This is a genomic window from Acinetobacter sp. YH01009, from assembly GCF_013420765.1.
GTDB classification, from domain to species: Bacteria; Pseudomonadota; Gammaproteobacteria; order Pseudomonadales; family Moraxellaceae; genus Acinetobacter; species Acinetobacter amyesii.
This window is the reverse complement of record NZ_VOYE01000020.1, coordinates 1-55,771: the sequence shown is the minus strand read 5'-3', so window position 1 is coordinate 55,771 and position 55,771 is coordinate 1. Positions and strand designations below refer to the sequence as shown.

49 protein-coding genes, 2 rRNA genes and 2 pseudogenes are annotated in these 55,771 nt (G+C 40.4%); 27 read left to right on the top strand and 26 right to left on the bottom strand.

Annotated features, from left to right (window positions below; genetic code table 11):
- Nucleotides 1-113: ribosomal RNA gene (locus FTT76_RS15750) — 16S ribosomal RNA — on the bottom strand; the annotation flags it as partial.
- A gap of 457 nt (nucleotides 114-570) precedes the next feature.
- Between FTT76_RS15750 and FTT76_RS15745 the strand changes: the two are divergent.
- A pseudogene (locus tag FTT76_RS15745) lies at nucleotides 571-808 on the top strand (IS4 family transposase); the annotation flags it as partial.
- A gap of 111 nt (nucleotides 809-919) precedes the next feature.
- Here the strand turns inward: FTT76_RS15745 and FTT76_RS15740 are convergent.
- Nucleotides 920-2,539 (bottom strand): oleate hydratase, encoded by a 1,620-nt coding sequence (locus FTT76_RS15740; protein WP_004883953.1) that lies wholly within the window; start codon nucleotides 2,537-2,539, stop codon nucleotides 920-922.
- A 383-nt stretch (nucleotides 2,540-2,922) separates the two neighbouring features.
- Between FTT76_RS15740 and FTT76_RS15735 the strand changes: the two are divergent.
- Nucleotides 2,923-4,018 (top strand): annotated as a pseudogene (locus FTT76_RS15735) (IS4-like element ISAba33 family transposase).
- 244 nt (nucleotides 4,019-4,262) lie between these two features.
- Here the strand turns inward: FTT76_RS15735 and FTT76_RS15730 are convergent.
- Nucleotides 4,263-4,535 (bottom strand): hypothetical protein, encoded by a 273-nt coding sequence (locus FTT76_RS15730; RefSeq protein ID WP_180190628.1) that lies wholly within the window; start codon nucleotides 4,533-4,535, stop codon nucleotides 4,263-4,265.
- Nucleotides 4,536-4,760: 225 nt separating this feature from the next.
- Here FTT76_RS15730 and FTT76_RS15725 point away from each other — a divergent pair, with 225 nt between their 5' ends.
- Nucleotides 4,761-5,402 (top strand): YitT family protein, encoded by a 642-nt coding sequence (locus tag FTT76_RS15725; RefSeq protein ID WP_180190627.1) that lies wholly within the window; start codon nucleotides 4,761-4,763, stop codon nucleotides 5,400-5,402.
- 497 nt (nucleotides 5,403-5,899) lie between these two features.
- On the opposite strand, the gene tyrS is transcribed toward FTT76_RS15725, so the two are convergent.
- On the bottom strand, nucleotides 5,900-7,132 hold the full coding sequence (gene tyrS / locus FTT76_RS15720; RefSeq protein ID WP_171262600.1) for a tyrosine--tRNA ligase: 1,233 nt from the start codon (nucleotides 7,130-7,132) through the stop codon (nucleotides 5,900-5,902).
- Nucleotides 7,133-7,195: 63 nt separating this feature from the next.
- Here tyrS and FTT76_RS15715 point away from each other — a divergent pair, with 63 nt between their 5' ends.
- On the top strand, nucleotides 7,196-8,323 hold the full coding sequence (locus FTT76_RS15715) for an anhydro-N-acetylmuramic acid kinase (protein ID WP_168379846.1): 1,128 nt from the start codon (nucleotides 7,196-7,198) through the stop codon (nucleotides 8,321-8,323).
- A 98-nt stretch (nucleotides 8,324-8,421) separates the two neighbouring features.
- Here the strand turns inward: FTT76_RS15715 and FTT76_RS15710 are convergent, their stop codons facing one another.
- From FTT76_RS15710 to purE, 3 genes are all read right to left on the bottom strand, one after another.
- Nucleotides 8,422-9,708, bottom strand: a complete 1,287-nt coding sequence (locus FTT76_RS15710; RefSeq protein ID WP_180190626.1) for a lytic murein transglycosylase — start codon at nucleotides 9,706-9,708, stop codon at nucleotides 8,422-8,424.
- A 732-nt stretch (nucleotides 9,709-10,440) separates the two neighbouring features.
- The gene (locus tag FTT76_RS15705) at nucleotides 10,441-11,562 is read right to left on the bottom strand and encodes a 5-(carboxyamino)imidazole ribonucleotide synthase (protein ID WP_180190625.1); all 1,122 of its coding nucleotides are present in this window, start codon (nucleotides 11,560-11,562) and stop codon (nucleotides 10,441-10,443) included.
- Between the two features lie 16 nt (nucleotides 11,563-11,578).
- Nucleotides 11,579-12,091: a 5-(carboxyamino)imidazole ribonucleotide mutase gene (gene purE, locus FTT76_RS15700; RefSeq protein ID WP_078189531.1), complete on the bottom strand. Its 513-nt coding sequence runs from the start codon at nucleotides 12,089-12,091 to the stop codon at nucleotides 11,579-11,581.
- Between the two features lie 216 nt (nucleotides 12,092-12,307).
- Here purE and FTT76_RS15695 point away from each other — a divergent pair, with 216 nt between their 5' ends.
- The gene (locus FTT76_RS15695) at nucleotides 12,308-12,757 is read left to right on the top strand and encodes a hypothetical protein (protein WP_180190624.1); all 450 of its coding nucleotides are present in this window, start codon (nucleotides 12,308-12,310) and stop codon (nucleotides 12,755-12,757) included.
- A 25-nt stretch (nucleotides 12,758-12,782) separates the two neighbouring features.
- Here the strand turns inward: FTT76_RS15695 and FTT76_RS15690 are convergent, their stop codons facing one another.
- Entirely contained in the window at nucleotides 12,783-13,121 is a 339-nt protein-coding gene (locus tag FTT76_RS15690) for a DMT family protein (protein ID WP_180050955.1), read from the bottom strand.
- A gap of 274 nt (nucleotides 13,122-13,395) precedes the next feature.
- Here FTT76_RS15690 and mpl point away from each other — a divergent pair, with 274 nt between their 5' ends.
- Nucleotides 13,396-14,760, top strand: a complete 1,365-nt coding sequence (mpl, locus tag FTT76_RS15685) for a UDP-N-acetylmuramate:L-alanyl-gamma-D-glutamyl-meso-diaminopimelate ligase (RefSeq protein ID WP_180022934.1) — start codon at nucleotides 13,396-13,398, stop codon at nucleotides 14,758-14,760.
- 61 nt (nucleotides 14,761-14,821) lie between these two features.
- On the opposite strand, the gene FTT76_RS15680 is transcribed toward mpl, so the two are convergent.
- From FTT76_RS15680 to FTT76_RS15670, 3 genes are all read right to left on the bottom strand, one after another.
- Nucleotides 14,822-15,292, bottom strand: a complete 471-nt coding sequence (locus tag FTT76_RS15680) for a BLUF domain-containing protein (RefSeq protein WP_180050952.1) — start codon at nucleotides 15,290-15,292, stop codon at nucleotides 14,822-14,824.
- 601 nt (nucleotides 15,293-15,893) lie between these two features.
- On the bottom strand, nucleotides 15,894-16,220 hold the full coding sequence (locus FTT76_RS15675; RefSeq protein WP_257224328.1) for a GNAT family N-acetyltransferase: 327 nt from the start codon (nucleotides 16,218-16,220) through the stop codon (nucleotides 15,894-15,896).
- 316 nt (nucleotides 16,221-16,536) lie between these two features.
- Complete coding sequence (locus tag FTT76_RS15670; protein ID WP_347269446.1) at nucleotides 16,537-16,842, bottom strand: GNAT family N-acetyltransferase; 306 nt, start codon at nucleotides 16,840-16,842, stop codon at nucleotides 16,537-16,539.
- A gap of 132 nt (nucleotides 16,843-16,974) precedes the next feature.
- On the opposite strand from FTT76_RS15670, the gene FTT76_RS15665 reads away from it, so the two are divergent.
- Together FTT76_RS15665 and FTT76_RS15660 are read left to right on the top strand one after the other, a co-directional pair.
- Nucleotides 16,975-18,168: a sugar transporter gene (locus FTT76_RS15665; RefSeq protein WP_180050946.1), complete on the top strand. Its 1,194-nt coding sequence runs from the start codon at nucleotides 16,975-16,977 to the stop codon at nucleotides 18,166-18,168.
- A gap of 302 nt (nucleotides 18,169-18,470) precedes the next feature.
- Nucleotides 18,471-19,436, top strand: a complete 966-nt coding sequence (locus tag FTT76_RS15660; RefSeq protein WP_180050943.1) for a TerC family protein — start codon at nucleotides 18,471-18,473, stop codon at nucleotides 19,434-19,436.
- A gap of 64 nt (nucleotides 19,437-19,500) precedes the next feature.
- Here FTT76_RS15660 and FTT76_RS15655 read toward each other — a convergent pair whose 3' ends face one another.
- The gene (locus tag FTT76_RS15655) at nucleotides 19,501-20,073 is read right to left on the bottom strand and encodes a nucleotidyltransferase family protein (RefSeq protein ID WP_257224327.1); all 573 of its coding nucleotides are present in this window, start codon (nucleotides 20,071-20,073) and stop codon (nucleotides 19,501-19,503) included.
- A 272-nt stretch (nucleotides 20,074-20,345) separates the two neighbouring features.
- On the opposite strand from FTT76_RS15655, the gene guaD reads away from it, so the two are divergent.
- The 3 genes from guaD to FTT76_RS15640 all read left to right on the top strand — a co-directional run bounded on the left by guaD (nucleotide 20,346) and on the right by FTT76_RS15640 (nucleotide 22,852).
- Nucleotides 20,346-21,662 carry a guanine deaminase gene (guaD, locus tag FTT76_RS15650; protein ID WP_180050937.1) on the top strand — a complete coding sequence of 439 codons (1,317 nt, stop codon included), beginning with the start codon at nucleotides 20,346-20,348 and terminating at the stop codon, nucleotides 21,660-21,662.
- 224 nt (nucleotides 21,663-21,886) lie between these two features.
- Complete coding sequence (hpt, locus tag FTT76_RS15645; RefSeq protein ID WP_078194457.1) at nucleotides 21,887-22,414, top strand: hypoxanthine phosphoribosyltransferase; 528 nt, start codon at nucleotides 21,887-21,889, stop codon at nucleotides 22,412-22,414.
- A 180-nt stretch (nucleotides 22,415-22,594) separates the two neighbouring features.
- Nucleotides 22,595-22,852, top strand: a complete 258-nt coding sequence (locus tag FTT76_RS15640) for a GlsB/YeaQ/YmgE family stress response membrane protein (RefSeq protein WP_078189516.1) — start codon at nucleotides 22,595-22,597, stop codon at nucleotides 22,850-22,852.
- A gap of 79 nt (nucleotides 22,853-22,931) precedes the next feature.
- Here the strand turns inward: FTT76_RS15640 and FTT76_RS15635 are convergent, their stop codons facing one another.
- Together FTT76_RS15635 and dmeF are read right to left on the bottom strand one after the other, a co-directional pair.
- Nucleotides 22,932-23,630, bottom strand: coding sequence for a DsbC family protein (locus FTT76_RS15635; RefSeq protein WP_180050972.1), 699 nt, complete (start codon nucleotides 23,628-23,630; stop codon nucleotides 22,932-22,934).
- A gap of 116 nt (nucleotides 23,631-23,746) precedes the next feature.
- Entirely contained in the window at nucleotides 23,747-24,691 is a 945-nt protein-coding gene (dmeF, locus tag FTT76_RS15630; protein ID WP_180190623.1) for a CDF family Co(II)/Ni(II) efflux transporter DmeF, read from the bottom strand.
- 56 nt (nucleotides 24,692-24,747) lie between these two features.
- Here dmeF and FTT76_RS15625 point away from each other — a divergent pair, with 56 nt between their 5' ends.
- The 3 genes from FTT76_RS15625 to FTT76_RS15615 all read left to right on the top strand — a co-directional run bounded on the left by FTT76_RS15625 (nucleotide 24,748) and on the right by FTT76_RS15615 (nucleotide 27,612).
- Nucleotides 24,748-25,014 (top strand): metal/formaldehyde-sensitive transcriptional repressor, encoded by a 267-nt coding sequence (locus tag FTT76_RS15625; RefSeq protein ID WP_078194474.1) that lies wholly within the window; start codon nucleotides 24,748-24,750, stop codon nucleotides 25,012-25,014.
- A gap of 115 nt (nucleotides 25,015-25,129) precedes the next feature.
- On the top strand, nucleotides 25,130-26,305 hold the full coding sequence (locus tag FTT76_RS15620) for an MFS transporter (RefSeq protein ID WP_257224326.1): 1,176 nt from the start codon (nucleotides 25,130-25,132) through the stop codon (nucleotides 26,303-26,305).
- 128 nt (nucleotides 26,306-26,433) lie between these two features.
- Nucleotides 26,434-27,612, top strand: a complete 1,179-nt coding sequence (locus FTT76_RS15615) for a hypothetical protein (protein ID WP_180050929.1) — start codon at nucleotides 26,434-26,436, stop codon at nucleotides 27,610-27,612.
- 85 nt (nucleotides 27,613-27,697) lie between these two features.
- On the opposite strand, the gene mnmE is transcribed toward FTT76_RS15615, so the two are convergent.
- From mnmE to rpmH, 5 genes are all read right to left on the bottom strand, one after another.
- Nucleotides 27,698-29,053 (bottom strand): tRNA uridine-5-carboxymethylaminomethyl(34) synthesis GTPase MnmE, encoded by a 1,356-nt coding sequence (gene mnmE / locus FTT76_RS15610; protein WP_180190622.1) that lies wholly within the window; start codon nucleotides 29,051-29,053, stop codon nucleotides 27,698-27,700.
- A gap of 92 nt (nucleotides 29,054-29,145) precedes the next feature.
- Nucleotides 29,146-30,912, bottom strand: a complete 1,767-nt coding sequence (gene yidC, locus FTT76_RS15605; protein ID WP_180022819.1) for a membrane protein insertase YidC — start codon at nucleotides 30,910-30,912, stop codon at nucleotides 29,146-29,148.
- A 5-nt stretch (nucleotides 30,913-30,917) separates the two neighbouring features.
- Nucleotides 30,918-31,238, bottom strand: coding sequence for a membrane protein insertion efficiency factor YidD (gene yidD / locus FTT76_RS15600; RefSeq protein ID WP_078189510.1), 321 nt, complete (start codon nucleotides 31,236-31,238; stop codon nucleotides 30,918-30,920).
- 9 nt (nucleotides 31,239-31,247) lie between these two features.
- Nucleotides 31,248-31,640, bottom strand: coding sequence for a ribonuclease P protein component (rnpA, locus tag FTT76_RS15595; protein WP_078189509.1), 393 nt, complete (start codon nucleotides 31,638-31,640; stop codon nucleotides 31,248-31,250).
- 31 nt (nucleotides 31,641-31,671) lie between these two features.
- The gene (rpmH, locus tag FTT76_RS15590; protein WP_000831329.1) at nucleotides 31,672-31,806 is read right to left on the bottom strand and encodes a 50S ribosomal protein L34; all 135 of its coding nucleotides are present in this window, start codon (nucleotides 31,804-31,806) and stop codon (nucleotides 31,672-31,674) included.
- 660 nt (nucleotides 31,807-32,466) lie between these two features.
- Here rpmH and dnaA point away from each other — a divergent pair.
- From dnaA to FTT76_RS15565, 5 genes are all read left to right on the top strand, one after another.
- Nucleotides 32,467-33,852: a chromosomal replication initiator protein DnaA gene (gene dnaA / locus FTT76_RS15585; RefSeq protein ID WP_168379515.1), complete on the top strand. Its 1,386-nt coding sequence runs from the start codon at nucleotides 32,467-32,469 to the stop codon at nucleotides 33,850-33,852.
- 108 nt (nucleotides 33,853-33,960) lie between these two features.
- Nucleotides 33,961-35,109, top strand: coding sequence for a DNA polymerase III subunit beta (gene dnaN / locus FTT76_RS15580; protein ID WP_180190621.1), 1,149 nt, complete (start codon nucleotides 33,961-33,963; stop codon nucleotides 35,107-35,109).
- Between the two features lie 23 nt (nucleotides 35,110-35,132).
- Nucleotides 35,133-36,215, top strand: a complete 1,083-nt coding sequence (recF, locus tag FTT76_RS15575; protein WP_180009130.1) for a DNA replication/repair protein RecF — start codon at nucleotides 35,133-35,135, stop codon at nucleotides 36,213-36,215.
- Between the two features lie 43 nt (nucleotides 36,216-36,258).
- Nucleotides 36,259-38,727, top strand: coding sequence for a DNA topoisomerase (ATP-hydrolyzing) subunit B (gyrB, locus tag FTT76_RS15570; RefSeq protein WP_180027161.1), 2,469 nt, complete (start codon nucleotides 36,259-36,261; stop codon nucleotides 38,725-38,727).
- Nucleotides 38,728-38,897: 170 nt separating this feature from the next.
- Nucleotides 38,898-39,272, top strand: coding sequence for a hypothetical protein (locus tag FTT76_RS15565; protein WP_180036050.1), 375 nt, complete (start codon nucleotides 38,898-38,900; stop codon nucleotides 39,270-39,272).
- Nucleotides 39,273-39,801: 529 nt separating this feature from the next.
- Here FTT76_RS15565 and FTT76_RS15560 read toward each other — a convergent pair.
- Entirely contained in the window at nucleotides 39,802-41,739 is a 1,938-nt protein-coding gene (locus FTT76_RS15560) for an ATP-binding cassette domain-containing protein (RefSeq protein ID WP_180190620.1), read from the bottom strand.
- A 196-nt stretch (nucleotides 41,740-41,935) separates the two neighbouring features.
- Here FTT76_RS15560 and FTT76_RS15555 point away from each other — a divergent pair, with 196 nt between their 5' ends.
- The 4 genes from FTT76_RS15555 to erpA all read left to right on the top strand — a co-directional run bounded on the left by FTT76_RS15555 (nucleotide 41,936) and on the right by erpA (nucleotide 45,886).
- Complete coding sequence (locus FTT76_RS15555) at nucleotides 41,936-42,940, top strand: putative solute-binding protein (RefSeq protein WP_180009115.1); 1,005 nt, start codon at nucleotides 41,936-41,938, stop codon at nucleotides 42,938-42,940.
- Between the two features lie 256 nt (nucleotides 42,941-43,196).
- Nucleotides 43,197-44,207, top strand: coding sequence for a putative solute-binding protein (locus FTT76_RS15550; protein ID WP_180005536.1), 1,011 nt, complete (start codon nucleotides 43,197-43,199; stop codon nucleotides 44,205-44,207).
- 201 nt (nucleotides 44,208-44,408) lie between these two features.
- Nucleotides 44,409-45,416: a putative solute-binding protein gene (locus FTT76_RS15545; RefSeq protein ID WP_180005535.1), complete on the top strand. Its 1,008-nt coding sequence runs from the start codon at nucleotides 44,409-44,411 to the stop codon at nucleotides 45,414-45,416.
- Between the two features lie 134 nt (nucleotides 45,417-45,550).
- Entirely contained in the window at nucleotides 45,551-45,886 is a 336-nt protein-coding gene (gene erpA, locus FTT76_RS15540) for an iron-sulfur cluster insertion protein ErpA (RefSeq protein WP_078189499.1), read from the top strand.
- 68 nt (nucleotides 45,887-45,954) lie between these two features.
- Here the strand turns inward: erpA and FTT76_RS15535 are convergent, their stop codons facing one another.
- From FTT76_RS15535 to grpE, 4 genes are all read right to left on the bottom strand, one after another.
- Nucleotides 45,955-46,332, bottom strand: a complete 378-nt coding sequence (locus tag FTT76_RS15535) for a hypothetical protein (RefSeq protein WP_180005534.1) — start codon at nucleotides 46,330-46,332, stop codon at nucleotides 45,955-45,957.
- A 120-nt stretch (nucleotides 46,333-46,452) separates the two neighbouring features.
- Nucleotides 46,453-47,370: a matrixin family metalloprotease gene (locus FTT76_RS15530; RefSeq protein WP_180190619.1), complete on the bottom strand. Its 918-nt coding sequence runs from the start codon at nucleotides 47,368-47,370 to the stop codon at nucleotides 46,453-46,455.
- A gap of 645 nt (nucleotides 47,371-48,015) precedes the next feature.
- Complete coding sequence (dnaK, locus tag FTT76_RS15525; RefSeq protein ID WP_078194438.1) at nucleotides 48,016-49,956, bottom strand: molecular chaperone DnaK; 1,941 nt, start codon at nucleotides 49,954-49,956, stop codon at nucleotides 48,016-48,018.
- A 154-nt stretch (nucleotides 49,957-50,110) separates the two neighbouring features.
- Nucleotides 50,111-50,650 carry a nucleotide exchange factor GrpE gene (gene grpE / locus FTT76_RS15520; RefSeq protein ID WP_078189495.1) on the bottom strand — a complete coding sequence of 180 codons (540 nt, stop codon included), beginning with the start codon at nucleotides 50,648-50,650 and terminating at the stop codon, nucleotides 50,111-50,113.
- Nucleotides 50,651-51,586: 936 nt separating this feature from the next.
- Between grpE and FTT76_RS15515 the strand changes: the two genes are divergently transcribed.
- Entirely contained in the window at nucleotides 51,587-51,814 is a 228-nt protein-coding gene (locus tag FTT76_RS15515; RefSeq protein WP_228144800.1) for a hypothetical protein, read from the top strand.
- 181 nt (nucleotides 51,815-51,995) lie between these two features.
- Here FTT76_RS15515 and FTT76_RS15510 read toward each other — a convergent pair whose 3' ends face one another.
- A complete protein-coding gene (locus FTT76_RS15510) occupies nucleotides 51,996-52,553 on the bottom strand; it encodes a hypothetical protein (RefSeq protein WP_180022965.1) in 558 nt (185 codons plus the stop codon).
- Between the two features lie 201 nt (nucleotides 52,554-52,754).
- Between FTT76_RS15510 and FTT76_RS15505 the strand changes: the two genes are divergently transcribed.
- The gene (locus FTT76_RS15505) at nucleotides 52,755-53,825 is read left to right on the top strand and encodes an alpha/beta hydrolase (RefSeq protein WP_078194436.1); all 1,071 of its coding nucleotides are present in this window, start codon (nucleotides 52,755-52,757) and stop codon (nucleotides 53,823-53,825) included.
- Between the two features lie 63 nt (nucleotides 53,826-53,888).
- Here FTT76_RS15505 and FTT76_RS15500 read toward each other — a convergent pair whose 3' ends face one another.
- Nucleotides 53,889-54,560, bottom strand: coding sequence for an acetoacetate decarboxylase family protein (locus FTT76_RS15500; protein ID WP_180005538.1), 672 nt, complete (start codon nucleotides 54,558-54,560; stop codon nucleotides 53,889-53,891).
- Between the two features lie 101 nt (nucleotides 54,561-54,661).
- Between FTT76_RS15500 and FTT76_RS15495 the strand changes: the two genes are divergently transcribed.
- Both FTT76_RS15495 and FTT76_RS15490 read left to right on the top strand, forming a co-directional pair.
- On the top strand, nucleotides 54,662-55,231 hold the full coding sequence (locus FTT76_RS15495) for a peptidylprolyl isomerase (protein WP_180005529.1): 570 nt from the start codon (nucleotides 54,662-54,664) through the stop codon (nucleotides 55,229-55,231).
- 429 nt (nucleotides 55,232-55,660) lie between these two features.
- Nucleotides 55,661-55,771 (top strand): 16S ribosomal RNA (locus tag FTT76_RS15490); the annotation flags it as partial.

Sequence of the window (55,771 nt, the reverse complement as noted above, 5' to 3'; positions counted from 1 at the left end):
ACTCACCCGTCCGCCGCTAGAAATCGGTAGCAAGCTACCTATTCCCGCTCGACTTGCATGTGTTAAGCCTGCCGCCAGCGTTCAATCTGAGCCATGATCAAACTCTTCAGTTTAAAATCAATAGTACATATAGTGTACCAATCTTGGCTCATCAATTACTGACAAAAATTTGCTCAAATAAACTTCGAGTAATTTCTACCATCAATCAATGAAAATAATTTCGATCGATCAATCAGTAAAAATCCACACAAGTTGTTCTTCATAATCTCTTAATGATCTTTCTAACATCTCGTCAATGCTAGAAGCTGGACTTCGATAAACTCAACAACTCAACGCTTCGCGTTTTGTTCGTTTCCGTCTATCTCGTCGGTATGGGGTGCATTCTAGAGCATTTCAGAATCATTGCAACCCCCAATTCACTATATTTTTCACGTATGTATTTTTTATAAGCGTTTTTGCTAAAAAAATTGCACTTTTACCTATTTTTTAAGCATTTTTTCTTTGTACACGACAAAAAAAGATAACTCATTGAAATAATGGCATAGTACTTGTTTTCTGAAGACGAATATGATGACACATTTCAATGAGTTACATCTCATCTTAAACAAATATCTAAAGTGGAACAAGTCACATGCAAAATGTTTTACACTGATTATGTTTGCATTAATTGTAAAAACAGACATGTAATCTTTCTTCTGCATCTAAAGCCTTACCCATCAAGTGCTTACCACAATCATTTTATCGACGTATACAACGCTTCTTTGCAGATCAGTATTTCGATTGTTACCCATACATAACATCCCTATTATGATGAATAACGTGTGGCATCCCTGCCACACTCGTGTATCCAAACGTTGCTTAAATTAAACTATGTAATAGTGGCGACATAAAGGTGCTCTTATCGCTATATATTAAAAACTTAGTGGAACACTGTTTCTAAAGCTTTTAAACCCACTTTGGGATCAAGTAGACCGTTGTAAATTTCAGGGATTTCACGTTCCACCCCAAAAAATTCATAAATGGCAAGCATCGCCCCACGAACTGAATATTCCACAGTAAAGACCACGTCATCTTCAATTTCCACAAACTGTCCAAGGAAAGCAAAGTTTTGTGAGCCTTGTGGAATTACCTGTGGACGGTCCCCCGGTTTACGGCAGGCGAATAGGGCAGAGGCGTATGGCATCATGGCGGTAGTAACATCAGTCGTTGCCAAAACATGATCTAAAATGTCGTCAAAACCGAGCTGTTTAATCAGTTCTGTTAGGATTTCTTGCCCCGTGGCTTCGGACATTGGTTTTTTGATGTAATCGCCTATATGGTCAATTTGGAAACCGTAGCCCCATAAGGTATATAAACCTTCAGGTAAGTCGGCAAAGTGTGGCTGTGCAGGAACCACGATGGATAAATGCCAACCCGACTCATACCAAGTCATGAGTGCGCCTGTGCCTGGTTCGTTGCCTGTATAGTCAATAATACGTTTAAGTAGCACGTCATCTTTCATGGTCAGAGTGAAAGACTCCCACTTATGTTCATCGACATTGCCATAAAAAGTCATTGGACGGCCAAAGTCTGGGGCTTTTTGTGCCAGCGTTTCCCAAAGCGTCCAGCCATGATCTTCTCGATGACGAATAAGGGCAGGCACGTCATGATTACCGCCATAACGTGAGTCTGCTGTAATAGAGCCTAAAGTGAAAATAGCTAAATCATTGGCTTTCAGATTAATTTGCTCTGAGCCTTCAGGCAATTGTACATATAGACGTGAAGCGTAGCGTTCTTGAGTTTCAGCATTGGTAATGAAGTCTGCATCTGTGACATAGTGTCCAAAACGCACATCGACGCCTTGTGCGACTAACCAACGCTGTAGGGGCAGAATCATCGAGTCATATTGGTTGTACTTGGTACGTTTCACACCCGCTAAGGTATGAATGCGTGGCAATTCTTGAATAAAACGCAAGAAATAGCGTCTTAACTCTGCTGCACTGTGCCATTTTTGAAAAGCGAAAGTCGTGCGCCACATGCGCCAGAAATTGGTTTCAAAAAAGGTTTCATCAAAAAACTCATCAATGCGGCGACTGCCAATTTTTTCTTCTTTTGAAGCTAATAGGCGCAGCATCTGTGCACGATGTAGCGTATTCAGACCAAGCTTTGCTGCATCCGCAATGACATGTTCGGCATCAATCAACCGTGCATTGGCGTGGGTTTTCACTTTTTCATTAAACTCACGACATTCTTCACGCACCGAAATGTCTGGATTTTCCAAAGATGGAATACTGGAAAATAAGTCCCATAGGCACAAATAAGTTTCATCGGTCAGCATTCGCCCACCACGTGTTACCCAAGCTTGCGCGGCATGCGGTGTATGTCCACCATCCATCGAACCACCTGAAATATCGAGTTCTTCTAAAATATGGATATTTTTGGCAGGGACTTTGGCATCACGGATTGCAAATGCAGCAGCAGCCATACCTGCGATACCACCACCAATAATCCAAAGATGGGACTGTTGCGCGTCTAATGGGGTGCGCTTCTTATTTTGCATGGTTCACCTTTAATTATGATGTTAAAAATTATGAAGTAAAAAAATTGGTTTAGAAAAACCTTAAAAATAGTATGTCTTTTTATATATGAAAAATGTATGAAATGGGAAGCAATCCCCTCATTATATTTTGTAATCAAAAATAGACGTATGATGGCTATTTTTAATACACATTTGTCTTTTTATTAAAATTGAATATAATCTAAATAATTGATGTTAATGTTTATTGTTGAGTAATTGCTCTATTGTTGTTTTCACTATGCCGTATGCTAAATTTCTTTAAAAATAGGCTTTTTATTTATCATTAAAAAATATCTTTGTACACGACAAAAAAAGATAACTCATTGAAATAATGGCATAATACTTGTTTTCTGACGACGAATATGATGACACATTTCAATGAGTTACATCTCATCTTAAACAAATATCTAAAGTGGAACAAGTCACATGCAAAATGTTTTACACTGATTATGTTTGCATTAATTGTAAAAACAGACATGTAATCTTTCTTCTGCATCTAAAGCCTTACCCATCAAGTGCTTACCACAATCATTTTATCGACGTATACAACGCTTCTTTGCAGATCAGTATTTCGATTATCGTCAAATTTCTCAGTTAATTTTCAATATATTTTCATTCGATAAAGTCCAATTAACTTTGGATAGAACTAATTGGAAATGGGGAAAACGAGATATTAATATCTTGATGTTAGCCATCGTCTATCGTGGAATAGCGATACCTATTGTTTGGACATTGCTCAATAAACGTGGAAATTCAGATACAAAAGAGCGTATTGCTTTGATTCAACGCTTTATCTCCATTTTTGGTAAAGATCGTATTGTGAATGTTTTTGCAGACAGAGAATTTATCGGTGAGAAATGGTTTACATGGTTAATTGAAAATGACATTAACTTCTGTATACGTGTTAAAAAAACTTTATTGTGACCAATCACTTAGCCAAGAATCATAAAATTAGTGATTTATTTCGTCATCTTCAAGTTGGTCAAACTGAATGTCGTAAACGACGTATTTGGGTTGGTCGAGTGAAACTGTATATTAGTGCGCTACGATTAGAAGATGGAGAACTTTTACTTGTTGTTTCTCCTATGTTTAATGCTTCTGCTATTCGTGATTATGCATTGCGCTGGGAAATCGAAACGTTATTTAGTTGTCTCAAAGGACGTGGATTCAATCTTGAAAATACTCGTTTAACAGACCCACCCTAGACGAGTCAAGAAATTGATAGCAGTGCTAGCTATCGGTTTCTGTTGGTGCTATTTAACAGGTGAATGGCAACATGATCGGAAAAAAGCGATAAAAATAAAGAAGCATGGACGACTTTCAGTAAGTTTATTTCGCTACGGTTTGGACTATGTTCAAATGGCTATTCTACGTTTGATTGGTTTTGGAAAAAAAGAAGAATTTAAGAAAGTGCTAGCAATTTTAAGAAAGAAAAAGCCTGATAGGACAAGGATCCTATGAAATTTGTCGTGTACAGAGGCATTTTTTATAAATTTTTAGCAAATAGTCGATATTTAATTAAGTAAATTTCTTATATCTAGCAAATCTTTTTCAGCGCTTTTAAATCTAATAAAAGTAGCTTTGATTATTTATTGATCATTAGTCTACTTTTCTTCCTCAAAGCACATCATTTTTTTCTGTCATCACACCTATTCAAGCTTTATAGACATTTTTTTGCGTGCATTTTTATATTTCCAAGCATTTTTTAACGTTCAAATGCTAAATGTTGCATGACTTCCAAGATGACTTGTTGCTTTCCACGGAAATCCTCGGCAGAAAATAGCAGCTTGGCACGTCGAGGGAGTTGTTCTCGTACCAATGCAAATAGTTGGTACTGTGCTGCGATATCCAAATCATGTAATTGTTGCTGCGCCTCACAAAATAATGCTCGCTTATACTGTGTGGTTTGGTGATCAAATAAATATCTCAAGATTCGATCAATCTGTTCATCATGATTATCGGTATTGTAATACACCATGTTGTTGCTCTTTTTTGATTTTTGACCATTGTTCCATAAGGCCTGTTTTTGCAAAAATCATTTTAATTACATGCTTAGTCATTTTTGCTGATAAAAATACAGCCTATTTTATTTGAATAATCACTATTAACGATCACAGTCATAAAAAGCCACTATTTTTGGGCTTTAGACGCATAGAGCGCAGGCTGCGTTTTACGTACACTCTTTTTATTTTTTAGGTGCAGGATGCCAACACAGTTTTTTCCACGCTTATTCTTACTATTAAGCGGATTAGGATTATTGGCTTTTGGTGTCGTACTCTCTATACATTCAAATTTAGGGACATCCCCTATTTCCTCGGTGCCCTACAGCTTTAGCTATATCTTTCCACTCACCGTCGGCACATTAACAGTATTAATGCATATCGTCATGATCCTGCTGCAAATGCTGATCTTAAAATCACGCTTTCAATGGATACAGTGGCTGCAATTACCCGTGGGAATTTTGTTTGGTGCATTTATTGACGGTTTAATGTGGCTGACCCAAGGCTGGAGCATAGAAAGTTACCCACTTCAACTCCTAGCTTGCTTGGCAAGTTGCCTGATTACTGCTTTAGGTGTGAGCTTAGTGGTCAAAGCCAGTCTAGTCCTCTTGGCCGCAGAAGGTCTCTATCAAGCCATTGCTGTTCGTTATCGCCTTGATTTTGGCAACTGTAAAACCTATGGCGACATCCTCTTGGTCAGTATTGCGGTTATCAGTAGTTGGCTGATCTTACATCAAGTCATCGGAGTCCGTGAAGGCACCATTATTACCGCACTTTTAGTGGGAACATTAGTTAAGCGGATCTTACCTAAATTAAGCTTCATTCAATTTGGCCCTAAGCCCTAAAATAAAACTCAATGAACATCTATCTGAGTAAAGACATTTTAAAGCTCGATTGAATCGGGCTTTTTTTTCTGGCGCGATTAAAGTCTTTAATACAGAAATAAATGTGATTTTTGAAAGGAATAACTCAATTCTACAAATAAAAAAGGGAAAGATCTCTCCCAAAATCTTTCCCTTAGAATTGAATCTTTAGTCGATCCATCGTGTAGTTATTATAGTTATTTGTTAACTCACTAAAAAAAAGAGTCCCTTGGGGAAGAGACTTATAAAAAGTGGAGTTATCGTTATGTACCCTCTAGATGGTATATATATCTCTCTAGATGAATAAATCTTATACATAAAATTCAAGAAATGCAACACATTTGGCAAAATTTAAGTGTTGTTTTTATAAGGTTTTTTTTGAATTTGCTTATTTATATTATTAATATATTAATTGGTAAAAAAAAGCAGGCCGAAGCCTGCTTTTAATTCAATAACTTAACTAAAAATTCAAGAATTTATTAGTCGGTAAAAGTTACTTTTGCGATCGCTTTTTTGCTCGCTTGGATGATCAAAGTTTTGTTTTCTGACACAGCATAACCTGCATCAACCACTTCCCAATCCACTTTCACCGCGCCACGACCAATTGCATCTTTTGCTTGAGCAGCATTTTTAGTCAAACCCGCTTCACGCAAAATAGAAGTAATGAAAATCTCACCACCAAATGCGCCACGAGAAATAGTCACTTCTGGTGTACCTTCTGGAAGTTCACCTTCAGTAATCAAGTTGCCTGCACCTTTGTGCGCATTTGCCGCAGCTTCTGCGCCATGGAAACGCTCAACCAATTCAAGTGCAAGAATTTTCTTCACTTCTTGTGGGTTACGACCTTCAGCCACTTCTTTGAGCAACTGTTGAATTTCTTCAATCGATTTAAAGCTCAACAAGTCAAAGTAACGTTCGATCAAATCATCTGGCATTGAAAGCACTTTTTGGTACATCGCACCCGGTGCATCAAATACAGCAATATAGTTACCCAAAGATTTAGACATTTTATTTACGCCGTCTAAACCTTCAAGAATTGGCACAGTAATGCACACTTGAGATTCTTGGTCATAACGGCTTTGTAATGTACGACCCATCAGCAAGTTAAAGGTTTGGTCTGTACCACCTAACTCTACATCCGCTTCTAGTGCAACTGAGTCATAACCTTGTACCAATGGATATAAAAATTCGTGAATCGCAATCGGTTGATGGCTGTTATAACGTTTAGTGAAGTCATCACGTTCCAACATACGTGCCACAGTTTGCTGTGAAGCTAACTGAATCAAGTCAGCAGCAGTTTTTTGACCAAACCACTCTGAGTTAAACACAACTTTAGTTTTCGCTGGATCAAGAATCTTAAATACTTGTTCTTGATAAGTTTTAGCATTTTCTAAAACTTTTTCACGAGACAACGGCGGACGCGTAGCGCTCTTACCCGTTGGGTCACCGATCATGGCTGTATAGTCACCAATCAGGAAGTAAACTTCATGACCTAAATCTTGGAAAACTTTTAATTTATTAATCAGAACCGTATGACCTAAATGTAAATCAGGTGCAGTCGGGTCAAAACCCGCTTTAATTTTTAATGGGCGATTCTGCTTTAATTTCTTAAGAAGATCTTCTTCAGAAATAATCTCATGTGTGCCTCGTTGGATGAGGGCAAGTTGTTCTTCAGCCGGCAGGAAATTTGACATCACAAAATCCAAATAGATCAGTTATACAATTTGTGCGATATACTAACACTTTTTCAGCACATTGCAGGCTTAAGAATCATCATGACAGCGATCTACATTGGGGTAATGACCGGCACAAGCATGGATGGTGTCGATATTGTTGCTGCTTCTTTTGATCCTTTAGAGATTCATGCGACACTCACACTTCCCTTTGACCTAGACCTTCGTGATGAACTGATGGCCCTCACCTTGCCTGATGATAACGAAATTGATCGTATGGGTAAGGCAGACGTTGCTTTAGCTCAAATGATCGGTCATGGCATTAATGAATTGATCGAGAAGAATCAGCTAGATCGTAGTCAAATCAAGGCGATTGGCTCACATGGACAAACCATCCGCCACCGTCCTGAACATGGTTTTACCCTGCAAATTGGCGACCCCAATATTATTACCGAACTCACTAAAATCCCTGTGATTTCAGACTTTCGCCGCCGCGATATGGCTGCGGGTGGTCAAGGCGCACCTTTAGTTCCTGCGTTCCATCAAGCGCTTTTCCAACATGACACCATTCACCGTGTGATTTTAAATTTGGGTGGCATTGCCAATGTCAGCATGTTACCTGCGGGTAAACCTGAAGATGTCTATGGCTTTGATACAGGCCCTGCCAACATTTTAATGGATGCTTGGTGCGAACGTTATACTGGTCAGCCGTATGATGAAAATGGCAACTGGGCGGCTTATGGTCAGCCTATTCGCAGCCTGCTCGACCGCTTACAAGCGCATGAGTTTTTCTCTAAGGAACCGCCAAAAAGTACAGGTCGTGAAGACTTCAATCTAGAATGGTTAGATGAACAGATTCTCGATTGGCGTGGAGATCTCGAATATGACGAACTCGAAGATACGCCAGAAAACATTCAAGCAACCTTAATGAAACTCACCACACGTGCCATTAAAAAAGCCATTTACCGTTCTGATATGGATACCGGTGAAGTCTATGTCTGTGGTGGTGGTGCATATAATTCACACCTTTTAGAACAACTGCGCTGGCGTCTACGTAAACATGAATGGACGGTGCAAAGTACCGCAGATTTAGGCTTAAGCCCAACATGGGTGGAAGCGACGGCCTTTGCTTGGTTGGCGATGCGCTTTGTCAATCAGCTTAGTGCAAATTTACCAAGTGTGACGGGTGCTGCTGGCTATCGTATCTTAGGTACAATCACTGCGGTTTAAGAGTCAAAAACATATAAAAAAGGTCTGCAATTGCAGACCTTTTTTATATAGACAAGCTTTTATATAGATTAACTACTATATAAAAGCATAGCTAAAACTTAATTCATCATTGCCTTGGCATGTTCATTACGGAAAGCCTGTAAAATCTGCTGTCCCGCCCGACCTGTTGGGCTTAAACCCAGTCGATTTTGCTCTTGTCGAATGGCTTGACGGGTTTTATCTCCAATTAATCCATCCACTTTACCAATGTCATAGCCACGGTTAAGTAAAAATTGTTGAATCTCACGTCGTTCCGCACGTGAAGTCCCAGAATCATCGGTTGGCCATGTCGTACTAAAGCCGCCCTTGCCTTGCAAGCGATCGGATAAATGCGCAATCGCTAATGCATAACTCTCTGCCGCATTGTAGCTATAGATTGCATCGAAATTTTTAAACACCAAGAATACAGGCCCACTTGCCCCAGCCGGTGCCATTAATCCAGCTTGGCTCGATCCAGAAAGGTTACCTTGTATTAAAGACGTACCGTCCGCACGCTGTAAACCACGATTCATCCAGCTGTCTAATGACTTTTTATTACGGCGACTTTCTCTACTGATCGACATGCCATCCGGAATTTTGACTTCAAAGCCCCACGGCTGACCAGTTTGCCAACCACGCTTTTTCAGGAAGTTGGCTGTAGATGCCAAAGCATCCGTGGTGCTCGATACCAAATCACGGCGGCCATCACCATCAAAATCCACGGCCAGTTCTTCATAGGTACTCGGCATAAATTGGGTATGACCAAATGCACCTGCCCACGAACCTTTCAATTGAGATTCATTTAAATCACCACGCTGCAAAATCCGCATGGCTGCAAAAAACTCGCCACGGAAATAGCTTTGACGGCGTCCTTCACAACTTAAAGTGCCCAATGACTGTAATAAAGGATAGCTACCCGCAATATCACCAAAATTACTCTCCACACCCCAAACCGCGACCACGGTTTCAGCAGGCACACCATAAGCCGCTGCGACACGGTTTAATACATCACGATGCTGCGCCAATTTCTGCTGACCCAGTTGTACACGCTCTTCATCTACCAGACCGGACAGATAGTCCCAAATCGGAGTTGAAAACTCAGGCTGATAGTTGAGCTTTTCAATCACAGAATAATCAGGTGTTAAATTTTGTGTATAGCGATCATAAGTGGATGCACTCACACCAGCATTCATTGCTTGCGAGCGCAAATTGGCTAAACAACCTTGAAAGTTATTTTGTGGTGAAATGCTGCTTGTTGTAGGCATGCTCGACGCATTGACAGACTGACCATTAATAATCAACTCGGCATTTGCCTGAGTTATTGCCAATAAAGCAGTCCCGAAAACAAATCCTAAGTGATGCTTCATACCCTTGATCTTTTTTGAATTTAAATTGTTGCTTTAACAATAGCAGCTCAAAACAAAAGTTAAAGGTTCAAAACGTAAATTTAAATTCATATTTTCTACTTATTTAAATTCATTTTTAAAATTTGAATTCAAAAGCAGTTACCCACAACCCAACTTTAAATTCACTACAAACCAAACACTGGTTTAAATTTAAATTCAAAACTTTTAAATTTAAAAATAAATTAGGCGCATAAAAAATTATCCACAAATGCAAAATGGGGTAAAAATTCATTTTTATTATTAATAATCAAAATATTATAGGTTTTAAAATACACTCCCTATAGATCCAATAAGTCTGAGCAACTTTTAAATTCAAATTTTTAAATTTAAACACAGAGAAATGAATTCATTTTTTCAAATTTGAATTCATAAACTTTGAATTCATTTTTTTCGTATAGGATTTTTTTGAATTCAAATTCATAGTTTGAATTTAAAAACACAATTTGAATTCAAAACGCATTGGTTATTTTTGATTTTGATTCAAACAAATCGCAGACTATTGATACACAAAAAAAACCATACGAAGATTAGCGCAGAATATTTATAAACGAATGAACACTTTGTGATCAAAGGTTTCTTATCGTTTCACCGATAAGCGGTGTGATTTTGCAAAGAGGCGCAATGATGCCCGAACTATAGCGATAAAAAAAGCGGCCATGTGCATGACCGCTTTTTTATCATTCAAACTATGGTTTAAATGGTCATATCTTCGCTAAGTGCCAGTGGATTCGGCAAAATTTTCGCCAAAGCACGACATAAAGCTGTTAATTCTGCAGTATCGTTCGGCATTAATGTGATGTGACCGATTTTGCGACCTTCACGCTCTGTTTTGTTATACAGATGCAAATGTGCGCCATTCAGTGCCAATACATCTTCAGATTTCGGATGTTGGCCAATGATGTTTACCATGACCGTTGGACGAACAACTTCAGTCGAACCCAAAGGCAAACCTGCTACAGCACGAATGTGGTTTTCAAACTGTGAACACACTGCACCTTCAATCGACCAATGCCCCGAGTTATGCACACGTGGCGCCATTTCATTGGCATATAAGCCTTTATCGGTCACAAACAGTTCTAGCGTCAAAACACCGACATAATTCAAATGATTGAGCAGGCGAGTAATGTAGTCTTGCGCAACTGCTTGTAAGTCTGCGCTGTTTGGCGCAGGCACAATCGAATGCGACAAAATGCCGTTGTGGTGGTGGTTTTCCGCCAATGGCCATGTTTTCACATCACCGTCTTGACCACGCACCGCAATGATTGAGACTTCACGTGAGAAGGTTACAAAGCTTTCCGCAATCAATTCACCAGCAGGGCCCAGTTCAGCCCATGCTTGATCCATTTGATCAGCGCTACGTAGCACAAATTGACCTTTACCGTCATAACCGCCACGCGATGTTTTCAGTACGATGGGTAAACCCAGTTCAGCAACAGCGGCTTCTAAACTCTCTAAAGACGTCACGGCCTTATAGGGTGCAACTGGAATAGCCAACTCATCAAACAAGGCTTTTTCAGACAAACGATGCTGTGCAATCGCTAAAGCTTGGCGCGGTGGGTGCAATGCTTTGTTTTTGGTCAATACATCAACATCTGCTAACGGAGTATTTTCAAACTCTAAGCTGAAAACATCTGCGCTCTGAATGAAATCTTGCAAGCCATTTTCAGCTTGGGTCGAAATCACTGGACCTAGGGCTGCAGAAGGACAGTCGGTACTCGCTTCAAAGAAGGTGCATTGAATGTTTAAAGGCAATGCCGCTTGCGCCATCATGCGACCAAGCTGGCCACCACCAAAAATACCAATGGTTTTATCCATGAGAAATGCCCCTTAATTAAGCTTGACCCGGAATATTTTTACTCGCCACTTTATCGGTTTGCGCAGCGCGGAAATCTGCAACATTCTTTGCGATTTCAGGACGTGTTAAACCTAAAATTTGTGCCGCCATGATCGCTGCATTGGTTGCACCCGCTGGGCCAATCGCCAAAGTACCAACGGCAATACCTGCGGGCATTTGCACGATAGACAGTAATGAATCCACGCCGTTTAAAATTGATGATTTCACAGGTACGCCAAGTACAGGTAGGTCAGTCTTCGCTGCGCACATGCCAGGCAAATGTGCTGCACCGCCAGCACCGGCAATAATCACTTGAATACCACGATCACGTGCGGTTTCAGCATATTCGAATAATCGATCTGGAGTTCGGTGTGCAGATACAACTTCCGCTTCAAATGGGACGCCAAGCTGTTTGAGCATATTGGCAGTGTTTTCTAGCGTTGCCCAATCCGATTGAGAACCCATGATAATTCCAACGAGAGGAGTGTCTTGTGAAGCGGCCGCATTCATTGCAATGTTTCCAGAGATTAAAGTAAGAGAGAGTAAATCTCGACTAGAGCCAAGCTTTAATAAGAGCCCCATATTATAGACTGAAAATTCATCTCAATAAAATTTAACGGTTGTCTTTAAAGAGAAAACTCCATAATATTTTGATGAAAATATTTTTATTTTTTTCAATTTTATAAAAACTTTTATTAAATCAATATTTATAACAACACTTTAAATATGAAACAGATGTTTATCCTACTTACTCTAGCCCTAAGCTCTCAAAGTTTTGCCCAACTCGTTCAACTCAATACGAACCAATTTGTGAAAGAATTTAACCTTTTACAGCAACAAAAAGACTATAACGGCCAAATTAAGAGTAATGGCTACATCCACGAAAAATTTTTAGTCACTGGCAAATCGATCATTGATAAACGTGAGTCGGTCAAGATGACAGGCTATTACAAAGCAGATAATGGCCGTGATAAAATGTATTCAAGTTCAAAATATCGTGTGTATTGTGATGACCAAAGCTATGTTTTTGCACTCATGGACTTTGAAGCAGACGGTCAAATGACTGTACTGACCAGTGAAAGTGATTATGCCTTTGACTATGAAGATCCCACTCCACGAGACCGTGAGTTTAGTAAAGTCCTCAAAAATGCCTGCAAACACGCCTCACTTAAATGATCAGAGCCATGCAGCATTGGATCAGTTAAGCACTGCGAAACACGAAATAGACACATCCAAAAAGGCATAAACCTGCCCACAAATAGTCCAACTTAAAGGTTTGTTTAAAAAGGAAAATCATAAATGGAACGAAGACCAATAGCGTCACGACTTCTTGTGTGATTTTCATTTGACCCAAAGACCACCCATGTTTGGCCAACAGTCGCGTTGCTGGGATCATAAAACTATATTCGAGTAATGCTATAGCCCATCCAAATAAAATCGCTTGCCAGAGCGGCGCATCATGTAGAAATTTCAGATGTCCATACCAGGCCAAAGTCATAAAACAGTTGGAGATAATCAATAAAAATAGGGCAAGTGACATAAGCAATCAAGATCGCAAAAAATTGCGCTTATTGTACGTTTTTCATCATGATTTCGCGCCTATTTTCCGTGTTTTTATCCTCAAGAAAATTGCGTACATTTGATCAGTTACGTGCTCAATCTTTTTGCACGATCTCATACAAAAAAATCTATCTTTTCGCTAAGACCCTTGCTATGGTTGCTCTCAAATGAAATTAACCTTTTCAACCAAATCTATAATGACAACACCACAATAACAAAGTGATGTGTCGATAAAAGCAGTGGAGTTAGAACGAATGCATCTGCATATCTTGGGTATTTGTGGCACCTTTATGGGTTCATTGGCGCTCTTGGCGCGTGATTTAGGACATAAGGTGACGGGTTCAGACCAAAACGTTTACCCACCAATGTCTACCCAATTGGAAAATGCAGGCATTACCTTAATGCAAGGCTATGACCGTAGCCACCTTCAACCACACCCAGATCTCGTGATTGTCGGCAATGCAATGAAACGTGGCATTGATGCAGTGGAATACATGCTGAACGAAGGCCTGCCTTATATTTCTGGCCCACAGTTCCTTGCAGACCACGTGCTACAAGGTAAACATGTCTTAGGTGTTGCAGGCACCCATGGTAAAACGACAACAACGACCATGCTCGCTTGGGTCCTCGATCAAGCAGGTTTAGAACCAGGCTTTTTGATTGGCGGTGTGCCATTGGGTTTCACTGAGAGTGCACGTTTAGGCGGTGGAAAATACTTCTGTGTAGAAGCCGATGAATACGATTCTGCATTCTTCGACAAACGTTCGAAGTTCGTGCATTATCATCCAAAAACGGCGATTTTAAATAACCTTGAATTTGACCATGCCGATATCTTCGACAACTTGGCGGCGATTCAAAAACAATTCCATCATCTAGTGCGTACTATTCCAAGTGAAGGCCGTATCATTGCGCCCATCACAGAGACAAATATTGATGAAGTCTTGGAAATGGGCTGCTGGACACCTGTAGTGCGTACATCTTTAGATGCCAATGAAAAGTCTGAACTGTACGCAGAACAACTATCGAACGATGGTTCTCACTTCAAAGTATTACAACACGGTGTGGTAAAAGGCGAAGTCAAATGGAATATGACTGGGCAACACAGTGTAGCCAATGCTTTGGCAACCATTGCTGCGGCTGAACATGTCGGTGTTTCGATTGAAACGGCGTGCGAAGCACTTTCAAACTTTGGCGGTGTAAAACGTCGTATGGAGCTTTTGGGCACAATCCGTGGCATTGAAGTGTATGACGACTTTGCACATCACCCAACGGCGATTGATACCACGTTAGAAGGTGCGCGTAAGCGTCTGGGTCAACGTAAGCTTTGGGCGGTAATCGAACCACGTTCTAACACCATGCGCATGGGTAGCCATAAAGATGGCCTTGCACATTCTGCACGCTTAGCGGATGAAGTGATTTGGTATCAACCTGAAGGTTTGGATTGGGATCTACAGCCTGTGATTGAAGCTGCTACGAATAAAGCTGTGGTGGCTCGTTCACTGGATGACATCATTCAAACCATCGTAAGCGAGGCAGGCGAGGGCGATGCTGTGGTGATTATGTCGAATGGCGGTTTTGGTGGTTTACATCAGAAGTTGATCAGTGCATTAAAAGCCTAAACCCACTAGATAAAATAAAAAAAAGCCCGCTGCGCGGGCTTTTTTTTTATTCACACTCAGCTTAAAAATAATGCTGATAGCCTCGGTTTTTATAGCCTAAATCCAGCTTAACCGGCTGTTCAACATTCTCTAATCTTAACAATGTCGTTAAAAACGCCTGAATTTGTTCTAGATTGAGCACGTCGGGTTGAAAGCTTGAATATCCAAAGCGCTGAAACAAACTAGCAATTTCACTATGTCGGTTGACATATTTCATCGACCATTTTGAAAAATCGATTTGATCAATATTTTGATCAGGATAACGCACAATATCCCTATGGCGAGTATCTTTCGCAATATGCTGAAAAAGCTGTTCGAGAGCCGCTTGCTCACCTTGCAGGCATTGGAAGAACCGGCCTTCGGCATAGTACAGCACGCCAAAAATACGCTGTTCGTTATTGAAGCTGCGGGCTCTTACCAAAATATCACTTAAATCTTGTATTAAATCAAATTGTTGTTCTACACGTGTACTGGCATAACAGAGTTGTATCATTGTGTTTATTCTTAAAGTATTTGCACGATTTTAACGTAGAAAGCGCTACAGGATGAGTAAATATTTGTATATTTTTTAATCAAATGTGCTTTTTAACTTACAACACAAAACCAAGATCACGTATACCGATATCACCTTCATTTTTTTAAACTTATACATATTAAAACAATGAAATTATTTCCATTTGAAGATGAATAAAGAGGCCGACCATGCTTAAAAATTTACTCATTTTTTTATCGATCACTTGTGTATATTTTGCTGCCTTGATCATACTGAATAATTTTGGCGTTTCAGATTTTTTTAATGTCGTTATTTGCTCATTTATTTTAGGAATAACACTGCGCACCGTGATTCCTCACTATCTTATTTATTTACTAATGATGATGACCATTGGCAGTATTTATTTCGTGCTGAATGATTTTGCTTTATTAAATATCATGTGTTTAAGCTTGGTTTTAGGAATATTGATCTGCTCGATTTTGTTACAATTGTGGCCACATATCGTCAAAACACCATCAACGGTGTTGAAACTCAAGCTCAATTGAGCACAAAGCAGTTTTTAAATTTTCATACTGATAAAACGCCCGCATCGCGGGCTTTTTTAGGCTTGAACATCGGCTAATGTCTTGTCTCGGCGAAACATCACCTCTACATAAGAACAGGTTGGAATAATTATTAAGTGTTTCTCACGAGCGAATTCCACCAAATGATCCAATAGTACACGAGCAACCCCTTGCCCACGTAAGGAATCATCTACCCACGTGTGATTTGCCACAATGCTGTGTTCATCACGCCATAGATAACTCATTTCTGCGAGGCGTACACCCTCAGCATTTAACTGAAAAAATTCACCTTTTTGACCATTATCTTGATGTTGCATAGTCACTGTTTTTTCTTCCTTTTTATGAAAAAATACACCGTGTAACAAACGAGAAAGTGATTGGTACAGAACTTAAACGACCTATATTCAACTGTAGGTGATAATAAATCCGTACACCTTTCACATTAATTAAAAAACAATTAAATCACACTTGCCGGATATTTTTATTATGGACCTTTATCTTGTCGCTATCTTTGTATTGCTCATTGCTGCAGCATGCTTGGTTGTATCGCTGTATAAATCACGATCTTAATTCAACTTCACAACTAGATTTCAAATAAAACAGCCTGATTGCAATACCATCAGGCTGTTTTTTTTATTTATCCAAATGATTAATTCACATCACGCTATACAATTTAGCGTATTAGCGCAGAACATCACGAATCGATTCATCTTTATCAAATACAGATTTTGCAAAAGGGCAGAGCGGAATAATTTTCACGTTCTTTTCCCGAGCAAAATTCACTGCTGCATCGAGGAGATGTCGTCCAACACCTTGTCCTCGCAAGCTATCACTGACATCGGTATGATCAATAATAAATTTATCATCGCCTGCCCATGAGTAAGTCATCTCTGCCAAACGCTCCCCATCTTGCTCAACAAAGAAAGCTCCTTTTTTTTGATCATCATCTTGTTGTACAAACATCTTAAATTTCCTCCATTTTTTTATAAATTGGCATGTAATGCAGGTCAACTCTGTTGTTTTTGTATTAATTTAAACCGCATGTACAGGGCTTAAATCGGTTCCTGCTTGTGTATAGAGCATAGTAAAATATGCCACTTTTTTTATTTGAAGACACTCATGTCTGCCTCTCCCTCCGAAACGGCTTCTTCTGGCTCTTGGACGGCTGTGATTGCTTTGGCTTTCGCAGCATTTATTTTTAATACCACTGAATTTGTACCTGTCGCGTTGCTCAGCGATATTGGCAAAACCTTTAATTTAGCCGCGACCGATGTCGGCATCATGATTACGCTCTATGCATGGGTGGTTGCGCCGATTTCTTTGCCGATCATGTTATTGACCAAAAATATTGAACGTCACTCGCTCCTGATTTGCTTATTTATGGTGTTTATTGTCAGCCATATTCTGTCGTATTTCGCATGGAGCTTTAATACTTTATTGCTCAGTCGAATTGGCATTGCTTTCTCGCATGCACTTTTTTGGTCCATTACTGCGTCGCTGGCAGTTCGTGTTGCGCCGAAAGGCAAAGAATTTCAGGCCTTGGGTCTTTTGGCCACAGGCACAGCTTTGGCAATGGTTCTCGGTATTCCGTTTGGGCGGATGGTTGGAGAAGCTTATGGTTGGCGAAATACCTTTGCTCTGATTGGCATTGGCGCCAGTATCGTTTGCCTGATTTTAGCCAAAACGCTGCCGATACTGCCGAGTTTGAACTCTGGCTCGCTGAGCAGCCTAAAACAGTTTATTCGCCGTCCAAGCTTAATGATGGTCTTTGCATTAACCATTATCGTAATTAGCGCGCAATTTACCGCATATAGCTATATCGAACCGTTCTCGCTCAACATTGCTGCATTCAGCTCCATGCAAACCACCACGTTGTTATTAATCTTTGGTGCAGCAGGCTTTCTAGGTTCTTATCTCTTTGGAAAATTTGGTGGGAAATATCCCAAAGTTGCGATTCCTTTGAGTACAGCCACACTGGCTTTATCCATGCTGCTGTTGCTTCCTGTTTCTTTCAGTTTTGCAGGTGTAAGTGCAGTGTGCTTATTGTGGGGCATGAGTATCATTGGATTTAGTCTCGCATTACAGTCAAAGACACTACATCTCGCATCCGACGCCACCGATGTCGCCATGGCTATCTATTCAGGACTTTATAATGTCGGGATTGGCGGTGGTGCACTCTTGGGCGGTATCGTCAGCGTTCATTTCGGTTTGAGTTATATTGGTGTGATCGGAGGAATCATCGCCGTGATCGGCACACTTTTAGCCTTAGCGTTAGTACACCGTGGTGATTTTAACCCTCCTGTGGCACATTAAATGAATTCGCAAATTGCCGATTGCACTTTGTACTAAAAACTGTCATGCTTTGCCGCATATTTGGACAGTGTCCAAAACAAAATTTGAACAAGGGGAGTAGCCTCCTCCAAACGTAAACCTTGTTTTACGTGTCAGAATATCGTCATTACACTTTGCAAAAAGTCGGTATCTGAGCATCGCTGCTGCAAATCATTACAGTACGATGTAGGCAAGACCTTGATCATGTTGTCTCAGGCGTTTTATTTCGTCTGGCAACTGGTCGAGGTTTTTTTATGGCTGGTTGTTAGATGTGGAGAATACACATGGAAACGATTGGCTCATTATGGCTATATCTGGCATTTTTCGGTTTAGTCACCATCATGCTACTCATCGACTTTTTAGGCTTTAAAAATAACAAAGGCCAAGAAATCAAAGTCAAAACCGCTGCCTATTGGAGTATTGCATGGGTCTCTGTGGCTACCTTATTCGGTGGTGCACTGTGGCTCTACTTACAGCAAACCGCTGGTGTCGCTGTTGCAAACACCAAAGTCATGGAATATTTCGCTGGTTATCTGCTCGAAAAATCACTCGCAATTGATAACGTTTTTGTCTGGCTCATGATCTTTGCTGCCTTTGCCATTCCACCTGCTTTGCAGCGTAAACTGTTACTCTACGGTGTCCTTGGTGCAATTGTGCTGCGTACCATCTTTATTTTTATTGGGGCATGGTTCGTTCAAGAATTCTCTTGGGTACTGTACATCTTCGGCGCATTCCTAGTGTATACCGGCTTTAAATTCCTTAAGGGTTCAGACGAAGACGACAAAGATATCGAAGATATGGCAATTTTGAAGTGGCTACGTAAACACATGCGTATTACTCCTCAAATGCATGAAGATAAATTCTTCGTTCGTCAAAATGGTGTCTTGTGGGCAACGCCGCTCTTTTTAGTGTTGATCTTGGTTGAAGCTTCGGACGTCATTTTTGCGGTTGACTCAATCCCAGCAATCTTTGCGGTTACCTCTGACCCATTCATTGTACTGACGGCAAACTTGATGGCGATTTTGGGTCTACGTGCCATGTTCTTCCTCTTGTCTGGTGCTGCATCGAAAATGCATTACTTACCATATGGTCTGGGCATTATCCTGGTATTTATTGGCGCTAAGATGCTGTTGCTTGATGTGTTCCACATGCCAATTTGGATTTCACTCGGCTTTATTGTGGTGACCTTAACCATCACCGCGTGGTTATCGATCCGACACAGCAAGAAGTACAATGAAACCATGCTTTAAAACACTTAGATGATTAAAAGCCTTCTTTCGAGAAGGCTTTTTTATTCTGTAATAAAGCCATGAGCTAAGCTTCAGGCGTCATCAAGAGTTTGAGTTTCGGCCAGCGTTGTAAAAATTGTTTTTGCTGCACACGCTGCAAAAAAGTCGCCTGACTGACTAAACGTGGGTTCCAACGGACATTTAACTCAAATAAATCATCTAAACCCAAAGGAGCAATCAGCTGTATTTGTTGTTGATCATCCAATTTAACGGCGATGGCAGTGGCAGTTTCTGGCCACAAAGATAGCGCATGCTCAATCGACTTGAGCGCCTGTATCGGCTCACCATTTTCCAAACGATACCACTGATGTACTGTCGCTTGGTTGGTGACATCCCAATGAATGTGAGGAAAATTCAACTGCATCTGCTGTTGAATTCTTTGACCCTGTGTTCCATCATCATGTTCCGCATAATAAATCACATCCACTTCTGTGCCTTCCAGTACATAGAGTTGTTGATGTCGCTGTGACCAAATCAAATTACGAACCACGCCTGCAGCCAAATAAGCCTGTGTATCTATGGCATACAGGGCATGTAAAATCTGCATGATGCCTTGATGCTGAAGCAGGTTATGCTTTAATTGGTCTGAATAGCTCATGTTCACTAAAGGGTTCATTATCGTTTTTTAAAGGGCGCTCTTGAGATCAATATAGCAAGCGTTGCGACTCATGGTCTTTATTCATTCATCGATGCAATGTATACAGCTCAATGCTTTTGTATTATTCAAATCAAATACAATGAACAAAAAAACAGAATCACTCATAAACAGTTGTTCTATTTTTTAGAACACATTTTCACAATTACTCTAACGGTATTTTGAACCAAATTAAGCTACAATCAATCGAAAAAATTCTAAACTGCAGGTATGTCATGTCTTCTGTTATCGCATCTACAGCGATCCGTGGTCGCTTTCTAGATATTCAGAATACAGTTGCCCAAGCACGTGAAATTCACGACCAAGTGCGCTATTTCGAAGATGGTTTGCTGATTACGCAAGCCGGAAAAATTCAATGGTTCGGTCCATGGTCTGAGGGCCAACACCATCTCCCAGATCAGGTTGAAATACAGCATTATCCTGATCAATTGATAGTTCCGGGTTTCATCGACACCCACATTCATTATCCTCAAACTGAAATGATGGGGGCTTATGGTGAACAGCTACTGGAATGGCTTGATACCTATACCTTCCCAACCGAAATCCAATTTAAAGATCCGGCTTATGCAGAGCAAATTGCACAGTTCTTCGTAAACGAGTTACTCAAAAACGGAACCACAACAGCTCTTGTTTTTTGTACCGTTCATCCTCAATCGGTTGATGCTTTATTTAAGGCTGCAGAACAGCATCAAATGCGCTTAATTGCTGGTAAAGTGATGATGGATCGGCATGCACCTGAAGCGTTATGTGACACCGCGGAGAGTGGCTATAACGACTCCAAAGCACTGATTGAGAAGTGGCATGGCAAGGGCCGTAACCTGTATGCCATCACGCCTCGCTTTGCCCCAACCTCAACGCCTGAACAATTGGCACGGGCAGGGGAGCTAAAAACCGAGTATCCTGATGTTTATGTGCATACACATTTGAGTGAAAATAAAAATGAAATTGCGTGGGTCAAATCATTATTCCCTGAGCAAAACGGCTATTTGGACGTTTATCATCATTATGGTCTGACCGGATCACGTTCCGTGTTTGCGCACTGTGTGCATTTGGAAGATGCTGAATGGGACTGTATGCATCAGACCAACTCTGCCATTGCGTTTTGTCCAACCTCGAATTTGTTCTTAGGCAGTGGTTTATTTCCATTAAAGAAAACATGGGAAAAACAGGTGAAAGTCGGCTTAGGCACAGACATTGGCGCAGGCACATCATTTAACCAACTGCAAACCATCAATGAAGCCTACAAAGTTCAACAACTTCAAGGCGATAAACTATCCGCATTTGAAGCGCTGTACCATGCCACTTTAGGTGGAGCAAAAGCCTTAGATCTAGAGGACAAACTTGGAAACTTTGATTTGGGCAAAGAAGCAGATTTTGTGGTGCTCGATTTAAAAGCCACTGCGCTACAAGCCCTACGTCAACAACATACCAAAAATCTGGAAGATGCTTTATTTGCCCTCATGCTGATGGGTGATGATCGTAATATCCATGCCACCTATGTGTTTGGACAATGTGCGTATGTCAAAGCATAAAACGGCTCGACCGAGACGAAAAACAGCGTTGAAAATTGGACTGATTGCCGTCGCTTGTTTGTGCTTACTCAAGCGTGACAGCACTTCCAAGAAAAACTGATTACATTTTCAACGGCAAAAAAGATGCATCTGCGCGCCAGATGTATTAAAATTGGTTCATCTTTAGAGGTGTTGCAAGTCAACACCTTTTTTATTTTTTGATTTGCTTTTTTAGGTATCTACCCATGTCTGTTCAAATGAGCGTACTGATTTCCACTGAAGAAATTCAAGCTAAAGTGAAAGAGCTTGGCGCAAAAATTGATGCACACTATGCTAACAGCGACAAAGAGTTGGTGTTAATCGGTCTTTTACGCGGTTCTGTTATTTTTATGGCTGACCTTTGCCGCGCAATTTCAAAACCGCATGAACTCGACTTCATGACCGTTTCAAGTTATGGCGGTGGGACCGTATCTACTCGTGATGTAAAAATCTTAAAAGATTTAGATGGCGACATTAAAGATAAAGATGTCTTGGTGGTTGAAGATATTATTGACTCAGGCAATACCTTAAGCAAAGTTTTAGAAATTTTACAGACGCGCAATCCAAATTCAATCGAGCTTTGTACTTTGGTTAGCAAGCCTTCACGTCGTGAGATTGAACTCGAAGTGAAATTTTTAGGTTTTGAAGTCGAAGATAAATTTATCGTAGGTTATGGTCTGGACTATGATCAAAAATATCGTCACATTCCATTTATTGGCGAAATTGGTCTCTAAGCAAGATCAGATACTTAAGAGTGGCCTAAGGCCACTTTTTTTTTACTTTTCTGGCTATTTCAGAACAAAAAAACAACAGTTTTTTGCATGTTTAGGCTGTAGCTCAGCTTAGTTTTGATTAAAGATAAAGATTGAACATGTCGTAAAAAACAAATACATGATAACAAAAGGAGAGTTACTATGTGGTCACTCATTGTTGCGATTGTTGTTGGTTTTATTGCTGGTTTAATTGCACGTGCGATCCATCCTGGAGATGACAAAGCCGGTTTCATCATGACCACCATTCTCGGGATAGCAGGTTCCTTACTTGCGACCTATGGCGGACGTTTATTAGGTCTGTATGGAGAAAATTCTGCTGCAGGATTTATCGCTTCCGTCATTGGTGCGATCATCGTGTTGTTTATCTATAACCTTGTAACGAAAAAAACCCGCGTCTAATTTTTATAGCGCCATTAAAATACCCGCCTGTAGACGGGTATTTTTTTATTTATATTTTATTCATGACGTACAGCTGAAATTATTTGATCTCTTTTAACATCGATTCTAATTCAGCAGCAGGGTAAGCACCGGTTAAGATCGAACCATTGGCAAATACGATTCCCGGTGTACCACTTAGTTTTAAGCTTTTAGCTAATTTTAAATTTCGATCAATGGGGTTTGCACAACTTTTCGCTGACTTCGGTTGAATTCCCTTATTGATTAAATTATCCCAGGCCATAACAGGGTTTGACTCACAAAAAATCTGCTTCGATGGCGCCAACGACTGTGGTTTTATGGCTGTGACAAAAGTATAAATGGTCACATCATTGAGTTTTGCCAGTTCTACTTCAAGCTTCTTACAATATGGGCAATTTGGGTCAGAAAAGATCGCGATTTGGCGCTTCCCATTCCCCCTGACTGTTTTAATCGCATCTTGTAATGGAAGTTTATTCCACTCAGTTTTCTGCTGATCGAGGATCAATTGTTTGGTCAGATTTTTTTGATCTTTTAAACGGATCATAGATCCTGCAATCACATAATCCGCATTTTCACTCAAATACAAAACTTGATCTTCAACAAAACCGCTATATATGCCCGGCATTTCGGTACTTTGAATATTTTCAATTTTTAAACTGGGGTGCTTTTCTACCAAGAGCTTTTGAACCTGTGCCGCATCTGCCAAAGCAAAAGCCGAAAGGGTGGTACTCAACGCCAACGCACATATTTTTTTCAACATAGACCGAACAACTTCAACATTTAATTGATTCAGCATTCTAAGCCTTAACACGTGAAAGTCTTGGGCATTTTTCAGTTCATTACGCAATAGCTACATGCCGTTTCACGTGGAACATATTAAGCTGCATCAGGTGAATTAATTTCAACAGACACATGTACAATTTCTTCATGAATCGACAGCGCTTGACGCACTTCATCTGCACTCAATGCCTGACTTGTTTCTAAAGCCACAATACATGAAAACTGACCTTTACCCACTTTCCATACATGTAAATCAGTTACATCGACGTCGACAGGTAATTGCATTAAAATCTCTCGAATCTCATCAACGACAGGGTGATCCATTTCCGCATCCAGTAATGTTTGTCCTGTTTCTTTCATCAAGCCAATGGCCCACTTACCAACAAGTACCGCACCAACAATCCCCAATAGCGCATCTAAAAATCCCCAGCCCATCCATTTTCCAGCAAATAAAGCCACAATGGCCAACACTGAAGTCACCGCATCAGCAACTACATGCATGGAGGCTGCTTTCTGATTGAGGTCGTGATGATGATCATGCTGCTCCTCATGGCTATGATGGTGATGGTGATGGTGATGGTGATGGTGATGGTCATCATGCAATAACCAAGCACAGATCAAGTTCACCACCAGACCTAAAATCGCAATAGGGATTGCTTCGTTATAATGAATTTGGACCGGGTTGAATAAGCGTTCCACCGAATGAAAAGCCATAAATGCAGCAACGACCATCAATAATATCGCGCTGCTATAGCCCGCTAAAATTTCAATTTTCCAAGTTCCAAAGCTAAAACGAGCGTCTTGGGCATAGTGGCGTGCCGCACGATAGGCAAAATAGGCCAAGCCTAATGCCAACATATGTGAACTCATATGCCAACCATCAGCCAATAATGCCATCGAATTAAAAATCCATCCGCCAATAACTTCTAACAACATCATGACTGCCGTTAAAATAGTGGCAATTAAGATCCGTTTTTGTGCGAGTGGATTACCTTCATCAAATTGATGATGATGAATTCGGATGGATGGGGAAGTTTTCATTAGGTTCTATGCTTAAATATACTCCCCCATAGTATATTTATTTTCGGGAGAAAGTGTTGAGTCATTTACATCAGGACAAAAAGATTTTAAATCGGGTTAAACGTCTACAAGGTCAGGTCAATGCGGTCGAACTGGCTTTACAGCAACCCGAAGCAGGGTGTATCGAGGTTTTACAACAGGTTGCGGCCATCAAGGGTGCAGTGAATGGATTAATGAATGAATTAATCGAAGCACATTTACGCCATCATGTATTGCCTCAAGATGCTGAAATTAATGAAGCAGAACTGGAAGAATTTGTAAAACTGCTTAAACGCTATGGATAAAGTTACAACTGTGATTTGACCATAGAAAACAATCGGCATTAAACTGAGCCCATATTTCCTTCTTTCTCATGCAGCACAATATTGACCCTATTGACTGTACCTCTGCGACTTTAAAATGACCACATCTCCCTCTTGGCGACCATTTATCATGGTGAGCCTTGCACTCTGTATGGGCACTATTGGTACAGCGCTAGCTAGTCCTCTGTATCCCATTTATCAACAACTTTGGGGACTGCTGCCGAGTCATATCACCTATATCTTTGTTGCCTACATGTTTGGTTGCCTAGCGACCTTGCTGTTTTTAGGTCGTACCAGTAATAGTTTTGGTTTTTTAAGAACCCTGCAAATCGGTATGGCGTGCATCATCTTGGGTTTAAGCTTGTCGGTGTTTGCCAGTAATGCGCTGTGGTTATCTATCGGGCGCTTTATTATCGGCATTGCCTCGGGTTTAATTAGTACCTCAGCTATGCTTGGCATGGTCTATACCATTCCTGAACAGCATAAAAATAATGCTCCGCAGCTGAGTTCAATCATAACTGTGATTGGTTTTGGTCTTGGCCCATTTATTGGTGGGGTGATCGCTCAGTTCTCTGAACAGCCTTTAATTACCCCTTATATCCCTGTGATCTTTGGGGGTTTGGCGTGTTTAATAGGGTTATTTTTTATTCGCACACCGAATTTTGAGCCACAGCCTTTTTCAGTGGCACCACATTTGGAATTGCCTGAAAAGCGTGATCATTCACGATTTTATATCGCCGGACTAACTGCCTTTTGTGCCTTTGGCTCTTTTAGCTTATTTGCATCACTCGCACCCTCTTTCGTCAAAGATGCAATCCCATGGCATGGCCCTTTGGTCAGTGGTAGTGCCATTGCAAGTATCTTGCTGGTTTCCGCTGTCGTGCAATTTATGGCGAAATCGATTCCTTCTGCAAAATGTGTCAATGCCGGCTTAATAGTGTTAATACTGAGCTATGCGCTCCTTGCGCTATGTATGACCCAACATTGGAGCGCATTGTTTTTTATTAGCGATGTTTTAGTCGGTGTCGGGCATGGTCTGGGGCTTTTAGGCGCATTTGGCTTAGTTCATCAAATGACCAACAATCAAAACCGTGCTGCGGTGATCTCGACCTATTTATTTATTGGATATCTAGGCACCATTATTCCAATTATTGCAGCCGGCTATTTATCTGATCATTTCGGCTTAATGGTCGGTGTTTTAGGTTTTTGTATTGGCGTAGGCTTATTGTGTATCGGCTTATTGTTTTGGCACCGCAGTCTGAACACCAATTAACCATTGAACTTATTCAAGAAGCATCTTGTATTGGGTGCTTCTTAAACCCAAAAGCAATTAAGAAACCCTATAAAAATCAATCAAATTAAATTAAGATCTTGTGTGATGTGATTCAAAAATTTAAAAAAATGCTAAAAATTCAATGTCAAATTAACACTGCGGAAAATCAAATCATCGCCAGCAGCAAATACGGGAATATTCACTATATTTTACCGTTTGAATCCTTACCGCAATTAGAAACCTATGATTTTATCGTTTGGGGCTTTTTACCCATTGCCATGCGCCTTGGCATCCCGCTGCATGTAGAAGGACCTATTTCAATACAAACCCTCCACTCCGCACGGGAGGTTTCAACGGTCTGGGCCGCTTGGTTACCTGATTTATATCAACCAGTCATGCTCAGTGCTGCATCGATTATCCAAACACCACCGGCAAACCAACCCACTCAAAATTTAAGCTTTTTTAGCGGTGGGATTGACTCCACTTATAGTACATACAAAGCTTTTCTTGAAAATGGGCAAGACTCTGATTGTCTCACTGTGCATGGAATGGATTATAAATTTGATGACCATAAAAAATTTCAGGCCTTAATGGATCAGACCCATGACTTTAGAAGCCAAGTTTTTAAGCAAAGTCGCGTGGTAAAAACCGATGCTTACACGCTGTACAGTAAATATGGCTGTAACCCTAAAGGTTCGCATGTCACACATATCTTTTCGCTGTTTTCCTGCGCTTCGATTTTTGAACATTACCAGCAATATCGAATTTCAGCCGATTACCGTTTAGATCAACAATTATTCGTTCATCCCTATGGCTCAAATACGGCATCCAACCGATTGATGAAGAACCGATCCGGGGTCTTAATCACCCTCGACGATGATGTCACGCGATCACAAAAAACCGCACTTCTAAGCCAATGGGACTTAGATTTACAAACCCTGTCGATCTGTGTGGACTATAGGGCTCGACCAAAAAATTGTGGTCAATGCAGTAAATGTATGCGCACCAAAGCCATGTTTTATGCCACTAGCCCCGAAATTCCCGATATCTTTTTAGATCGTCGCTTTGAAAAACAGTGGTATCAATCCATTCCATTAAGTTCAAAAATTAATCGTGCATTTTTAATTGATATTTTGTCAGCGGTCGAAAAATCCTCGCAACAGCAACAATTTCCAGACTATGCAACACTCAAAGTCAAAGTTGAGGCTGTATCGAAAAGAGCAGCAATCAATCCTTTTTATGGGATGAAAATAAAAGATGTGCTGAGAACAATCTTTAAAATCATTATTGGCTCAAACCCACGCTAAACGATGTAAAAAAAGCACGATGTTTTCGAATATCGTGCTTTGGATGGATCTATCCATAGGTGAAATGAGGAGCTCAATCGTTTTATTACTTGCCAATACAGAATGATCCAAAAATCTTCCCTAGCAAATCATCCGCACTGAAATCGCCGGTAATTTCACCTAAGGCATTTTGCGCCAAACGTAGAGATTCAGCCACCAACTCACCCGCATGATAAACCACCAACTGCTCACGTGCTTCTGCAAGATAGCACTGAGTGCGCTTCATTGCGTCTAAATGGCGTGTTCGAGCAATAAAGGTATCTTCCTCTGGTTGAAAGCCTGCATGCGCTGTAATCGCATCAATAAGCGCTTGAACGCCAGTTTCTTGTTTAGCCGAAACGCGAATATGTCGAAAACCGTTTAAATCGGTCATTTCCGCGGTAGATCCCGTCAAATCGCATTTATTACCAATTAACATCAAACGCTTCGGTTCAATATGATCGGCAAAGTACGCTTGAGCCAATTGTAGTGGATCTTCGCCCTGACTCAAGTCATAGACCAAAAGTAACAAGTCAGCTTGCTCAATTTCTTTAATTGCGCGACGAATCCCTTCTTTTTCGACGATATCACCGGTTTCACGTAAACCTGCGGTATCGGTCAAGGTAATCGGCAAACCATTGAGGCTGATTTTTTCATGTAAAACATCTCGTGTCGTACCGGCAATATCCGTCACAATCGCACGTTCAACACCTGCCAAAGCATTAAGTAGAGAAGACTTACCTGCATTGGGTTTACCGGCAATCACCACTTGTAGACCTTCACGCAGTAGCTGACCTTGACGAGCAGATTGCTGTACAGCATGGACCGAGCTTGCCACTTCATCTAATAAACCCAAAATCTTACCATCCGCCAAAAAGTCGATTTCTTCTTCAGGAAAATCAATCGCTGCTTCCACATGCAAACGCAAATGGATAAGTTTTTCTAGCACCGTATTGACCTTGCTCGAAAAGGCACCTTGTAATGAACGTACCGCAGAACGTGCTGCTGCTTGTGAGGTGGCATCAATCAGGTCGGCAATCGCCTCGGCTTGCACCAAGTCCATTTTGCCATTTTCAAAGGCGCGCATTGAAAATTCGCCCGCTTTTGCAGCAATAGCACCCAATTCAAGTAACCGTGCCAATAATGCATTTTGAATAACGGGGCCGCCATGACCTTGAAGCTCCACCACATCCTCACCCGTAAAGGAGTGCGGATTTGGAAAGCAAATCACCAAACCTTCATCCATGATTTCATTCGATGCATCATAAAACTTACGGAAACCAGCAAAACGTGCTTGTGGTAAGGATTGCTGCGTTAATGCTTCTGCAATGGCATAAGATTTGGGACCAGACAGGCGAATCACGCCGACACCACCACGACCCGGCGGTGTGGCAATTGCTGCGATGGTGGTTCGGTTTAACATAAAATTCACCTAAAAATTTTCAAACGACAGATAAAGAAAAATCCGCCTAAGATTACCATCTTAAGCGGATTTATTCAGCCCATCAGCAATGCTTAGTTTGCTGAGTCAGCCGCTTCACGTTTTAAACGGTCTTTTTCAACAGATTTGTTAATCAAACCTTGTTGAAGAATAGTAATACTGTTGTTACAGATCCAGTAAAGCACAAGGCCTGCAGGGAAGAACAACATAAATACCGTAAAGATCACTGGCATGATTTTGAAGACTTTCGCCTGCATTGGATCAGCCGGTTGTGGGTTCAAACTTTGCTGAATGAACATGGTCAAGCCCATTAATAGCGGCAAAATAAACCATGGATCCATCGCAGATAAATCTTGAATCCAACCTAACCATGGCGCATGACGTAGTTCAACAGACTCCATCAATACCCAGTACAAAGCAAGGAAGATCGGCATTTGGAGCAATAACGGCAAGCAACCTGATAGTGGGTTCACTTGTTCACGTTTATACAATGCCATCATTTCTTGCGAGAAGCGCATACGGTCTTCACCGAACTCTTCTTTCATGCGTTGCATTTCAGGTGCAATCACACGCATTTTCGCCATAGAGCGGTAGCTCTTCGACGACAATGGCCACAAGATCAGTTTCACCAGAATCGTCAATAGAATAATTGACCACCCCCAGTTACCCACTAAACCGTGGAAAAACTCAAGACCGACAAACAATAATTTCGCAATAGGCCATAACCAACCGTAGTCTACAGTTTGGTTTAAACCAACCGCCAATTCTTTTAATTCAGATTGGATTTTTGGACCTGAATAGAACGTTGCATCTACTTCTGCCACAGTTCCTGCAGGAACATTGATTGCAGGTGAAGTGAACTGAATAATGTTCATATCATCGGTAGATTTACGTGACTCAAGTTTCGCAGCATAAGGTTGACCATTGGCTTGCGTTAATTTGATCTGTCCAGGAATCCACGCACTCACGAAGTAATGCTGAACCATTGCAACCCAACCGCCAGTTGCTTCAACATTCAATTTTTCTTCATTGAAGTTAGCAAATTTAAGTTTGTTGTAATGTTCTTCAGGCGAACCCCATGCACCACCAAGGAATGTACCTAAAGTGAAAATACCTTGATCAGATTTACCTGGATCTTCAGAGTTGTCGCGTTTAAGCTGACCAAACATCTGACCTTGCCAGTTCTGAGCACTGCGGTTCACGATTTTATGATTCACGACAACAGGGTATTCACCTTCAGTGAAGTTAAAGGTTTTAATAACCTCTACACCATCTGCTGTTTTATAAACCATTGGTACTGACAAAACTTTTGCTGTTTGGCCATCTTTACCCTTCACAGCTTTTGCGTCATTCAACGTATATGAAGATTTTTCAATCTCATAGGTTGGACGTCCTTTCGGATTGCTGTCAGGGCCATTAAGACCAATTAAGCCAGACTGAGCAACATAAGTCCGTTTCGCATCGCTTTCAAGCATTACAAACGGTTCGTCGCTGTCTTTATTTTTGTCATGATTGAGTAATTCAATACGAACAATATCGCCACCCTTTGGATTAATCCAAAGATGGTAAAGGTCAGTTTGTACTGAAATTAACTGTTGACTAACAGGTGCAGTGGCATCTGTTGTTTGTTGTGTAGCAGCATTATTTGCTTGCGGCACATCAGTAGCAGCCGTAGCTGTCTGGCCATTTGGCAAATCGGCAGATACTTCATGCGTTACCACCGCAGCATTTTGCTGAGGTTTTTGTTCCGCATTTCCATAATCTTTCTGCCAAGCCAAAATGAGCAAATATGCGACAACAAACATGGCCCCTAGAATTGCAATCCTGGCCCATTGTTGCATAGGTATTACCCCAAGTGGTTAGAGTGATTTTGGTTCAATAAACGTTCACGAAAGGGTACAGCAACGTGAAGCGTTTGAGAATCTATTTGCTGAAATGAAATAAAACGAATTGCTTTTGATGGAACAGGATCATAGCCTGAACCGCCCCAAGGATGACAACGGCAAATACGCTGAACAGCTAGACACACTCCACGTACAGCACCATGTTGATGGACTGCTTCCAAAGAATATTGAGAACATGTTGGAATATAACGACAGCGTGGTCCCAATAAAGGACTAATCGCAATCTGATAGAAACGAATGAGCCAATGCAGTAAACGAACCATTGGTCATCTCTACGCTTGTGGGGAGGTAGCTATTTTTTTATGCTTATTTGCAAGGCGCTGCAATTTTTGCCAAGCAAATTGTAATTGCTGATGCAACTCTGCATTCGGTACCGCCTCTATGCCCATTTTTGGCATAACGACAATATCTAATACATTAGACTGCTGTTGATGCAGGCGAAAACTTTCGCGTGCAAGTCGTTTTACTCGATTTCTTTCATGTGCGCGGCGCACTTTTTTCTTAGCAACAACAATACCCAAACGGCTATTCGGCTGTTCGGAGATTTTTGCTAGAAATAAGAAATGGGGTTGATGCACTTTAAAAAGCGCACCATCGAACACACTTTTATAATCGGCAGCACAGTGTATTCGCACATCTGTGCTAAAGCCGTAAAGTGTTGTCATAACACCCAAGTCTTGACAGTCTTAACTGAAATTAAACAGTTAAGCTGTGACGACCTTTTGCACGACGACGCGCTAATACTTGACGGCCAGCTTTAGTAGCCATGCGAGCACGGAAACCATGAACGCGTTTACGTTTCAACTCAGAAGGTTGGAAAGTACGTTTCATATCGAAACTCCACAAATGATCTTTCAGTAAAGGTTCGCGATTTTAGTGCTCATTGCTTGAGCTGTCAATGAAAAACACGCTTTCTTTCAAAATCTAGGCTGTGATATATCAAGATAATATAAGGATTAGAAATCAGTCAGAAAGTTTTAAATTAAAATATTCACAAACTAAATTATTGTATATATTAATTATTTAAGTTATCTTCAAGTTTACTCACAGATTTATCCACAACCTCAAATTTGTGAATTGGTTTTTATGAATTTAAATTTGAATTTAAACCAACCATTAAGTTATCCCCAGAATGGGTCGATCTTATAAATAAATTCAAATTTTAAAATTTAAATTTATTATTATTAGTGTTGATATTTTCTGTGGAAAACGTATTTTTAGATTTAAAAAACAAATGGTTACATTGTGGATAACGATGTTTTTATAATTTTGATAGTTTGTGGATAACTTTGTGCTACAATTTATCCACAGCTTGCGGATAAACTTATCCACACGTGATTTAAATTTAAATTTAAACTCAATTTGCGTTTTTTTGATCGATTTCGACTGATTTGTTCATGACAGATGTGGATAAGATGGTTAGAATGGCTGCCCGCTTAGGCGGGGTTGAATTATTTTTTTACGTACAATGGACTGAAATAGGGGTTTCACATGCTTTGGACAGACTGCTTAACTCGCTTGCGACAAGAGCTTTCAGGAAATGTCTATACAATGTGGATACGCCCACTGGTGGCAGAAGATGCAGGTGATAGTCTAAAACTCTATGCACCGAATCCGTATTGGACACGCTATATTCAAGAGCACCATTTAGAACTGATTTCAATTTTAGCGGAACAGTTGTCTGAAGGTCGGGTACGTAAAGTTGAGATTTTGGTCGATTCACGGCCTGGTGCAATTTTATCTGCAGCTGAGCAACCGGCAACAACCACCGCAGCTTTAGAGTCAACACCACAAGTGTCGGCACCGACTCGTCCTAAAAAAGAAAAAGAAGAGACGTCATCAAAGAATAACCGTAAGCGTCAGCTTAACCCATTATTTACCTTTTCCTTGTTTGTTGAAGGCCGTTCCAATCAGATGGCGGCAGAAACCTGTCGTAAAGTCTTGACGCAGCCCGGTGCTTCGCAGCATAACCCGTTATTTTTATATGGACCGACTGGTTTAGGTAAAACCCATTTAATGCAAGCCGTAGGTAATGCATTATTGCAAGCGAAGCCGAATGCACGTGTGATGTACATGACGGCTGAAAGTTTTGTACAAGACTTTGTGAGCTCGTTACAGCAAGGTAAGGTCGAGGAATTTAAGAAAAACTGTCGTTCGTTAGATTTGTTATTGGTGGATGATATTCATTTGTTGGCGGGTAAAGAGGCCAGCTTGGTTGAGTTTTTCTATACCTTCAACGCGTTATTAGATGAATCTAAGCAAATCATTTTAACCTCAGATCGTTATCCAAAAGAACTGACTGAACTTGATCCACGTTTGGTTTCACGTTTTTCGTGGGGCTTATCGGTGGGTGTTGAACCGCCTGATATTGAAACCCGTATTGAAATTTTACTGAAAAAAGCGGAAAGCAATGGGGTGGAACTTCCACGGAATTGTGCGTTGTTTATTGCTCAACAAGTGGTTGCCAATGTCCGTGAACTAGAAGGTGCGCTGAATAAAGTCGTAGCCATTTCTCGTTTTAAAGGCACCCCAATCGATCTAGATGTGGTGCGTGAATCGTTAAAAGATGTGTTGGCAATTCGTGCGCGCACCATCAGCACGGAAAATATTCAGCGTGTGGTCAGCGAGTATTTCCGTATTCCACTGAAAGAATTGATTGGTCCAAAACGTACACGCATTTATGCACGTCCACGTCAGTTGGCTATGGGGCTAGCACGTGAGCTGACAGGGGATAGTTTTCCTGAAATTGGTATGGCTTTTGGTAATCGTGACCACAGTACTGTGATGCATGCCTGTGAAAAAGTACAAAGCCTGCGTGAAGAAGATCCAATCTTCAATGAGGACTATAAAAACTTGCAACGTCTGCTGCAAAGTTAAGTCTTTTCGTTCAAATTCTGTTCTTGCAATGCGGTATATTCTGCCGCATAGTACACTGCTAAAAAATTAATTTATTTTGTCTGTCTTCAGTTTTTAGAGGAATGTATCGTGCGTTTAAAAATCGCGAAAGAAAGCTTACTGAATGTTCTATCACATGTCGTAGGAGCGGTTGAACGTCGCCATACCTTAAATATTTTATCCAATGTAAAAGTACAGGTAACAGAGCAAGCTTTGACCATTACGGGGTCGGATCTTGAAGTGGAACTGGTTGCAAGCACATCACTTACTGAAGGTGCATGTTTACAAGCAGGTGTGACGACTGTTCCTGCACGTAAATTGATGGATATCAGTAAATCATTACCGTCAGCGGCATTGATTGATTTGCAAATTACTGAAGATCAACGTTGTATTTTAAAATCTGGAAACAGTCGTTTTGTATTAGGTACTTTGCCTGCAGAAGACTATCCATTATTAACCACTGAAAATACTCAAGGCACTCAAGTCGGTGTGACTCAGCGTGAGTTAAAGCGTTTATTTGAGAAAACATCTTTTGCCATGGCGGTTCAAGATGTGCGTTTCTATTTGACAGGTACTTTGCTTGAAATTGATGAAAATCAATTGCGTGCAGTAACGACCGATGGTCACCGTTTGGCGATGTGTGAAACAGCGGCAAGCTCGAATGCGACACAAGCAATGCAAGCGATTGTTCCACGTAAAGCTGTAGGTGAATTGCAGCGTCTATTGAGTGTTGAAGACGAGCAATTATCGTTGTTGATTGGTCGTGAATTATTAAATGTAACGATTACCATTGCCAGCCGTGATAAAGAGCAGGGTGATATTACCGTACGTTTCACCACAAAATTGATCGATGGTAAATTCCCTGACTACCGCCGTGTGATTCCACGTGGTGGTGATAAAAATGTGCGCATTGCACATGATGTATTTAAACAATCACTACAACGTGTGGCGATTTTAAGTAATGAAAAATTGCGCGGCGTATTCTTGAAGTTTGATGCGGACACTTTACAACTTCGTGCCAATAACCCTGAACAAGATGAAGCGATCGAAGATCTCGCGATTCAATATGCTGATGCACCGATGGAAATGTCATTCAATGCACAGTACTTATTGGAAGTTCTGAATGTGTTGGATGGTGATGATGTTGCAATGACCATGACAGAAGCCAACCAATCTGTATTGGTACAAGATCCACAACAACAAGATCAAACCTATGTTGTGATGCCAATGCGTGTTTAATTCGGACTGACGTCTCAATTATTATGCATATCACGCGTTTACATGTAGAACGTGTTCGAAATTTAAAGACGGTTGCACTCTCTGGGTTGCAGCCGTTTAATGTCTTTTATGGGCAAAATGGTTCTGGCAAAACTTCTGTATTAGAAGCAGTACATTTGCTGGCAACCGGCCGTTCTTTTCGAACCCATATTCCGAAAAACTATATTCAAAATAATAGCCCTGACGCTGTTGTCTTTGCGCAGTCTGCAACAGACCGCATTGGTATGCAAAAAATGCAGTCGGGCGAGCAAGTGATTAAAGTCAATGGCGACCTTGTGGGGACACAAGGGCAGTTGGCTAAGATTTTACCACTACAACTCATCGACCCACAAAGTACCGATATTATTGATCATGGTGCGAAGCCACGACGTCAACTTTTAGATTGGTTGATGTTCCACGTGGAACCGGAGTTTTACCATGCATGGCAATATTATGCGCGGGCATTAAAACAGCGGAATAGTTTGCTGAAATCACGACGTCATTTGAGTTTGTCTGACCTAGAACCGTGGAACAAAATGCTCAGTGATTATGGTGAGATATTACATAGTCTGCGCAGTAATGTGGTGGAACAGTGGACGCGATATTTCCAACAAGATCTCCAAGCATTATTGCCGCATTTAACAGTGACATTGGAATATAGTGCAGGCTTTCATGCTGAAACAGGACTGCTGAATGATCTGACCAATCAGCACTTTAAAGACTGCGAACGTGGCTATACTGAGTATGGTCCGCACCGTGCAGATTTAAGGTTAAAAACCGCTATGGGTGATGCAGATGTTGTGCTCTCTCGTGGGCAAAAAAAGTTATTGATCATGGCGTTAAAACTGTCACAGATTGCAATGCTACATGCTTGTAATAAGGAAACTGTGGTATTATTAGATGATCTGACAGCAGAATTAGATTTAACCGCACAACAGCGTTTAATTGAGCGTTTAAGCCATCTTGGTAGTCAAGTTTTTATTACCACTTTAGACCATGATTCAGTGCAAAAACACTTACATGATTTATCTATTTCTTATCAATTATTCAAAGTTGAAAATGGTACGGTGCAGGCTGTTGTGCAATGAAATACCACCTTTGGATAGACCTATTTTTCACTAGGGAGAAACCATGAGTTCAGAAGATCAAGCTGCTTCTCAAACAGAACAAACCATAGAAAAAGCTTATGATTCCTCTAGCATCAAAGTATTACGTGGTCTAGACGCTGTACGTAAGCGTCCGGGCATGTATATTGGTGATACTGACGATGGTACTGGCCTACACCACATGGTGTTTGAAGTTGTCGATAACTCAATTGATGAAGCGTTGGCAGGTCATTGTGACGAGATCAATGTAACCATCCATGAAGATGAATCTGTAAGCGTATCGGATAACGGTCGTGGTATTCCTACCGACATTCACCCAGAAGAAGGTGTTTCTGCTGCAGAAGTGATTTTGACGATTCTGCATGCGGGCGGTAAATTTGACGATAACAGCTATAAAGTTTCAGGCGGTCTACACGGTGTAGGTGTATCCGTGGTGAATGCGCTTTCAAGCAAGCTCGAATTAACCATTCATCGTGCGGGTCAAATCCACCAGCAAGAATATAAACACGGTGATTCCGTGTATCCATTAAAAGTGGTGGGTGAGACAGATCGTACCGGTACACGTGTACGTTTCTGGCCAAGTGCTGAAACCTTCAGTCAAACGATTTTTAATGTCGATATTTTGGCACGTCGTTTACGTGAATTATCGTTCCTGAATGCAGGTGTACGAATTGTGCTACGTGATGAACGTATCAATTTAGAGCACGTTTATGATTATGAAGGTGGTTTGTCTGAGTTTGTAAAATATATCAACCAAGGCAAAACCCATCTGAACGAGATCTTCCACTTCACTACTCAAGCGGATAACGGCATTGGTGTGGAAGTTGCATTGCAGTGGAACGATTCTTATCAGGAAAATGTTCGTTGCTTTACCAACAACATTCCACAAAAAGATGGTGGTACGCATTTAGCGGGTTTCCGAGCTGCATTAACCCGTGGCTTAAACAGCTACATGGAAAGCGAAAACCTACTCAAAAAAGAGAAAGTGGCGGTTTCTGGTGATGATGCCCGTGAAGGTTTAACTGCAATTGTTTCGGTGAAAGTGCCTGATCCAAAATTCTCTTCGCAAACCAAAGAAAAATTGGTGTCGAGCGAAGTGAAAACTGCGGTTGAGCAAGCCATGAATAAATCGTTCTCTGAATATCTTTTAGAGAACCCACAAGCTGCTAAATCGATTGCAGGCAAAATTATTGATGCAGCACGTGCGCGTGATGCAGCGCGTAAAGCACGTGAAATGACACGTCGTAAGAGTGCGCTTGATATTGCAGGCCTGCCAGGTAAATTGGCCGATTGTCAGGAAAAAGATCCTGCATTGTCTGAACTTTACTTAGTCGAAGGTGACTCTGCGGGCGGTTCAGCTAAACAGGGCCGTAACCGTAAGATGCAAGCGATTTTGCCGCTGAAAGGTAAAATCCTCAACGTGGAACGTGCACGTTTTGACAAGATGATTTCTTCACAAGAAGTGGGAACGTTGATTACTGCTTTAGGCTGTGGTATTGGCCGTGAGGAGTACAACCCAGATAAACTGCGTTATCACAAAATCATCATCATGACCGATGCTGACGTCGATGGTTCGCACATTCGTACGCTATTGTTGACCTTCTTCTTCCGTCAAATGCCAGAACTTGTGGAACGTGGATATATTTATATTGCACAGCCACCGTTGTATAAGCTGAAAAAAGGCAAGCAAGAACAGTACATCAAAGATAATGATGCGCTTGAGACGTACCTGATTTCAAATGCAATTGATGAGCTTGAATTACACATCAGTGCAGAAGCACCTGCCATTCGTGGTGAGGCTTTAGCGGGTGTGATTGCGGATTATCAAACCTCTCAAAAGAGCTTGCATCGTCTGACTGTACGTTATCCTGCAAGTGTGTTGGATGGTTTATTGGCAGTAGAAGGCTTTAAGTTAGATCAAGCAAATAACCAAGACTATGTACAGACTTGGGGTGAGCAACTACGTGCCAATATTGAGAAAACTCAACCTAGCCTACGTCCTGAATTAAGCTTAGAAACGTTTGAGCATGAAGATACTGAAGGCAATAAGTCAGCGACCTATTTCCCGCGTATTACCATCTATGTTCATAATTTACCGCACCAATACTTGTTAGATTCAGGTCTATTGGGTTCAGGTGAATATGCGCGTTTACTCAAAAATTCGAAGAGTTGGTTCACCTTATTGGAAGAAGGTGCTTACCTACAAAAAGGCGAGCGCAAAATTCCAGTGAGCAGCTTCCATCAGGTTTGGCAAAACATCTTACAAGACTCACGCCGTGGCATGATGATTCAGCGCTATAAAGGTTTGGGTGAGATGAATGCTGAACAGCTTTGGGAAACTACAATGGATCCTGAGAACCGTAACATGCTGCAAGTAACGGTACAGGATGCGATTGAAGCTGATCGTATGTTCTCTTGCTTGATGGGTGATGATGTGGAACCACGTCGTGCTTTCATTGAAGAAAATGCGTTAAATGCGGATATTGATGCCTAAATTCTGATTACAGAATCATTCAAAAAAGCACTCTTCGGAGTGCTTTTTTTTGTGCTATCTTAAATAAAATTGAATATTAAATCGCCAATTTGTGTTTTATTAAATTGACTTATTCTGATGCTAAGCTCAAATCAATTTGAACTTAGCAGCTAAAAATAAGAGGTCTATATATGATGGACAATCAACTTGAACACATTCGTGACATCTGGGTAAATGCATTTTTTACCGGAAATTATACTGTTTTAGCCGAATACGAAGATGAGCACTTTAAGGTGGTTTATGAGCAAGACGGGCGTGTCGAAAGTAATTATGTCCGCTATGAACGTATTGCACATGCAGTGAAAAATGGGGTTTGGAAACCACAAAAACCAGACGTAGAATTTGAAGATTATGAGTTTAATCGTGACCAAACTGAGTGCAAAATTTTAATTGGTTTAGCTGAAACACAGCAGCAAATACAGGAAATCTGGCATTTTGATCAGACCTGGAAAATACAAGAATTACGTTTTTTAAAGGCAAAAACCCATCCTTCTGCCTTATCTTAAACAATAAAAAGTTTAAATTGATGTCGTGAGTGGAGATAAAATGCATCCATCTTGCAAATGTGGATAAGTTTTGTGAATTTTCACATTTAATAGTGTTCAACATCAAAGTCATTTATAATTGTGGATAACATCATTTAAAAATATTTATCCACAAAAAGGTGGTTCGATATTTTGAATTTAAAAAATAAAAATGAATTTAAAACCAAGATTTGAATTTAAAAATGGCTTTTGTGGATAACTGCGGCAATGAGTTTGATGTGAAGTATATTTTTTGAATTCATTTACAAAATTAGGGTAATAGCTATCGCTGAATTTTTAGATTCTTTCCGAATAGAAATGCCTAACGATGCAATAACCAGTTGGATATGAACATTCGATTTTTTAAATATTTTTTAGATTTATAGTGTGATTATTATTGTGAAGTATAAATAAAAAATCGCCGTGGAACATTTAAACTTCACGGCGATTGATTTTTTGAGCTTAAGTTAGGTTTTCTTAATAATGCAAATCTAGGGTTTTGCTTTTTAAATTAAGCTTCAAAACTACTTTCCATTTCTTCTAATTCCATCATTAATTCAAGCATTTGCTCTTCGACAGATTCAAGTTTGGCTTTTAATTCTGTTTGCTCATTCATTAGTTTGAGTAAGTCATCTTTACGACTGGCTTCATATAAAGCACTGTCTGCTAATAATTCCTCGATTTCGTTTAAGCGTGGCTGAATTTTGCTGATTTGCGCTTCATTTTTTTCAATGTTTTTACGAATCGGGCGGGTCAATTCACGCTGACGTGCAGCTTCTTTACGCTGCGCTTCTTTATCGACTTTAGAAATCGTCTGTTTAGTTTCAACTTGAGATTTGATGGGAGTAGGGGCTTGTTGGCTATTTTTCATCATGTCAATCCGTGCTTGACGCAGCCAATCGGCATAAGCCACGAGGTCACCATCAAATTCGCGACATTTCCCATGATGTACCAACAATAATTCGTCACAAACGCTGGCAATCAATTGACGTTCATGCGAAACCAAAACCACAGCACCTTCAAAATCTTGCAGCGCCATTGTTAGAGCATGACGCATATCAAGGTCTAAATGGTTGGTCGGTTCATCTAGAATTAAAACATTGGGGCGCTGCCAAACAATCAAAGCCAAAGCCAATCGTGCTCGTTCACCGCCTGAAAAGCCTTCACTTGGCGTATCCATGCGTTCGCCACTAAAACCAAAGCTACCTAAGAATGAACGTAATGCCGCTTCACTGACTTTTTTGTCAGCGATTCGAGATAATTGTAACATCGGGCTGGCATTGCCATCTAAAGCATCCATTTGATGCTGTGCAAAATAGCCAATATTCAACAGTTCCGAGGCTTTGCGTGTCCCTTGTAATAAAGGAAGGTCACCAACTAAGGATTTAATTAAGGTTGATTTACCCGCACCATTCATTCCCAGTAAACCAATACGACTGTTTGGGGTAATCTGTAAATTCACATTGGTGGCAATCAGTTTGTCACCATAGCCAATGTCGACATGTTCCATTTGTAACAGCGGCGAGCTCATTTTGGTTGGCTCACGGAAACTAAAGGTAAATGGTGTATCGACATGCGCGGCAGAAAGTTCCTGCATGCGTTCTAATTGTTTAATACGGCTTTGAGCTTGCTTAGCTTTAGTCGCTTTGGCTTTAAAACGGTCAATAAATTTTTGGAGATGCGCACGAGTTTCAAGTTGTTTCTCATAGGCTTGTTGTTGTTGTGCCAAGCGCTCAGAACGGGTGCGTTCAAAGGTTGAATAGTTGCCGGTGTAAAGCGTCAGCTCTTGATTTTCGATATGTAAAATATGATCAGTCACCGTATCTAAGAAATCACGGTCATGTGAAATCAAGATCAGTGTGCCTTCATAAGCTTTTAACCAATCTTCTAACCACAAAATCGCATCTAAGTCTAAGTGGTTGGTTGGTTCATCGAGTAATAATAGGTCAGAACGGCTCATCAGGGTACGCGCAAGGTTTAAACGCATACGCCAACCACCAGAAAAGCTTGAAACATTGAGTTGGGACTGATGTTCAAAGAAACCCAGGCCGGCCATCAGTTGTGAGGCTTTTGATGGAGCTGTATAGCCATGGATTTCATCAAATCGGCCATATAAGTGTGCCAGCGCTTCATTGTCTAATTGTTCTGGATGTTCAAGTTTATGTTGTATTTCCCAATATTCTTCATCGCCTGAAAGAACGAAATCAATCGCTTTCATATCGAGCGCTTTGATTTCTTGCGCCATATGCGCGACGGTCCATACCGCAGGACGAGTTAATGAACCACCATCAGATTCCATTCCACCTAAAAGTGCAGAAAAAAGAGTCGATTTACCTGCACCATTTACACCGGTTAAGCCGATTTTCCAGCCTGGATGCAATTGCATAGATGCTTTTTGAAATAAAACACGCCCACCGCGACGAATGGAAAGTTGGTCTAACTGAATCATGGAACTAACTAAACAAGAAGAATGTGAGGCTATTCTAATGGATGGCTTTGCAAAAGAAAAAACAAAGCATCGCAACCATCTGAAAAAATGTGACAGATTTCACGTATTTAGGTATATTGAATGGGCTTTAGTATTAAAAAAATATTTCAAGTTGTTGTTTTAAATGGATTAATAAAACATATTGGGAATATAAGAAATGAGAAAAGGAATTTTAATTTTATCGCTTCTTTCAGGTGTGATGTCTGCACAAAGCTATGCCAATCAGAAGGTCTGTGTGTTCGATTTACTTGGAAAAGCAGGGGAATCTTATAAGCTAATGGAAGAGTGGTCTCTAGCCAGTAAGGCATGGGGAGCACAAGTTCAACTGATTTCATATCAAGATGAATCCAAAGTCGATAAAGATTTTAAAGAAGGGAAATGTGACGCATTTTATATGACCTCGATGCGGGCACGTGCGTATAACAAATTTGCTGGTTCGATTGATGCCATTGGCGGTGTACCGAACAATACCATCCCACAAAAAGCCATTACCTATGTCTTAGATAAGCGGAACAGTAAGCGACTGATTACCAATTCAGGTAAAGATAGTTATGAAGTGGCAGGGATTGGGCAAATTGGTTCAGCCTATATTTTTGTCCGTGATCGCAATATCAATAATTTAGAAAAAGCTGAAGGTAAAAAATTTGCCATTTTGCATTATGACTATGCGCAAAAAGAGATGGTCGACCGTGTCGGCGCTGTGCCAGTCATGTCGGAAATTTCCAATTTTATTCGCAAATTTAATCAGGCCGAAGTTGAAATTGTGGCTGCGCCGGCTTATGCCTTTAAGCCACTCGAAATTTCAAAAGGCTTAGGCACTACTGGGGCGATGGTTAATTTTCCTGTGGTGAATGTCACGGCAGACCTGATTATTCGTAACAATAAATTCCCAGATGGTTTTGCTGAACCCTCTCGGCAATGGTTCGTTAAACAATTACCGAAAAGTTTTGCCATGGTAAAACGCATGGAAGCTGAAATTCCTGCCAAATATAAGATGAATCTCAGCAAAGATGATCAGTTGAAATATCAGAAAATTTTGCGTGAAGGACGGATGGATTTAACCAAACAAGGAATCTACGACTCCACCATGATGACGGTACTGAAAAAAGCACGTTGTACGATTGAGCGAACCAATTTTGAGTGTTCAGTGGCGGGTGAATAAGCTTTTTTCTGTATTTCTTTGTAAAGTTTCATAAAAAGGCTGTAAATGCAAAAAGCATTTTTTGCATACAACATGATGATTATATTTATAATTTTGCCTTAAATAAAAAAGTGATATTAATCACAAAAAAACAGAATGTGCCAAAATGACATAAATAAATGGAGTAAATGCTCTATTTTTTTTAAATTAACTTGCTTAATATCGGCGTTGTGTAAGGACACCTCTGAACCATAAAAAGATTTGAAAGGAAAATAGAATGAAAAAAACGCTCCTATCATTGGCTACATTTGCTGCAATTGGCTTTGCTGGTTCAGCTCAGGCAGCAAAAGTAGATATCTGTGTATTTGACTTACTGGGTAAGTCAGGTGAGTCATACCAAATGGCTCAGGAATGGGCGCTTGCAGCAAAAGGCTGGGGTGCTGAAATTAACTTAATTCCGCGTCAAGATGAAGCAGTAGCCGACAATGATTTTAAAGCGGGTAAATGTGATGGCGTATTTATGACGGCAATGCGTGCTCGTCAATACAATAAATTTGCAGGTTCGATTGATGCGCTTGGTGGCGCACCGAGCAATGCAATTGCGCAACGTGCGATTACCTTTGCATTAGACCAACGTAATGCTGCAAAAATGGTCAGCAACCTAGGTGGTAAGAAATACGAAGTGGCGGGTATTGCTCCACTGGGTTCAGCATTCATCTTTGTCAAAGACAAAAAAATTGACTCAATTGAAAAAGCAGCAGGTAAAAAGTTTGCAGTATTAGGCTATGACGAAGCACAAAAAATTATGGTGCAACGTGTCGGCGCTCAAGCTGTGGTTTCAGATGTATCTAACTTTGTGGCGAAGTTTAATAATGGTCAGGTCGATATGGTGGGTGCGCCTGCGTATGCCTACAAACCATTAGAGATTTATAAGGGTTTAGGTACCAATGGTGCGATGTTTAACTTCCCAGTTTTACAAGTGACCGCGGACTTTATTATTCGTCCTGATCAGTTCCCAGCAGGCTTTGGTCAAAAATCTCGTGATTGGTTTGTGAAACATTTACCGAAGAGTATTGCGATGATTAACCGTTTAGAGGCGGGTATTCCTGCGAAATATAAACTTAACTTAAGTGCAGAAGATAAAACCAAATATCAAAAATTATTGCGTGAAGGTCGTATGGATATGACGAAACGTGGCATTTATGATGCGGGCATGATGTCAGTATTGAAAAAGGCACGTTGTTCTGTCGATAAAGCCAATTTTGAATGTTCACTTAGCGGCGAATAAACTGATATTTAAAGAAAAAAGCCTGGATTTATCCGGGCTTTTTTTCGCAAATGCACAGGTCATTTTCGCCATTGAGTCAGCAAAATATTCAGGTAATCTAAATTGAAATCGAGGGCTGTGAGTATATTTAATCATACTCCGCATGACCCAAAAATCAAAAAATGGTTAAAACAAAAACAGTAAAAAACAAGGAAAGTCAGTATGAAACAATGGACAAAGGCATTGAGTATTGCTGCTGCGTTAATGGCGGTGAATGGCGTAGCTCAAGCAAAGCAAGTGGTGTGTGTATTTGATTTGGTTGGTAAAAATGGTGATGTTTTTACCCTGATGAGAGATTACCAATTGGCGGCAAAAAACTGGGGCGCAGACATTGAGCTCCGCGTCAGTCAAAATGAAGCGGTGATTGCGGAAGATTTTAAAGCCGGTAAATGTGATGGGATCAGTGTCACAGGTATGCGTGGTCGTCAATTTAATAATTTTACCGGTTCTTTAGATGCGATTGGTGCAATTCCAGATTTGAAACTTGCGGTTAAAGTGATGCAAGGCCTTGCGAGTCCAACGTTTGCAAAGAGCATGGTCAATAGTAAATATGAAGTGGTAGGTGTGATTCCTGTAGGTGATGCCTACCTGTTGGTGAATGACCGTAGTATCAATACTGTCGCTAAAGCAGCAGGTAAAAAAATTGCGGTGCTTGATTATGATGAAGCGCAGAAAATTATGGTGCAACAGGTGGGGGCTCAAGCGGTCAGTGCTGACGTGACCAATTTTGGCTCTAAATTTAACAATGGTCAGGTGGATATTATTGGTGCACCTGCAGCGGTGTTTAAACCCTTGGAGTTACATAAAGGTTTAGGTAGTAAAGGTGCAATTGTTAATTATCCAATTTTACAAGTGACGGGTAATATCATTATTCGCCCAGATAAATTCCCAGCGGGATATGGGCAAAAATCACGTGATTGGGTCAAAACACAATTACCTCGTGCATTCACGATATTAGGCAAAATGAAGTCAGAAATCCCAGCTAAATATTGGATGGATGTTCCAACGGCAGACAAAGCTGGCTATCAAAAAATGATGCGTGAAGCGCGTATTGATTTGACTAAACGTGATATCTACGACAAGCGAATGATGAAATTATTATGGCAATTCCGCTGTAAACAAGACCCGAAAAACTTCGAATGTGCATTACAGGACGAAAACTATAAATAAGTTTTAAATGAATCTTGAGAAAAATACTCTGATTTAACTTTAAACTGTGAAGACTGACCATATATTGAGTATGTTATACTTGAAACATGGTCTTTTCTTTTTAAAGACACCCCAATGACTCAGAGGAATCCATCATGAATGCTCAAGCACTTGTGCTGACTGACAATGCTGCCAATAAAGTACGCCAATTGCGTGACAGTGAAGGTAATCAAGACCTCATGTTACGTGTATATGTGACTGGTGGTGGTTGTTCAGGTTTCTCATATGGATTTAATTTTGCAGAAAGCCAAAACGAAGATGATGCTGAATTTATCAATGAAGACGTGAAAATGTTGGTGGATTCACTTAGTTATCAATATTTAGTTGGTTCAACAGTCGACTATATTGAAGGTTTAGAGGGTTCTCGTTTTGTGGTACAAAACCCGAATGCGACAACCACGTGTGGATGTGGATCTTCATTCTCGATCTAATCACGATGATGAATTGAGCCATAAAAAAGCCCTCATTTTGAGGGCTTTTTTAATGTTTAAAATCGATATTAGGCTTCAAATTTTAGCGCTTCTAACAGATCTAAAATCACTGTGGTCACGTCTTGACTCAATTGATAATTATTAAAAATTTCATAAGCCGTAATGGTGATATCGGTATCACTCGGAAGCAGGCGTTGTTCTTCTTCGATGAGGTCACGGATCGGCAAAAGGGTTTGTTTGACTTGTAAATGCAAGACATCTTTAAACTCAAGATTTTCGTCTTCGAGTTCGATGAGTTGCTCATTAAAAAATGGTAAAAGCACCGCATGGAGATAAGGTTGAATTTCGGTAATATCAAAAAGCTCAATATCACGGGTTTGTTCAATCGTGCTGATGTGGTCATTCACTTCAATTAAGATATGGTAGTAACTCACATTGCTCTCCACGGAAGATGTCATTGATATAAGGGGATTATTGCAGATCAACAATAACATGAAATGCTGATTTTTGTTGGTGAATCCTGCAATATCCTTATAAATTGTATGGTTTTTTATGCTCAGGGCACACTAGCGATAATACAGTAAGCTTTGGTCTGCTGGCATCAGTTTAAAGTTTTCTAATTGTTGCGCGCCCAAGATTGGGTACATTAATGCAGTAGGGTCATTATGGTGAGATAAGCCGAGAGCATGTCCGAGTTCGTGGGCAAGGGTGAGGCGTAAATCATCTTCGGCATCAAATTGATAAATCTGAATCTGATCTCCCATAAAGACACCTTTATGAAACTCTCTTGCAGGAAAGCGCTGACTGGCTTGTATCAAGCTTGCATTATATTGATCGATTTGCTGGTTATAGCTTGAGACTTGTTGATTAAATTGATCATTTTGCTGATTAAATCGATCTATTTCTTGGTCTAATTGCATTGCTTGTGCTTTGACTTGCTCAAGTTCTCTTTCAACGCGTTGCATATTGGGGCCTTGCGCATGCTCGATTCGGCTCCAACTCATACGTTCTTGCGACAGCTGTGCGATTTCCACACGGATCATGGCTTGTTTTGATCGGAGCTGTTGCTCATTCATCTCCAGACCTTTTCTCGAATTTGCTAAGTTCTCGGCATATAAATCATTACGTGCTTTATCTGCGGCTAAGGTCTGTTGGACTTGCTTATAGGCATTGTATTGTTCTTGCCGATCATCATAAATGAGATGGATCGCCAGTTGTGCATCCGGGTCATAGATAAATAATGGTTTGAGCGTCCCTTTATGCCATATCTCTGCAGCCTCTTGGCTAAGTTGAATGACTTGGTGTTGGTTTAATCCAAAACGCGGATCGACATCAGCAACTCGAAAGCGTAATCGTGTGTCAAAAGGATGGGATATTCGATCCCACGCAGAATTAAAGCGAAGCTGTGGATGGGATTTAACTTGAAACTGTAAATAAGCTAAATACAGTATCACCACCGTTATGAGTGCTGAGACAATGCGCATAGTAAATGAACACAATAATAGGGTTTTAATTTAGCTTGAATTTTGTCCACGTCATAGTCAAATATATACCATCTTGAAATTTTAGCGTTGTCTTAACAACAGCATTACGCTTTATTTCCAGTTAATTTGGCTGGTAAATTGGATTTATAAATAAGAATGAATCCTATAGAGATAAATATGAAAAAAACCAATTCAATGAGATATTTGAAATTAAATCCATATTCTTTAACGTGTTCCAAACTATAGATCGATATTTCGAGTTTAAAACATTGAGCTAATGTATAAAAAATAATGCCGATAAATAGTGAGATAAATCCTAAGCTCCATGTGTAGCGCTGCTGAATGTTAAACATATATAAAATTAGGCAACTTATGAGGAGTCCAAGTGTGAAGGCTGCATCAAGTCCCAAAAATTGTAGATAATTGAGAGGGGATAATAGTATGTTTGAAGGCAGAATGATTAATAGATTACCCATCGGATAATGCAACATCACGGACATTCCCGCAGCTAAGAGCAAAAGCTTGATAAAATTTTTCATGTAAATTATGTTTTATTTTAAAGATAATGAAAAATAACATAAAAAAACCGCGCTTTCGCGCGGTCTTTTTTTTATTCACTCTTTCGAGTTAACTCAAAACGACAAATTATTTTTTGTCATCTTTCACTTCAGTGAACTCAGCATCTACAACGCCGTCATCTGCTTTTTGAGCTTGACCTTCAGCGCCTTGGAAAGCGTTAGGATCAAAACCTTCAGCACCGCCTTGACCTTGTGCAGCTTCATAAGCACGTTGAGTGATCGGCATAATGATGTTTTGAAGTGCTTCAGTTTTCGCTTTGATTGCATCTACATCGTTTTCTTTAGTCGCTGCTTCGAGCTCAGCTACAGCAGCATCGATTGCAGATTTCTCATCAGCAGTTACCTGTTCACCAAGATCTTTTACTGCTTTTTGAGCAGAAGAAACAAGTGCATCAGCTTCGTTACGTGCTTTCGCTAATTCTTCAAATTTACGATCTTCTTCAGCATTCGCTTCAGCATCTTTGATCATCGCTTCAATTTCAGCATCGCTCAAACCAGAGTTAGCTTTAATTTGAATTGATTGCTCTTTACCTGTGCTCTTATCTTTTGCAGATACTTTCAAGATACCATCAGCGTTGATGTCAAATGATACTTCAATTTGTGGTACACCACGTGGAGCAGGTGGAATATCGCCCAATTGGAAGTTACCCAACAATTTGTTTTGTTGAGCCATTTTACGTTCACCTTGGTAAACTGAAATGTCTACAGCTGGTTGGTTGTCTGCAGCAGTTGAGAACACTTGAGATTTCTTCGCAGGAATCGTGGTGTTTTTCTCGATGATTGCTGTTAACACGCCACCCATTGTTTCAATACCAAGTGTAAGCGGAGTTACGTCAAGAAGAAGTACGTCAGTTTTATCACCTGAAAGTACTGCACCTTGAATCGCAGCACCCATCGCTACAGCTTCATCTGGGTTCACGTCTTTACGTGGCTCACGGCCGAAGAACTCTTGTACTTTTTGTTGTACAAGTGGCATACGAGACTGACCACCCACCAAGATTACGTCAGAGATGTCAGAGGTTGAAAGACCTGCATCTTTAAGTGCAATCTTACATGGTTCAATTGTACGAGCAACCAATTCAGCAACTAAACCTTCAAGTTTAGAGCGAGTCACGTTGATCACTAAGTGTTTAGGACCAGTCGCATCTGCTGTGATGTATGGAAGGTTGATTTCTGTTGCATTCGAAGAAGAAAGCTCGATTTTTGCTTTTTCAGCAGCTTCTTTTAAACGTTGAAGTGCAAGCGGATCTTGTTTCAAGTTTACGCTTTGTTCTTTCTTGAACTCTTCAACCAAGTATTCAATTAATGCATTATCGAAGTCTTCACCACCAAGGAATGTATCACCGTTTGTAGACAATACTTCGATTTGTTGGTCGCCATCAAGGTCAGCGATTTCAATGATTGATACGTCGAAAGTACCACCACCTAAGTCGTAAACCGCAACTTTACGGTCGCCTTCTTTTTTGTCCATACCGAACGCAAGTGCAGCAGCTGTTGGTTCGTTGATGATACGTTTAACATCTAAACCAGCAATTTTACCTGCATCTTTAGTCGCTTGACGTTGAGCATCGTTAAAGTACGCAGGAACAGTAATTACCGCTTCAGTTACTGTTTCACCAAGGTAGTCTTCAGCTGTTTTTTTCATCTTTTTCAAGATTTCAGCAGAGATTTGTTGTGGTGCAAGTTTCTTGTCATTTACATCAACCCAAGCATCGCCATTGTCAGCTTTGATGATTTTGTAAGGTACAAGGCCGATATCTTTTTGCACAGCTTGGTCTTGGTACTTACGACCGATCAAACGTTTGATTGCAAATAATGTGTTTTTAGGGTTAGTCACTGCTTGACGCTTAGCAGATTGACCGACAAGGATCTCGCCATCTTTATACGCAATAATAGATGGAGTTGTACGAGCGCCTTCAGCGTTGTCGATTACTTTTACTTTGTCGCCTTCAAGTACTGCTACGCAAGAGTTTGTAGTACCTAAGTCAATACCAATGATTTTCGCCATTTGGATGTTTCCTCTAAAATTCTTTTATTCCCAAACTCTTCCCTTTCTCAAAGGGAAATAAAAAGGGATTTACTTGTTATCCGATATGAGAGCCAATCAAAAATTTTCAAGTAATATTAGTTAAAATTTTTAATTCGTCTCAGAAAATTTGGGTTTATGCACCAACCATAACCATAGCTGGACGTAATAGACGACCGTTTAAGCTATAGCCTTTTTGCAATACTGTCCCGATTTCATTCGATTTGGCATTTGGATCGATGCCCACAGCTTGGTGAAGATCTGCATTGAAACCATTTGCAGTATCCACAGCAACCACACCAAATTTTTCTAAAGTGCTGAGCAATGATTTCAGCGTAAGCTCTACACCTTCAGATAAACCTGATTTTTCATCACCTGCCGCAGCGATGGCGCGTTCAAGGTTATCGACTGAATCAAGCAATTGTTTTGCAAATTTTTCCAGCACAGTATCTTTATGCTTTTCAGATTCGCGTTGAATACGCTCTACACTTTTTTGCGCTTCATATACGGCATTTGCAGTACGTGCTTTTTCAAGTTTTAAGCTTTCTTCTAAATTGGTGATTTGTGCTTGTAAATCTTCAACTGAAACTTCAGCTTGCTCGTTTTCAGCTTGAGTTTGCTGTTCTGCTTGCTCTTGTTGAAGATCTTGAGCGTCTTGGTTTTGCTCAGTCGCCATTGATTTACTCCGTTTAAATGGGTTCTTAAACATGTTCAGTCCTTATAGCTGTGCGTTCAAACGACATCGATGCGTAACTGCCATGCGTTTTGAATTCATGATTAATAAAAGAAATCGGGGCAGGGGATAAAAATTCAAGCGAAGTCAGCGATTAAATGCAGTTTTTTATTCAAATAAATGGTTTTTCAGCCAAATATCGACTGCAAAATTAAATTCTATGAAAATATAAATTATTGATTTGAATGTATAATCATATTTTGATCGGATTTATAGATTTTCATCATAAATTTTAACGGTTTCTCTTTGTGCCTGAAAATTTGCATAATTTATCTATCGGAAGTGACCATATCCACTGGAGAGAGGGATATGGTGACTACCTCTAGATTTTAGAAACACTTTTCCATGCTGATTTCCCAAGAATCAGCATTTTTTTTGCCTCAAAAATATTGGTTAATATTTATACATAAAAACTCTTAGTATCAGTTTTATTAAATATTTCACAAAAAATGATCTGCACAGTATTCTTTATTTCAGATTCTATCGCTGTAGTTTCCAAATTTATTTCGAATGTGTTTTTCATGGCCTGCTTCTCTCATAAGCAGGCTTTTTTTTGCATGAAATTTATAAAAACAGCCACTTAAGTAACTGAGCTGCAAGTTTTGTTGGACTTTGTTGTATTCAAAAGCTGAGATCACGCTTTATTTAAAACCATGTATATTTATTTTATTAATAAAAAACAAAGCACTGGAGTTAAATAAATGATGTAAAGCATCAATATAAAAGAAAAATGCCTGATTAATAAAACATTTCATAAGCTGTACCGTGCCTCGTACAAAGTACAACTCAGAAGGTGGGAACTTCACAGAATTATTTTCCATTATGACTCAGGCAAAGTTGAGCTTTGCTTTTAATGATTCAATGAAGGAAATAATGAAGATGAAAAAAATTGGTTTATTCGCTGTCGCAGTTTTAGGTTTTGGTTTAGCTGCGGTAGGTTGTACTTCTCAAGAAACTGTAGAATCTCCAGAAACCGCACAAGTAACGTCTGCAACTGAAGCATCTGTAACGACAGAGCAATCGGGTGCTGTGGTTCAAGCAGATCCATCAGCTCAAGGTGCTGAAGTTCAATCTGCGCCTGCACCGCAACCTACAGTTCAGCAATAAGATTGTTTAATGCTCTCTGACCTGTAACAACAGGCAGTCAAGAATAGACAGAAGATAGGATGCCTCTTCTGTCTATTTTTTTTTCTATTGCTTTTTTTACCTTTTCTATTTTTAGTGAACGAAAAAAAAGCCCATCATGTAGATGAGCTTTTTACTTTTAACCGATCTGCAAAAACAACAATTAACGGCGATTTTCCCACGCGCGACGACGTTCTTCAGCCGCTTTACGTTGTTGATCTGATGCCTTTCTTAAATCTTGAATATTTTTTTTGCGCTCTTGCTCAATTTGTTTTCTACGATCTTGACTGGCTTTACGGCGCTGTTCTTCTAAGCGCTGACGCTCTTTGCTGACTTTTTGACGATCTTGTTCAGCACGTTTACGACGTTCAGCTTCAGAGTATTTACGCTGTTGTTCTAGACGTTGACGTTCGAGTTCGTTTTTACGACGATCCCACTCTTGTTGATTTTTACGATTTTGTTCCCAGTTACGCTGGTCAAGTTGCTGCTTTCTACGTTCGAGCTCTAAACGATTACGTTGTTGTTGCTGACGTTCCCATGTACGGCGGTCTTGTTCATAACGACTGTCATAACGGCGATCATAACGATTGTCATAGCGTCGATCATTATTATCATAACGGCGGTCATAACGTCCATCGTAGTAACCATCTTCAGGGAATGCTACGCAGCCTACAGCCAAAAAAGCAGTCGCAAAAGACAGAAGGATGATCTTTTTAGCCATGGTGAGTATCCTTTATCGAGAATGGGTTAGCATAATCAACCCATAAAACTTGGGTAAATTGTCAATGACAACTCTATAAAAGAAGATTAGCTTAACTAGGTCTGTACTATGTATGTCGATGTTGAGACTTATATGTGAATATGGTCACATTTGACCTAGATCATGTAGAAAGTATGAAGAGCATAATTCGAAGGATAGAGCATGTTTGCATTGAATGAATCACTTAAAAATATGAAAGATAAAGGCCAAGGTACGGCTGCTCGGTTACTTGATCGTCTTCCTAACTTTGCCAAAGAAAGCCTCGCAAAACGTCTCGATTATCCGTTTATTTTTCCAGAATTAGATCCGCTGGTGAAATGCATGATGGCGGCTCAACTCAAGCAAGGTAAGTCAGGCTTTGTGACCGAAGACTATGTGAAGTCTCGTAAATTATTTGATTTACAGATGGAGTCGATCAAGACCAAGCCGACCTTTGTGAAACAAGTGCAAGATATACGTCTACCTTTACAAAGTGCTACGCTGTTTGCGCGTCATTATCATCCTGCTCCAAATAAAAAATTACCGATGATCGTGTTCTATCACGGTGGTGGTTTTGTGGTGGGTGGTCTAGACACGCATGATGAAGTTTGTCGTTTATTGGCCGTGCATGCCAAAGCACAAGTTTTAAGTATTGATTATCCACTCACGCCAGAGGCCAGCCCAGCTCAATTAATGCAAAGTTGTGAAGATGCCTTGGCTTGGACTTATCAAAATAGTCGTCAGTTTAAAATTCTAAAAAATCGAATTGCGGTGGCAGGGGATAGTGCAGGCGGCAATATTGCTACCGCAGTTGCGCAGCGCAGTGCTCAGAAAGTTTTTGCCCCGCAAGCTCAGCTATTAATTTATCCTGTGGTGGATTTCAAAAGTCGCCACCCATCTTTCTATGCTTATAAAGATGGTTTGGTTCTGACTGAGAAAGATATTGATGTCGTAACGGCTTTATATGCAGAACAACATGCAGTGGCCTTAGATGATCCATTAATTTCACCAACCTATGGAAAATTGGCAGGTATCGCACCCGCGTATATCGTGACGGCAGGGCATGACGTTTTACATGACGAAGGTGAAATTTATTCGCATAAACTCCGTCAGCAAGGGGTGAAAGTGTTTTATCAAGAATATACCGATCAAACCCATGGCTTTATTAACTTAACCCCGGTTTCGCACCGAGCTAAAAAATACGTGATTGAGATCAGTACGAAGTTCCGTAAATTTTGGGATAAACGTAGTTAATCATTCCTTTATATAAAGTAAACTCAGTGTTTCACGTGAAACACTGGGTTTTTATTTATTGGGTTATTTATCTTGGATTTTTGCAGCAGGAAATACGAGGCTAAATTCTGGGACATAAAAGCTTTGCAATAATCGTGCTTCGGCAAAATTTGGAAAGATCTCCTGCGTGTTGTGCCATTCTACCTGTTTCAGTTTAGAGAGCCGTCCACGAAACTTCGGTGAAAATTGATAACGCTTACCTTCCCACGCTTGTCTGATTTGCAACATCGCTGCAGGGATATGATGACTATTAATATAGAAAGAACGCTGTGAACGTGATTTTTTTAAACGGATCTGCATTTTGTGTTGTTCAACTTCTATAGTACAGACCACTTCATTGTCATGTTGTTGCCATTCAAACTTTGCCAACTCTTTAGGAATACCCCAGAGTTTTTGACCATGAATGACAGAGATATCTGTCGAAACATAAATCTTAGGAATCGAACTTAACCTTTTCTTACTCCATAAAGGGTGATCTAAAATTAGCAATTCGTCATAAGGGCCCACAGGTGAATCATGGTATCGGACCAATAACACCTGAACCACACGACCTAAAGGAGATGTCGCTAAACGGAACATCTGCGCTTGTTGGATAAAACTCGGAGAGATCCAATAATTCAAAATAAAAGCATCGCCACGCAGTTGCCAAGGCGGTAAATGTGTCAATGCAGTGTCCGACGGTATTATTTGCGTCATCATTGTTCTCGTTTTAATAATGGCAGAATAATTACTTTTTAATCATCAAAGACTAATATACAGTCAATAACAAGTACGAGATCAACCAGAAGAGTTAGCAAATGTTAAAACAGATTTTATTTACCGCAGCACTTGGCTGTGTGAGCTTAAGCAGTTTTGCTGCCAATACTATTGTCGAAATGAAAACCTCTCAAGGCAATATTGAAATTGAGCTATTCAATGACAAGGCACCTATCTCAGCTAAAAACTTTGAAAGCTATGCAAAAGAAAAATTTTATAACGGCACGATCTTTCATCGCGTGATTCCTGGATTTATGGTTCAGGGTGGGGGCATGGATGTCAAAATGCAGGAGAAGCCAACAAAAGCGGCTATTAAGAATGAATCAAGTAATGGCTTGAGCAATAAGCGCGGCACATTGGCAATGGCACGGATGAATCATCCTGATTCAGCAAGTAGTCAGTTCTTTATTAATGTTGCAGACAATGACTTTCTCAATAAAAGTGCAATGAATGCGGGATATGCTGTTTTTGGTAAGGTCACTAAAGGGATGGATATCGTCGATAAAATCGTAAAAGTTCCAACTGCGAACTATGGAATGCACCAAAATGTCCCTGTAAACCCAGTGGTTATACAGAGTGTGGTGATTAAAGCAGCACCTGTAAAAAACTAAGCACACAAAATAGGAAAAATATTTTACATGATATTTGTAATAAATATCATGTATTTATGTGAATAAAGTGTGTTTTTTGAACCATAATGGTGCATAAAAATGAAACACTCGTGTTCTTTGTGAGTGAAAAGCACTTGCACGTGTAAGAAATTGCCCTATAATGAGCACCATACCGACGAGATAGACGGAAACGAACGAAACGCGAAACGTTGAGTTGTTGAGTTTATCGAAGTCCAGCTTCTAGCATTGACGAAATGTTAGAAAGATCATTAAGAGATTATGAAGAACAACTTGTGTGGATTTTTACTGATTGATTGATCGAAATTATTTTCATTGATTAATGGTAGAAATTACTCGAAGTTTATTTGAGCAAATTTTTGTCAGTAATTGATGAGCCAAGATTGGTGCCCTATAGGTACTATTGATTTTAAACTGAAGAGTTTGATCATGGCTCAGATTGAACGCTGGCGGCAGGCTTAACACATGCAAGTCGAGCGGGAATAGGTAGCTTGCTACCGATTTCTAGCGGCGGACGGGTGA

Coding starts and splice junctions, on each gene's coding strand:
- FTT76_RS15740 (WP_004883953.1), bottom strand. CDS start 2,539: ATGCAAAATAAGAAGCGCACCCCATTAGACGCGCAACAGTCCCATCTT.
- FTT76_RS15730 (WP_180190628.1), bottom strand. CDS start 4,535: ATGGTGTATTACAATACCGATAATCATGATGAACAGATTGATCGAATC.
- FTT76_RS15725 (WP_180190627.1), top strand. CDS start 4,761: ATGCCAACACAGTTTTTTCCACGCTTATTCTTACTATTAAGCGGATTA.
- FTT76_RS15715 (WP_168379846.1), top strand. CDS start 7,196: ATGACAGCGATCTACATTGGGGTAATGACCGGCACAAGCATGGATGGT.
- FTT76_RS15710 (WP_180190626.1), bottom strand. CDS start 9,708: ATGAAGCATCACTTAGGATTTGTTTTCGGGACTGCTTTATTGGCAATA.
- FTT76_RS15705 (WP_180190625.1), bottom strand. CDS start 11,562: ATGGATAAAACCATTGGTATTTTTGGTGGTGGCCAGCTTGGTCGCATG.
- purE (WP_078189531.1), bottom strand. CDS start 12,091: ATGAATGCGGCCGCTTCACAAGACACTCCTCTCGTTGGAATTATCATG.
- FTT76_RS15695 (WP_180190624.1), top strand. CDS start 12,308: ATGAAACAGATGTTTATCCTACTTACTCTAGCCCTAAGCTCTCAAAGT.
- FTT76_RS15690 (WP_180050955.1), bottom strand. CDS start 13,121: ATGTCACTTGCCCTATTTTTATTGATTATCTCCAACTGTTTTATGACT.
- mpl (WP_180022934.1), top strand. CDS start 13,396: ATGCATCTGCATATCTTGGGTATTTGTGGCACCTTTATGGGTTCATTG.
- FTT76_RS15680 (WP_180050952.1), bottom strand. CDS start 15,292: ATGATACAACTCTGTTATGCCAGTACACGTGTAGAACAACAATTTGAT.
- FTT76_RS15665 (WP_180050946.1), top strand. CDS start 16,975: ATGTCTGCCTCTCCCTCCGAAACGGCTTCTTCTGGCTCTTGGACGGCT.
- FTT76_RS15660 (WP_180050943.1), top strand. CDS start 18,471: ATGGAAACGATTGGCTCATTATGGCTATATCTGGCATTTTTCGGTTTA.
- FTT76_RS15655 (WP_257224327.1), bottom strand. CDS start 20,073: ATGAGCTATTCAGACCAATTAAAGCATAACCTGCTTCAGCATCAAGGC.
- guaD (WP_180050937.1), top strand. CDS start 20,346: ATGTCTTCTGTTATCGCATCTACAGCGATCCGTGGTCGCTTTCTAGAT.
- hpt (WP_078194457.1), top strand. CDS start 21,887: ATGTCTGTTCAAATGAGCGTACTGATTTCCACTGAAGAAATTCAAGCT.
- FTT76_RS15640 (WP_078189516.1), top strand. CDS start 22,595: ATGTGGTCACTCATTGTTGCGATTGTTGTTGGTTTTATTGCTGGTTTA.
- FTT76_RS15635 (WP_180050972.1), bottom strand. CDS start 23,630: ATGTTGAAAAAAATATGTGCGTTGGCGTTGAGTACCACCCTTTCGGCT.
- dmeF (WP_180190623.1), bottom strand. CDS start 24,691: ATGAAAACTTCCCCATCCATCCGAATTCATCATCATCAATTTGATGAA.
- FTT76_RS15620 (WP_257224326.1), top strand. CDS start 25,130: ATGACCACATCTCCCTCTTGGCGACCATTTATCATGGTGAGCCTTGCA.
- FTT76_RS15615 (WP_180050929.1), top strand. CDS start 26,434: ATGCTAAAAATTCAATGTCAAATTAACACTGCGGAAAATCAAATCATC.
- mnmE (WP_180190622.1), bottom strand. CDS start 29,053: ATGTTAAACCGAACCACCATCGCAGCAATTGCCACACCGCCGGGTCGT.
- yidC (WP_180022819.1), bottom strand. CDS start 30,912: ATGCAACAATGGGCCAGGATTGCAATTCTAGGGGCCATGTTTGTTGTC.
- yidD (WP_078189510.1), bottom strand. CDS start 31,238: ATGGTTCGTTTACTGCATTGGCTCATTCGTTTCTATCAGATTGCGATT.
- rnpA (WP_078189509.1), bottom strand. CDS start 31,640: ATGACAACACTTTACGGCTTTAGCACAGATGTGCGAATACACTGTGCT.
- rpmH (WP_000831329.1), bottom strand. CDS start 31,806: ATGAAACGTACTTTCCAACCTTCTGAGTTGAAACGTAAACGCGTTCAT.
- dnaA (WP_168379515.1), top strand. CDS start 32,467: ATGCTTTGGACAGACTGCTTAACTCGCTTGCGACAAGAGCTTTCAGGA.
- recF (WP_180009130.1), top strand. CDS start 35,133: ATGCATATCACGCGTTTACATGTAGAACGTGTTCGAAATTTAAAGACG.
- gyrB (WP_180027161.1), top strand. CDS start 36,259: ATGAGTTCAGAAGATCAAGCTGCTTCTCAAACAGAACAAACCATAGAA.
- FTT76_RS15565 (WP_180036050.1), top strand. CDS start 38,898: ATGATGGACAATCAACTTGAACACATTCGTGACATCTGGGTAAATGCA.
- FTT76_RS15560 (WP_180190620.1), bottom strand. CDS start 41,739: ATGATTCAGTTAGACCAACTTTCCATTCGTCGCGGTGGGCGTGTTTTA.
- FTT76_RS15555 (WP_180009115.1), top strand. CDS start 41,936: ATGAGAAAAGGAATTTTAATTTTATCGCTTCTTTCAGGTGTGATGTCT.
- FTT76_RS15550 (WP_180005536.1), top strand. CDS start 43,197: ATGAAAAAAACGCTCCTATCATTGGCTACATTTGCTGCAATTGGCTTT.
- FTT76_RS15545 (WP_180005535.1), top strand. CDS start 44,409: ATGAAACAATGGACAAAGGCATTGAGTATTGCTGCTGCGTTAATGGCG.
- erpA (WP_078189499.1), top strand. CDS start 45,551: ATGAATGCTCAAGCACTTGTGCTGACTGACAATGCTGCCAATAAAGTA.
- FTT76_RS15530 (WP_180190619.1), bottom strand. CDS start 47,370: ATGCGCATTGTCTCAGCACTCATAACGGTGGTGATACTGTATTTAGCT.
- dnaK (WP_078194438.1), bottom strand. CDS start 49,956: ATGGCGAAAATCATTGGTATTGACTTAGGTACTACAAACTCTTGCGTA.
- grpE (WP_078189495.1), bottom strand. CDS start 50,650: ATGGCGACTGAGCAAAACCAAGACGCTCAAGATCTTCAACAAGAGCAA.
- FTT76_RS15515 (WP_228144800.1), top strand. CDS start 51,587: ATGAAAAAAATTGGTTTATTCGCTGTCGCAGTTTTAGGTTTTGGTTTA.
- FTT76_RS15510 (WP_180022965.1), bottom strand. CDS start 52,553: ATGGCTAAAAAGATCATCCTTCTGTCTTTTGCGACTGCTTTTTTGGCT.
- FTT76_RS15505 (WP_078194436.1), top strand. CDS start 52,755: ATGTTTGCATTGAATGAATCACTTAAAAATATGAAAGATAAAGGCCAA.
- FTT76_RS15500 (WP_180005538.1), bottom strand. CDS start 54,560: ATGACGCAAATAATACCGTCGGACACTGCATTGACACATTTACCGCCT.
- FTT76_RS15495 (WP_180005529.1), top strand. CDS start 54,662: ATGTTAAAACAGATTTTATTTACCGCAGCACTTGGCTGTGTGAGCTTA.